Origin of the sequence: Actinoplanes sp. NPDC049118, assembly GCF_040648555.1 — a bacterium.
In the GTDB taxonomy this organism is placed as follows: domain Bacteria; phylum Actinomycetota; class Actinomycetes; order Mycobacteriales; family Micromonosporaceae; genus Actinoplanes.
The window spans coordinates 173015-229547 of sequence record NZ_JBEZDY010000010.1 but is presented as its reverse complement, the minus strand read 5'-3'; the positions used below and the strand labels follow the sequence as shown (position 1 = coordinate 229547).

General features: G+C 72.6%; 55 protein-coding genes (2 of these 55 cut by a window edge). 32 read left to right on the top strand and 23 right to left on the bottom strand.

The features are described from left to right. On the bottom strand, window positions 1–600 hold the 5' portion of the coding sequence (locus tag AB0B58_RS17990; protein ID WP_360224800.1) for an ABC transporter ATP-binding protein. Its footprint begins 156 nt before the window's first position; 600 of the gene's 756 nt are visible here — the first part of the coding sequence; it begins with the start codon at window positions 598–600; the stop codon falls past the left edge of the window. A gap of 248 nt (window positions 601–848) precedes the next feature. On the opposite strand from AB0B58_RS17990, the gene AB0B58_RS17985 reads away from it, so the two are divergent. After that, complete coding sequence (locus AB0B58_RS17985; RefSeq protein WP_360224613.1) at window positions 849–1340, top strand: toxin-antitoxin system HicB family antitoxin; 492 nt, start codon at window positions 849–851, stop codon at window positions 1338–1340. Between the two features lie 29 nt (window positions 1341–1369). Next, entirely contained in the window at window positions 1370–2152 is a 783-nt protein-coding gene (locus AB0B58_RS17980; RefSeq protein ID WP_360224612.1) for a DUF4097 family beta strand repeat-containing protein, read from the top strand. Here AB0B58_RS17980 and AB0B58_RS17975 read toward each other — a convergent pair. Both AB0B58_RS17975 and AB0B58_RS17970 read right to left on the bottom strand, forming a co-directional pair. Beyond that, complete coding sequence (locus AB0B58_RS17975) at window positions 2149–2862, bottom strand: response regulator transcription factor (protein ID WP_360224610.1); 714 nt, start codon at window positions 2860–2862, stop codon at window positions 2149–2151. The genes AB0B58_RS17980 and AB0B58_RS17975 overlap by 4 nt on opposite strands. A gap of 240 nt (window positions 2863–3102) precedes the next feature. Further along, window positions 3103–4149, bottom strand: coding sequence for a PD-(D/E)XK nuclease family protein (locus AB0B58_RS17970; protein WP_360224608.1), 1047 nt, complete (start codon window positions 4147–4149; stop codon window positions 3103–3105). 123 nt (window positions 4150–4272) lie between these two features. On the opposite strand from AB0B58_RS17970, the gene AB0B58_RS17965 reads away from it, so the two are divergent. From AB0B58_RS17965 to AB0B58_RS17955, 3 genes are all read left to right on the top strand, one after another. After that, a complete protein-coding gene (locus tag AB0B58_RS17965; RefSeq protein ID WP_360224798.1) occupies window positions 4273–5388 on the top strand; it encodes a site-2 protease family protein in 1116 nt (371 codons plus the stop codon). A gap of 29 nt (window positions 5389–5417) precedes the next feature. Then, a complete protein-coding gene (locus tag AB0B58_RS17960; RefSeq protein WP_360224606.1) occupies window positions 5418–6365 on the top strand; it encodes a tRNA (adenine-N1)-methyltransferase in 948 nt (315 codons plus the stop codon). 75 nt (window positions 6366–6440) lie between these two features. Then, window positions 6441–7031, top strand: a complete 591-nt coding sequence (locus AB0B58_RS17955) for a hypothetical protein (RefSeq protein ID WP_360224604.1) — start codon at window positions 6441–6443, stop codon at window positions 7029–7031. A gap of 57 nt (window positions 7032–7088) precedes the next feature. Here AB0B58_RS17955 and AB0B58_RS17950 read toward each other — a convergent pair whose 3' ends face one another. Next, window positions 7089–7373 (bottom strand): ferredoxin, encoded by a 285-nt coding sequence (locus AB0B58_RS17950; protein WP_360224796.1) that lies wholly within the window; start codon window positions 7371–7373, stop codon window positions 7089–7091. 183 nt (window positions 7374–7556) lie between these two features. Between AB0B58_RS17950 and arc the strand changes: the two genes are divergently transcribed. The 6 genes from arc to prcA all read left to right on the top strand — a co-directional run bounded on the left by arc (window position 7557) and on the right by prcA (window position 13427). Continuing rightward, window positions 7557–9335 carry a proteasome ATPase gene (arc, locus tag AB0B58_RS17945; protein WP_360224602.1) on the top strand — a complete coding sequence of 593 codons (1779 nt, stop codon included), beginning with the start codon at window positions 7557–7559 and terminating at the stop codon, window positions 9333–9335. Window positions 9336–9589: 254 nt separating this feature from the next. Next, window positions 9590–11107, top strand: coding sequence for a depupylase/deamidase Dop (dop, locus tag AB0B58_RS17940; protein WP_360224600.1), 1518 nt, complete (start codon window positions 9590–9592; stop codon window positions 11105–11107). A 104-nt stretch (window positions 11108–11211) separates the two neighbouring features. After that, on the top strand, window positions 11212–11427 hold the full coding sequence (locus tag AB0B58_RS17935; protein WP_023364349.1) for a ubiquitin-like protein Pup: 216 nt from the start codon (window positions 11212–11214) through the stop codon (window positions 11425–11427). Between the two features lie 22 nt (window positions 11428–11449). After that, the gene (locus tag AB0B58_RS17930) at window positions 11450–11770 is read left to right on the top strand and encodes an endonuclease VII domain-containing protein (protein ID WP_360224597.1); all 321 of its coding nucleotides are present in this window, start codon (window positions 11450–11452) and stop codon (window positions 11768–11770) included. Then, on the top strand, window positions 11689–12528 hold the full coding sequence (gene prcB / locus AB0B58_RS17925; RefSeq protein WP_360224595.1) for a proteasome subunit beta: 840 nt from the start codon (window positions 11689–11691) through the stop codon (window positions 12526–12528). The genes AB0B58_RS17930 and prcB overlap by 82 nt, the downstream gene beginning before the upstream one ends. 68 nt (window positions 12529–12596) lie before the next feature. Next, window positions 12597–13427 (top strand): proteasome subunit alpha, encoded by an 831-nt coding sequence (prcA, locus tag AB0B58_RS17920; protein ID WP_360224593.1) that lies wholly within the window; start codon window positions 12597–12599, stop codon window positions 13425–13427. Window positions 13428–13745: 318 nt separating this feature from the next. Here prcA and rfbB read toward each other — a convergent pair whose 3' ends face one another. Beyond that, window positions 13746–14720, bottom strand: a complete 975-nt coding sequence (gene rfbB / locus AB0B58_RS17915) for a dTDP-glucose 4,6-dehydratase (protein ID WP_360224591.1) — start codon at window positions 14718–14720, stop codon at window positions 13746–13748. Between the two features lie 128 nt (window positions 14721–14848). Between rfbB and pafA the strand changes: the two genes are divergently transcribed. Both pafA and AB0B58_RS17905 read left to right on the top strand, forming a co-directional pair. After that, complete coding sequence (pafA, locus tag AB0B58_RS17910) at window positions 14849–16207, top strand: Pup--protein ligase (RefSeq protein ID WP_184993347.1); 1359 nt, start codon at window positions 14849–14851, stop codon at window positions 16205–16207. A 26-nt stretch (window positions 16208–16233) separates the two neighbouring features. Then, entirely contained in the window at window positions 16234–16455 is a 222-nt protein-coding gene (locus AB0B58_RS17905; protein WP_360224589.1) for a hypothetical protein, read from the top strand. 18 nt (window positions 16456–16473) lie between these two features. Here AB0B58_RS17905 and AB0B58_RS17900 read toward each other — a convergent pair whose 3' ends face one another. Further along, the gene (locus AB0B58_RS17900) at window positions 16474–17556 is read right to left on the bottom strand and encodes a DUF3866 family protein (protein WP_360224587.1); all 1083 of its coding nucleotides are present in this window, start codon (window positions 17554–17556) and stop codon (window positions 16474–16476) included. 166 nt (window positions 17557–17722) lie between these two features. Between AB0B58_RS17900 and AB0B58_RS17895 the strand changes: the two genes are divergently transcribed. The 9 genes from AB0B58_RS17895 to AB0B58_RS17855 all read left to right on the top strand — a co-directional run bounded on the left by AB0B58_RS17895 (window position 17723) and on the right by AB0B58_RS17855 (window position 24004). Further along, a complete protein-coding gene (locus AB0B58_RS17895) occupies window positions 17723–18718 on the top strand; it encodes a WYL domain-containing protein (protein WP_360224585.1) in 996 nt (331 codons plus the stop codon). After that, window positions 18715–19701, top strand: coding sequence for a YafY family protein (locus AB0B58_RS17890; RefSeq protein WP_360224583.1), 987 nt, complete (start codon window positions 18715–18717; stop codon window positions 19699–19701). Before AB0B58_RS17895 ends, AB0B58_RS17890 begins: the two co-directional genes overlap by 4 nt. Window positions 19702–19711: 10 nt before the next feature. Further along, a complete protein-coding gene (locus AB0B58_RS17885) occupies window positions 19712–19987 on the top strand; it encodes a hypothetical protein (protein ID WP_360224581.1) in 276 nt (91 codons plus the stop codon). 157 nt (window positions 19988–20144) lie between these two features. Beyond that, the gene (gene tatA / locus AB0B58_RS17880) at window positions 20145–20474 is read left to right on the top strand and encodes a Sec-independent protein translocase subunit TatA (protein WP_360224579.1); all 330 of its coding nucleotides are present in this window, start codon (window positions 20145–20147) and stop codon (window positions 20472–20474) included. Window positions 20475–20480: 6 nt separating this feature from the next. Further along, window positions 20481–21428, top strand: coding sequence for a twin-arginine translocase subunit TatC (gene tatC, locus AB0B58_RS17875; RefSeq protein ID WP_360224577.1), 948 nt, complete (start codon window positions 20481–20483; stop codon window positions 21426–21428). 135 nt (window positions 21429–21563) lie between these two features. Further along, window positions 21564–21821, top strand: coding sequence for a hypothetical protein (locus AB0B58_RS17870; protein ID WP_360224575.1), 258 nt, complete (start codon window positions 21564–21566; stop codon window positions 21819–21821). A gap of 187 nt (window positions 21822–22008) precedes the next feature. Then, window positions 22009–22392, top strand: a complete 384-nt coding sequence (locus AB0B58_RS17865; protein ID WP_360224573.1) for a hypothetical protein — start codon at window positions 22009–22011, stop codon at window positions 22390–22392. A 416-nt stretch (window positions 22393–22808) separates the two neighbouring features. Beyond that, the gene (locus AB0B58_RS17860) at window positions 22809–23708 is read left to right on the top strand and encodes a diacylglycerol kinase family protein (protein ID WP_360224571.1); all 900 of its coding nucleotides are present in this window, start codon (window positions 22809–22811) and stop codon (window positions 23706–23708) included. A gap of 104 nt (window positions 23709–23812) precedes the next feature. Then, window positions 23813–24004, top strand: coding sequence for a hypothetical protein (locus AB0B58_RS17855; protein WP_360224569.1), 192 nt, complete (start codon window positions 23813–23815; stop codon window positions 24002–24004). A 14-nt stretch (window positions 24005–24018) separates the two neighbouring features. Here AB0B58_RS17855 and AB0B58_RS17850 read toward each other — a convergent pair whose 3' ends face one another. Continuing rightward, the gene (locus tag AB0B58_RS17850) at window positions 24019–24765 is read right to left on the bottom strand and encodes an HAD-IA family hydrolase (protein WP_360224794.1); all 747 of its coding nucleotides are present in this window, start codon (window positions 24763–24765) and stop codon (window positions 24019–24021) included. Between the two features lie 85 nt (window positions 24766–24850). Between AB0B58_RS17850 and AB0B58_RS17845 the strand changes: the two genes are divergently transcribed. Then, a complete protein-coding gene (locus AB0B58_RS17845; protein ID WP_360224567.1) occupies window positions 24851–27649 on the top strand; it encodes a DEAD/DEAH box helicase in 2799 nt (932 codons plus the stop codon). Between the two features lie 67 nt (window positions 27650–27716). Here AB0B58_RS17845 and AB0B58_RS17840 read toward each other — a convergent pair whose 3' ends face one another. After that, a complete protein-coding gene (locus AB0B58_RS17840; RefSeq protein WP_360224565.1) occupies window positions 27717–29054 on the bottom strand; it encodes a pectate lyase in 1338 nt (445 codons plus the stop codon). A 150-nt stretch (window positions 29055–29204) separates the two neighbouring features. Between AB0B58_RS17840 and AB0B58_RS17835 the strand changes: the two genes are divergently transcribed. Together AB0B58_RS17835 and AB0B58_RS17830 are read left to right on the top strand one after the other, a co-directional pair. After that, on the top strand, window positions 29205–30107 hold the full coding sequence (locus AB0B58_RS17835; RefSeq protein WP_360224563.1) for a sigma-70 family RNA polymerase sigma factor: 903 nt from the start codon (window positions 29205–29207) through the stop codon (window positions 30105–30107). Between the two features lie 26 nt (window positions 30108–30133). Beyond that, window positions 30134–30916: an inositol monophosphatase gene (locus tag AB0B58_RS17830; protein ID WP_360224561.1), complete on the top strand. Its 783-nt coding sequence runs from the start codon at window positions 30134–30136 to the stop codon at window positions 30914–30916. 31 nt (window positions 30917–30947) lie between these two features. Here the strand turns inward: AB0B58_RS17830 and AB0B58_RS17825 are convergent, their stop codons facing one another. The 9 genes from AB0B58_RS17825 to AB0B58_RS17785 all read right to left on the bottom strand — a co-directional run bounded on the left by AB0B58_RS17825 (window position 30948) and on the right by AB0B58_RS17785 (window position 41745). Then, complete coding sequence (locus AB0B58_RS17825) at window positions 30948–31400, bottom strand: DUF1707 domain-containing protein (RefSeq protein WP_360224559.1); 453 nt, start codon at window positions 31398–31400, stop codon at window positions 30948–30950. Window positions 31401–31472: 72 nt separating this feature from the next. Then, entirely contained in the window at window positions 31473–32123 is a 651-nt protein-coding gene (locus AB0B58_RS17820) for an FHA domain-containing protein (protein WP_360224557.1), read from the bottom strand. Beyond that, the gene (locus tag AB0B58_RS17815; protein WP_360224555.1) at window positions 32120–33385 is read right to left on the bottom strand and encodes a VWA domain-containing protein; all 1266 of its coding nucleotides are present in this window, start codon (window positions 33383–33385) and stop codon (window positions 32120–32122) included. The genes AB0B58_RS17820 and AB0B58_RS17815 overlap by 4 nt, the downstream gene beginning before the upstream one ends. 10 nt (window positions 33386–33395) lie before the next feature. Then, the gene (locus AB0B58_RS17810) at window positions 33396–34370 is read right to left on the bottom strand and encodes a PP2C family serine/threonine-protein phosphatase (RefSeq protein ID WP_360224553.1); all 975 of its coding nucleotides are present in this window, start codon (window positions 34368–34370) and stop codon (window positions 33396–33398) included. Then, window positions 34367–36565: a tetratricopeptide repeat protein gene (locus AB0B58_RS17805; RefSeq protein ID WP_360224551.1), complete on the bottom strand. Its 2199-nt coding sequence runs from the start codon at window positions 36563–36565 to the stop codon at window positions 34367–34369. The genes AB0B58_RS17810 and AB0B58_RS17805 overlap by 4 nt, the downstream gene beginning before the upstream one ends. Then, the gene (locus AB0B58_RS17800) at window positions 36562–37758 is read right to left on the bottom strand and encodes a hypothetical protein (protein ID WP_360224549.1); all 1197 of its coding nucleotides are present in this window, start codon (window positions 37756–37758) and stop codon (window positions 36562–36564) included. The genes AB0B58_RS17805 and AB0B58_RS17800 overlap by 4 nt, the downstream gene beginning before the upstream one ends. Before the next feature lie 5 nt (window positions 37759–37763). Then, a complete protein-coding gene (locus AB0B58_RS17795) occupies window positions 37764–38717 on the bottom strand; it encodes a glutamate ABC transporter substrate-binding protein (RefSeq protein WP_360224547.1) in 954 nt (317 codons plus the stop codon). Beyond that, a complete protein-coding gene (locus AB0B58_RS17790; RefSeq protein ID WP_360224545.1) occupies window positions 38717–40039 on the bottom strand; it encodes a hypothetical protein in 1323 nt (440 codons plus the stop codon). Before AB0B58_RS17790 ends, AB0B58_RS17795 begins: the two co-directional genes overlap by 1 nt. 158 nt (window positions 40040–40197) lie before the next feature. Then, window positions 40198–41745 (bottom strand): long-chain fatty acid--CoA ligase, encoded by a 1548-nt coding sequence (locus AB0B58_RS17785; protein WP_360224543.1) that lies wholly within the window; start codon window positions 41743–41745, stop codon window positions 40198–40200. Window positions 41746–42013: 268 nt separating this feature from the next. On the opposite strand from AB0B58_RS17785, the gene AB0B58_RS17780 reads away from it, so the two are divergent. Both AB0B58_RS17780 and AB0B58_RS17775 read left to right on the top strand, forming a co-directional pair. Continuing rightward, window positions 42014–42208, top strand: a complete 195-nt coding sequence (locus AB0B58_RS17780; RefSeq protein WP_360224541.1) for a ferredoxin — start codon at window positions 42014–42016, stop codon at window positions 42206–42208. A 91-nt stretch (window positions 42209–42299) separates the two neighbouring features. Beyond that, a complete protein-coding gene (locus AB0B58_RS17775) occupies window positions 42300–43793 on the top strand; it encodes a M1 family metallopeptidase (RefSeq protein ID WP_360224539.1) in 1494 nt (497 codons plus the stop codon). 37 nt (window positions 43794–43830) lie between these two features. Here AB0B58_RS17775 and AB0B58_RS17770 read toward each other — a convergent pair whose 3' ends face one another. The 5 genes from AB0B58_RS17770 to AB0B58_RS17750 all read right to left on the bottom strand — a co-directional run bounded on the left by AB0B58_RS17770 (window position 43831) and on the right by AB0B58_RS17750 (window position 51475). Then, window positions 43831–45099: an extracellular solute-binding protein gene (locus AB0B58_RS17770; RefSeq protein WP_360224537.1), complete on the bottom strand. Its 1269-nt coding sequence runs from the start codon at window positions 45097–45099 to the stop codon at window positions 43831–43833. A gap of 1 nt (window position 45100) precedes the next feature. Next, window positions 45101–47569 (bottom strand): caspase family protein, encoded by a 2469-nt coding sequence (locus AB0B58_RS17765; RefSeq protein WP_360224792.1) that lies wholly within the window; start codon window positions 47567–47569, stop codon window positions 45101–45103. Between the two features lie 52 nt (window positions 47570–47621). After that, complete coding sequence (locus AB0B58_RS17760; protein ID WP_360224535.1) at window positions 47622–48005, bottom strand: hypothetical protein; 384 nt, start codon at window positions 48003–48005, stop codon at window positions 47622–47624. A 58-nt stretch (window positions 48006–48063) separates the two neighbouring features. After that, a complete protein-coding gene (locus tag AB0B58_RS17755) occupies window positions 48064–49215 on the bottom strand; it encodes a DUF2786 domain-containing protein (protein ID WP_360224533.1) in 1152 nt (383 codons plus the stop codon). 61 nt (window positions 49216–49276) lie between these two features. Then, complete coding sequence (locus AB0B58_RS17750) at window positions 49277–51475, bottom strand: MMPL family transporter (RefSeq protein ID WP_360224531.1); 2199 nt, start codon at window positions 51473–51475, stop codon at window positions 49277–49279. Between the two features lie 262 nt (window positions 51476–51737). Between AB0B58_RS17750 and AB0B58_RS17745 the strand changes: the two genes are divergently transcribed. The 5 genes from AB0B58_RS17745 (at window position 51738) to AB0B58_RS17725 (ending at window position 56234) form a co-directional block, all read left to right on the top strand. Further along, a complete protein-coding gene (locus tag AB0B58_RS17745; protein ID WP_360224529.1) occupies window positions 51738–52037 on the top strand; it encodes a hypothetical protein in 300 nt (99 codons plus the stop codon). Between the two features lie 252 nt (window positions 52038–52289). Beyond that, complete coding sequence (locus AB0B58_RS17740) at window positions 52290–52745, top strand: response regulator transcription factor (RefSeq protein ID WP_360224527.1); 456 nt, start codon at window positions 52290–52292, stop codon at window positions 52743–52745. A gap of 73 nt (window positions 52746–52818) precedes the next feature. Further along, window positions 52819–54195, top strand: a complete 1377-nt coding sequence (locus AB0B58_RS17735; RefSeq protein WP_360224525.1) for a glycoside hydrolase family 6 protein — start codon at window positions 52819–52821, stop codon at window positions 54193–54195. Next, complete coding sequence (locus AB0B58_RS17730; protein ID WP_360224523.1) at window positions 54189–54659, top strand: hypothetical protein; 471 nt, start codon at window positions 54189–54191, stop codon at window positions 54657–54659. The genes AB0B58_RS17735 and AB0B58_RS17730 overlap by 7 nt, the downstream gene beginning before the upstream one ends. A 123-nt stretch (window positions 54660–54782) precedes the next feature. Further along, complete coding sequence (locus AB0B58_RS17725; protein WP_360224521.1) at window positions 54783–56234, top strand: ATP-binding protein; 1452 nt, start codon at window positions 54783–54785, stop codon at window positions 56232–56234. A gap of 13 nt (window positions 56235–56247) precedes the next feature. Here AB0B58_RS17725 and AB0B58_RS17720 read toward each other — a convergent pair whose 3' ends face one another. Then, window positions 56248–56533 carry the final stretch of a bifunctional diguanylate cyclase/phosphodiesterase gene (locus tag AB0B58_RS17720; RefSeq protein WP_360224519.1) on the bottom strand. The gene runs 1943 nt beyond the window's last position, so only the last 286 of its 2229 coding nucleotides appear in the window; its start codon lies off the right edge, out of view — the gene reads right to left on this strand; it ends in the stop codon at window positions 56248–56250.

The following is a 56533-nucleotide window of genomic DNA, read 5'->3' as shown; positions in this document are numbered from 1 at the left end:
GATGATGGTCTGGTGGTGTTCGCGGACGCTGGCCCGCAGGAACGACAGCACCTCGGCGCCCGAGCGCGAGTCCAGGTTGCCGGTCGGCTCGTCGGCGAAGATGACGTCGGGACGGCCGACGAGGGCCCGGGCGCACGCGACGCGCTGCTGCTGGCCGCCGGAGAGCTGGCTGGGCCGGTGGCTCAGCCGGTCCCGCAGGCCGACCGTGTCGATGACGACGTCCCACCACTGCGGATCGGGCTTGCGGCCGGCGATGTCCAGCGGCAGCCGGATGTTCTCCTGCGCGCTGAGCGTCGGCAGCAGGTTGAACTGCTGGAAGATGAAGCCGACCCGATCCCGGCGCAGCCGGGTGAGCGCCTTGTCGCCGAGGCCGGTGACCTTGGTGCCGCCGATGTGCACCTCGCCGCGGTCGACCGTGTCCAGGCCGGCCAGGCAGTGCATCAGGGTCGACTTGCCGCTGCCGGACGGGCCCATGATGGCCGTGAACCGGCCCCGCTCGAAGTCCGCGCTCACGCCGCGTAACGCGACGACCCGCGCTTCTCCGGAGCCGTACACCTTCCAGACCTCGCTCGCACGTGCGGCCACCGGATCGCCGGCCATCGTCGCTGTCACTGTCGCCCCCTGGGATTTCATCTCGTGGACCGGCCGGGCATTCGCACCCGGCCGGCCCGCCCAGTGTTTCGTCGAAATCGGGCCGCGGCGTCCGCCCTCGGGCGGAGCGCCACGCGGAGATTTGCTCGGGGATTCCTCCAGCGGATCCTCAGGGTTGTCCCTGATCCCGTCCGCGCGCCCGGGCTGACGTCGCCGTGACGGTTGACAGACGTCATGTATGACGTCACCATGGCGTCATGGACCTGACACCGTACCTCGAATCGCTGCGCGGGGACCTCGCCGCGGCCGCGGCGCCGGGCGGTGCCGAGACCGCCCGCGCGGCCGAACTGCTCAGCCACGCGATCGAGGCCTCGGCCCGGCTCGCGCTGCTGCAGGCGCTCTCCGACGCGGCGGCCGAGATCACCACGCGGCTGCACGGGCCCGTCGTCGACGTCCGGCTCCGCGGCCGGGAGGCGGACCTGGTGGTCAGCCAGGTCGACGCCGAGCCCGAACCGCCGTCCGCGGCGCCGTCCGCGCCGCCGCTCGACGGCGGCGACCTGGCCCGGCTCACGCTGCGCATGCCGGAGGCGCTGAAGACCCACGTCGAGCACGCCGCCGCGGCCGAGGGCGTCTCGGTCAACGCCTGGCTGGTCCGGGCCGTCGCCACGGCCGCGGGCCGGCCCGCACCCGAACCACCGCCGGGCCGGAACCGTTCCGGCAAGCGCATCACCGGCTTCGCTCAGGCCTGACCAGCAAACTCCCCGGAAAGGACACGACCATGCCCGAGTTCGACCACGCGACACCCGTCACGGTCTCCCTGCGTCTGCACCGCGGCGAGGCGGACGTCTTCGCCGAGCCGCGCGAGACGGTCCGGGTGGACATCACCGAGGGTGGCGCCGACGCGTCGGAGAGCTTCACCGTACGGCTGGAGGGCGACACCCTGATCGTCCACGCGCCGGACACCGCGCTGTGGCAGTGGCGCCGCTACCCGAAGGTCCGGATCGTCATCCGGGTGCCGGAGGGCAGCTCGCTGGCGATGAAGTCGGCGGCGGCGGACATCCGCGCGGCTGGCCGCTACGCGACGGTGCAGGGCAGCCTGCAGTCCGCCGACGCCGAGGTGGACCGGGTCGACGGCGACGCGCAGCTGAAGGCCGCCAGCGGCGACCTGAAGGTGGTGCACGTGGGCGGTTCGCTGCGGCTGAGCAGCTCGTCCGGCGACATCGAGGTCGGTGACGTCATCGGTGACGTCAGTGCCGACACCGCGAGCGGCGACATCACCATCCGGGCGGCCGGGGCGTCGGTCCAGGCGGAGTCGGCGTCGGGCGACGTCGAGGTCGGGCTGCTCCGGCGCGGCAAGGCGCGGCTCAAGACGGCGTCGGGCGACGTCTCCGTCGGAGTGGCCGCTGGCACCGGCGTCTGGCTGGACCTGAGCACCTCCTCCGGTTCGACGTCGAACGGCCTGTCGATGGGCGCGACGCCGACCGGGGACCAGCAGGCGACCCTGGAACTGGGCATCCGCACGGCGAGCGGCGACATCGACGTGCACCGAGCCGCGGCCTAAGGCTTGCCGGGCCGGACCAGTCCGGTCTCGTAGGCCAGGACGACCGCCTGCACGCGGTCGCGGAGGCCGAGCTTGGTCAGCAGGTGCCCGACGTGGGTCTTCACCGTGGTCTCGCTGACGGTCAGGGCGCGGGCGATCTCGGCGTTCGAATGCCCCTTGGCGATGTGCATGAAGACCTCACGCTCGCGCTCGGTCAGGGCGCCGAGGGCGGGCGCGGCCGACAAGGCGGCGGGCGCCGGCAGCGCCTCGGCGAGGCGGGCGAGCAGCCGCGCCAGGATCAGCGGGGCGACGACCGAACCGCCGCCGGCGACCGCGCGGATGGCGGACACGAGCTCGGCGGGGGGCACGTCCTTGCTCAGGTAGCCGGCCGCCCCGGCGGCGACGGCGGCGAGCACCTGCTCGTCGGCGTCGAGCGCCGTCAGGATCAGCACGCGCACCGGCAGCCCGGAGCCGGTGATGGCCCGGGTCGCGGCGAGCCCGTCGAGGCGCGGCAGCCGCACGTCCATCACGACGACGTCCGGCAGCAGGCGGCGGGAGAGGTCGACGGCCTCGACCCCGTCGCCGGCCTCGCCGACGACGGCCAGGCCCTCGGCGCCGGTCAGCGCCATCCGCAGCCCGGACCTCAGCATGGGCTGGTCGTCGGCGAGCAGCACCCGGACCGGTCGGGTGGCCGCCGCGGCCGTCGCCGTCGCGCGGTCGCCTGCCGTCATCCGTTGCGCCTCCAGTGCTGGGTGGATCGGCCCTGCACACAGTAGGTGATTCCCCGGCGGGCCGAGGCCCGGCGGCGGCCCGCCGGGTCTGTGCGGCCGGGCGGCGGCCCGCCGGGTCTGTGCGGCCGGGCGGCGGCCCGCCGGGTCTGTGCGGCCGGGCGGTGGCCCGCCGGGTCTGTGCGGCCGGGCGGTGGCCCGCCGGGTTCGGAGCGGCCGGCGGCACAGGGGTGCCGGATGCCGTCAGTCGGCGGAGCCGTCGGGGCCGGTGCCGGCGGGGTCGAGGGCCTCGGCCGGCGCCGGCTCGGGGTAGGCCGGGGGAGTGCCGCCGAACTCGGGGCAGAACCGCTGATGGCTGCACCACCCGCAGAGCTTGCTCGGCTTCGGCCGGAAGTCCCGCTCGGCCTTGGCCCGCTCGATCGCCTGCGACAGCGCCACCAGGGTGCGCTCGAAGCGCTCCAGCTCGGCCGCGTCCGGGCTGTAGTCGCAGATCTCGGCGTCCTTGAGATAGAGCAGGCGCAGCACCCGGGGCACCACGCCGCGGGTGCGCCACAGCACCAGCGCGTAGAACTTCAGCTGGAACAGCGCGCGGCCCTCGAACGCCTCGCGCGGCGCGCCGCCGGTCTTGTAGTCGACCACCCGCAGGTCGCCGGCGGGGGAGACGTCGAGGCGGTCGATGTAGCCGCGGATCAGCAGCTCGTCGCCGACCAGCGTCGACACCAGGCTCTCGCGCTCGGCCGGCTCCAGCCGCCGCGGATCCTCGACCGCGAAGTAGCCGGCGAGCAGGTCGCCCGCGCCGCTCAGGAAGGCCGCGATCCGCTCCGCCTCCGCGGCCGCCGCGATCCCGGGCAGGGGCTCCGCCGCGGCGGCCTCGTCCGCCGCCGGCCGGGCACCGGGCTCCGGTCGCGGGTCCGGCGCCGCGCCCGGGTCCGCCGGGTCGAAGAGGCCCGCCAGGAGCGGCTCCTGGCCGAGCAGCCGCTCCCACTCCGGCGCCACCAGCGCGGCCGCCGACTCCGGCGTGCGCTCGGCCGCGGGCAGGTCGAACAACCGCTCCAGCACCGCGTGCACCAGCGTGCCGCGCGCCTGGTCGGGGGTCGGCCGCTCCGGCAGCCGGTCGATCGTGCGGAAACGGAACAACAGCGGGCAGGTCTTGAAGTCCGCGGCCCGCGACGGCGACAGCGACGGCCCGGCGGGGCGCTCGTCCGGGCCGGGCGCACGGCCGGGAGCGCGGCCGGGCACCGCGCCGCCGAGCGCGTCCGCGGAAGGAGACAAAACCGTTTCTGCCGTCATGGGGACAAGGCTATGGGACGGGTACGACGAAACCGGAGAGGCGGGGCTCTCAGGCGCGGTCCGTAGCATCGATGCGTGGACCAAGGCGCTCAGCAGACCCGTCAGGGGCGGCGGCCCGGCCGGATGGTCGGCCGCGTGCTCGGCATTCCCGTCTTCCTGCACCCCTCGATGCTGCTGCTCGCGCTGCTCGTCACCGTCGTCTACGGCGGCTACGCGGAGGCCGAGCTGGCGCTCGCCGGCCCGCTGGCGTACGCCGCCGGTTTCGGTTTCGTGGTCTTCCTGCTCGGTTCCGTGCTGCTGCACGAGCTCGGCCACGCCCTGACCGCCCGGCGCTACGGCATCGGGGTGCGCGGCATCACCCTCGAGCTGCTCGGCGGCTGGACGGAGCTGGACCGCGACGCGCCCACGCCCCGCGTCGACGCCCTGGTCTCGCTGGCCGGCCCCGCGGTCTCCTTCGCCATCGGCGGGCTCGCGACCGCCGCCGCGCTCGCCCTGCCCGACCGCACGGTCGCCGGCCAGATCGCGTTCCAGATCGCCGCCGGCAACATCATCGTGGCGATCTTCAACGTGCTGCCGGGCCTTCCGCTCGACGGCGGCCGGGCGCTGCGGGCCGGGCTCTGGGCGCTGATCAAGGACCGGAACCGGGCCACCGTCGCGGCCGCCTGGTGCGGGCGGGGCCTCGCGCTGCTCACGGGCATGGCCGTCCTCACCCTGTACCGGCTCAACGTCCTGACGCTCTTCGGCCTGGTCTTCATCCTGCTCGTGGTCTACACGCTGTGGCAGGGCGCCGGGCAGTCGATCAGGCTGGCCCGGATGACGCGGCGGTTCCCCCTGATCGACCTGGGCACCCTCGCGCGGCCGCTTTTCGCCGTACCGTCGGGAACGCCGCTGGCCGAGGCGCAGCGCCGCGCCGACGCGGCGGACCGGGCCCGGGACACCCTGGCCGTCGCCGACTCCAGCGGCCGGGTCGTGGCCCTGGTCGACGCGGCCGGCTCGGCCGCCGTGCCGGCCGAACGGCGGCCCTGGGTGTCCGTGGACACGGTCTCGCAGGACCTCGGCCGGCTGCCGGCCCTTCCGCTCGGATTGAGCGGCGAACAGGTGGTCCGGGCCGTGCAGGCACACCCGGGTGCGCAGTACGTGGTCACCTCCGGGGAGGATGTCGTCGGCGTGCTGCACATCGCGGACCTGGCCGAGCTGCTGGAACCGCGCCGAGCCGCCCGCAGGCCGTCCGGCCGATGAGTTCAGGTACCGAGATGAAAGAGCGATCAGTGACTGTGCAATCCACCACCGTCGTCGACGAGCCCGTGCCCGCCCACCGCGGGCCGTTCCGCGAGGGCGACCGCGTGCAGCTCACGGATCCCAAGAACCGCATGCACACCATCGTGCTCGAGCCCGGTAAGGCCTTCCACACCCACCGTGGCGCCCTCGAGCACGACGCCCTGATCGGCCTGCCCGAGGGCAGCGTCGTGGTCTCCAGCGGGGGCACGGCCTACCTCGCGCTGCGCCCGCTGCTCTCCGACTACGTGCTCTCCATGCCGCGCGGCGCCCAGGTGATCTACCCCAAGGACGCGGCGCAGATCGTCGCCATGGGCGACATCTTCCCCGGCGCCAAGGTCATGGAGGCGGGCGCCGGGTCGGGCGCGCTGACCTGCTCGCTGCTGCGGGCGGTCGGCAGCACCGGCGAGCTGCACTCGTACGAGCTGCGTGACGACTTCGCGGCGATCGCGCGCAAGAACGTCGAGGCGTTCTTCGGCGGGCCGCACCCCGCCTGGCACCTGCACCGGGGCGACGTGGCGGAGGCCGAGGGGTCCGGTTTCGACCGGATCGTCCTGGACATGCTGACCCCCTGGGAGGCCCTCGGCATGGTCGAGCGCGCGCTCGTGCCCGGCGGCGTCTTCATCGGCTACGTCGCCACGACCCCGCAGCTCTCCGAGCTCGTGGAGGCGTTGCGTGAGCGCGGTGGCTGGACGGAGCCCCGGGCCTGGGAGTCGCTGGTGCGCGACTGGCACGCGGACGGCCTCGCCGTGCGCCCCGACCACCGGATGATCGCGCACACCGCGTTCCTGGTCTCGGCGCGCCGGCTCGCCCCCGGCGTGACCGCCCCGCCGCGGCGCCGCAAGCCCAGCAAGGGCGCCGAGGCGTACGCCCTGCGCAAGGCCACCCGGGCCGCCCTCGCGAGCCAGGGTACGGAGACGGTTGACGATACCGGGGTGTGACGACCCGGGGCGGATCCGGTAGTTTCCGTCGCGGGTTTCGATGGGGTTTGGGAGCGGAGGGAACGGGTGGGCGCAATGAGTTCTCCGCCGTTCGGTGGCAGTAACGAGATGCCGGCGGTCTTCCCGGACTGGTCGCCTTACGAGGACCTGGACTCGGCCGCCCGGGCCTACCTGCGCGACCCCGAGGTGGCGCTCGACGCCCTCTTCGGGGTGCTGCGGGGCGCCTCCGTGCTGTGCTTCACGCTGGAGCGCTTCGTCAACGAGGTCAACGGCGTCTGGCAGGAGGTCGTCATCTGCGACGGCAGCCGGCTGGTGCTCTGGCACGGCGAGGACGTGGCGCCCGGCGACGGCCCGGTCGGCTCGATGACCTCGTCGCTGCGCGTGGTGCCGCTCTCGACGGTCACCGAGGTGGGCTGCCGCCGGCGGCTCACCCGGACGCCGACCGGGCAGGCGCGGGTCGACAGCATCGACGTCTACCTGCTGCTGAGCTCCGTGGACGACGCGGTGCCGCCGCCCGGTATGGCCGAGGACGAGGGTCGGACCGCGCTGCGGCACGACGCGCTGCGCTTCGGCAAGACGCTCGACGACGGCGGACCGGGGCAAATCGCCCGATTGGAAGAGTTTTCCCGAGTTGTCGCATCTTTGGTCGGTCGCCCAACCCTGTGACATTTCCGGCCCCGCCGGGCGGGCGCCGCGGGGCCCCGGCGGGGACCGGCCGGAGCCTCAGTCGGCGTCCGGCCCCGCGACCTCGACGTCGTCGTCGCTGCGCACGACGTGGATGCAATCGCCCGGGCACTCCTTGGCCGCGTCGATCACCTCGAGCCGCAGCCGGGCCGGCACCTCCGTGCGCACTCCGGGGCTCTGCAGCAGCTCACCCGCACTGTCCTTGACATACGCGAGCCCGTCGATGTCGAACTCGAACACCTCGGGCGCGTACTGCACACACAGCCCGTCACCGGTGCACAGGTCCTGATCCACCCAGACCTCGAGCTCGCCCGTCTCGGTCACTGCCGACACGCCTACCTCCCCTGCCTCGCCCCGTCCGACGTTACCCGAAGGCTCTGACCACTCGGTGCGGGTACCTGGCCGAATCGATCAAGGTTCAGTGACGAGGGTGTTGCATGGGTCGAAAACCGGCCCACAGCGGCTAGTGTTATCTCCAAGACGTTCGAGCCCCCGGGGAGGTGGGACGTGGCACGTAGCGACGAGGCGTCAGGCGCCGCACGTTGGGAGAAAGAGGCCAACGATCTCTCCAGCCAGGTTGCGTTCCTGCAAGAGGAGCTAGCCCTGGTACGGCGCAAGTTGACCGAAAGCCCCCGACACGTCCGGCAGCTCGAGGAACGGCTCGCGGCGACGCAGGCGCAGCTCGCTCGACTGACCGAGAACAACGACCGGCTCGTGGCGACCCTCAAGGAAGCCCGCGCTCAGATCGTCACTCTCAAAGAGGAGATTGACCGGCTCGCCCAGCCGCCCAGCGGCTACGGCGTATTCCTTGCCGCCCACGAGGACGGCACCGTCGATGTCTTCACGGGCGGACGCAAGCTCCGGGTGGCGGTCTCTCCGTCGCTAGAGGTCGAGGAGCTCAGGCGGGGGCAGGAAGTCCTGCTCAACGACGCGCTCAACGTGGTCGACGCGTTCGGCTACGAGCGGGTCGGTGAGGTCGTGCTCCTCAAGGAGATCCTCGAGGATCCGGCCGGCGGTCCGGGCGACCGGGCGCTGGTCATCTCGCACGCCGACGAGGAACGGATCGTCCACCTGGCCGATTCGCTGCTGGTCTCGAAGCTCCGCGCGGGCGACTCGCTCATGATCGAGCCGCGCTCCGCGTACGCGTACGAGCGCATCCCGAAGAGCGAGGTCGAGGAGCTCGTCCTCGAAGAGGTTCCCGACGTCGACTACACCGACATCGGCGGTCTGCACTCGCAGATCGAGCAGATCCGCGACGCGGTGGAGCTGCCGTTCCTGCACGCCGAGCTGTTCCGGGAGCACCAGCTGCGCCCGCCGAAGGGCATCCTGCTCTACGGCCCGCCCGGCTGTGGCAAGACCCTGATCGCCAAGGCCGTGGCCAACTCGCTGGCGAAGAAGATCGCCGAGCGCCGCGGCGAGGAGAAGCACACCAGCTACTTCCTCAACATCAAGGGTCCCGAGCTGCTCAACAAGTACGTCGGTGAAACCGAGCGGCACATCCGCCTGGTTTTCCAGCGGGCACGGGAGAAGGCCGGCGAGGGTACGCCGGTCATCGTGTTCTTCGACGAGATGGACTCGATATTCCGGACCCGTGGCTCCGGCGTCTCCTCCGATGTGGAGAACACCATCGTCCCGCAGCTGCTCAGCGAGATCGACGGTGTCGAGGGCCTGGAGAACGTCATCGTCATCGGGGCCTCCAACCGGGAAGACATGATCGACCCGGCGATCCTGCGCCCCGGCCGCCTCGACGTGAAGATCAAGATCGAGCGTCCGGACGCGGAGGCGGCGAAGGACATCTTCGCCAAGTACATCCTCAGTGGCCTGCCGCTGAGCGCCGACGATCTGACCGAGCACGGCGGCGACCGGGACGTGACCGTCGCGGCCATGATCGAGGCGGTCGTCCTCCGGATGTACACGGAGTCCGAGGAGAACCGCTTCCTGGAGGTCACCTACGCCAACGGTGACAAGGAGGTCCTGTACTTCAAGGACTTCAACTCCGGCGCGATGATCCAGAACATCGTCGACCGCGGCAAGAAGATGGCGATCAAGGAGTTCCTCACCTCCGGCAAGAAGGGCCTTCGGCTCCAGCACCTGCTCGACAGCTGCGTCGACGAGTTCCGGGAGAACGAGGACCTGCCCAACACGACCAACCCCGACGACTGGGCCCGCATCTCCGGCAAGAAGGGCGAGCGGATCGTCTACATCCGCACGCTGGTCTCCGGTGGCAAGGGCGCAGAGGCCGGCCGCTCGATCGAGACGGCCAGCAACACCGGTCAGTACCTGTAAGAAGCCATAGCAACGCCCGACGCGGGCGGGGAGGCGCTACGACGCGCCCCCTCGTCCGCGTTGTGCATCTCTACTCTGCGTATCGTGGCGAGCACGGGCAGAGCGGAGAACCGGTACGGAAGCGTCTAGGCTCGATACATGGGCAACGGCAGCACAGTGGCGGGTCGGGTGGTCGGCATGAGCGAGTTTGCGAGCGAGTCATCAACTCTGCGCTCGACGAATGTCATTCCCGCAGCGGCAGCGGAGGGGATGGCATGAGCGTTCGACGGATCATGGGTACCGAGGTCGAGTACGGCATTTCGGTGCCCGGGCAGCCCGGCGCCAACCCGATGGTCACCTCGTCCCAGGTGGTCAACGCCTATGGGGCGCGTCCGGAGTTGAACCGAGGCGGCAGGGCCCGGTGGGACTACGAGGAGGAGTCGCCGCTGCGCGACGCCCGCGGGTTCACCTACTCGGGTGCCGCGTACGACCCGGCGGACGCGCTCGCCGACGAGGACCTCGGCCTGGCCAACGTGATACTGACCAACGGTGCCCGGCTCTACGTGGACCACGCACACCCGGAGTACAGCACCCCGGAGTGCACCAACCCGATGGACATCGTCCGCTGGGACAAGGCCGGCGAGCGGGTCATGGCCGAGGCGTCGCGGCGGGCCGCCACGATCCCCGGCACGCACCGCATCCAGCTCTACAAGAACAACACCGATAACAAGGGCGCCTCGTACGGCTCGCACGAGAACTACCTGATGCGCCGGCAGACGCCGTTCGCCGACATCGTGGCGCACCTGACCCCGTTCTTCGTGACCCGGCAGATCTTCTGCGGCGCCGGACGCGTCGGCATCGGCCAGGACGGCACCGGCTCGGGCTTTCAGATCTCCTCGCGCGCCGACTTCTTCGAGGTCGAGGTGGGTCTCGAGACCACCCTGAAGCGGCCGATCATCAACACCCGCGACGAGCCGCACTCGGACGCCGACAAGTACCGCCGCCTGCACGTGATCATCGGCGACGCGAACCTCTCCGAGATCTCCACCTACCTCAAGGTCGGCACGACGGCACTGATCCTCAACATGATCGAGGAGAAGGTCTTCACCGGCGAGCTGGGCGTCGCCGACCCCGTCTCCGAGCTCAAGGCGGTCAGCCACGACCCGTCGCTCAAGCACCTGATGCGCCTGCGCGACGGCCGCCGGCTCACCGCGCTGGATCTGCAGTGGGCCTACTACGAGCGGGCCAAGAACTTCTGCGACGACCGGTACGGCACGGACACCGACGAGCAGACCATGGACGTGCTGCAGCGCTGGGAGGACATCCTGGACCAGCTCGGCCGCGACCCGATGCAGCTCTCCGACCAGCTCGACTGGGTCGCCAAGCTGCGCCTGCTGGAGGGCTACCGCGACCGGGAGAACCTGGCCTGGTCGTCGCCGAAGCTCCAGCTGGTCGACCTGCAGTACGCGGACGTACGCCCCGAGAAGGGCCTGTACCACCGCCTGGTCGCGCGCGGCTCGATGAAGACGCTGCTGGACGACGAAGAGACCCACCGCGCGATGGTGAAGCCGCCCGAGGACACCCGGGCCTACTTCCGCGGCGAGTGCCTGGCCCGGTACGCGTCCGAAGTGGTCGCGGCGAGCTGGGACTCGGTGATCTTCGATGTGGGGCGCGAATCGCTCGTGCGCGTCCCGATGATGGAGCCGGAGCGGGGCACCAAGAAGCACGTCGGCGCCCTGTTCGACAAGTGTGACACCGCGAAGGACCTGCTCGAGGTGATCACGAGCCGCTGACGGCCGCGCGGGCGAGAAACACCCGTGACGACGGGCGTTTTCGTCGTACCCGCGAGGTAAGTTTTTCCCAACCCGAACCAGTTGGGTCATGAAGGGGGACAGCCATGGCAACGCGAGACACCGGCGGTCAGTCGCAGTCAGGCAAGGGCAAGCGCGACGAGGAGATCGAGGACGTCACCACCGAGGCCAACCCTGAGGTTGCCGAGCGGCACGCCGAGATCACCGAGGATGTCGACGACCTGCTCGACGAGATCGACTCTGTGCTGGAGGAGAACGCCGAGGAGTTCGTGCGGGGTTACGTCCAAAAGGGCGGCGAGTAGCACCAGAGGGGGCGAAGCGGACATGCCACGGGGGCTTGATGACCGCAACAGCCACAGCTCGGTCGAGTTCGACGAGATGCTGCTGGCTCAGGAAGGCCGCTGTGCCATCTGTGGTGCAGCCGATCCCCAACACCTCGACCACGATCATCGCACCGGATGGGTGCGCGGGATATTGTGCTTCAACTGCGACGGCGGCCTCGGGCAGTTCCGGGACAGCCCGGAACTCCTCGCCGAAGCGATCACGTATCTGAAAGGAACCACGTGGCAGCGGGTTTTGATCCATCCGGGCGTCTTCCAGATGTGTTCACCAATGCGGGGACGTCCTCCTTCACGCAGTTCCTGAGCCAAGCGGCCCCCGAGCTGCTGCCGGGTCGCCGGCCGCTGCCGCCGGGGCTGTCCGCCGACATCGCGCCGCACGGCACGACGATCGTCGCCATCGCGAGCGCCGAGGGCGTCGTGATGGCCGGCGACCGGCGCGCCACCATGGGCAACCTCATCGCCAGCCGGGACATCGAGAAGGTGCATCCGGCGGACGCCTACTCGCTGATCGGCATCGCCGGCACGGCGGGCATCGGCATCGAGCTGATGCGCCTGTTCCAGGTCGAGCTGGAGCACTACGAGAAGATCGAGGGCGCGATGCTGTCCCTCGACGGCAAGGCCAACCGGCTCGCCGCGATGGTGCGCGGCAACCTCGGTGCGGCCATGCAGGGCCTGGCCGTGGTTCCGCTCTTCGCGGGCTTCGACCTGTCCCCGTCCGACCCGTCCCGGGCCGGGCGCATCTTCAGCTTCGACGTCGCGGGCGGGCTCTACGAGGAGACCGGCTACGACGCGATCGGCTCCGGTTCGCTGTTCGCCAAGTCGGCGCTGAAGAAGAAGTACCGCCCGGGCGTCAGCACCCAGGACGCGATCCACCTGGCGGTGGAGGCGCTCTACGACGCCGCCGACGACGACACGGCGACCGGCGGGCCCGACCTGACCCGCAAGATCTACCCGGTGGTGATGACCGCGACGGCGGACAGCACCCACCGGCTCACCGAGGCCGAGATCAGCGCGGTGGCCGAGGCCGTGGTCGCCGGGCGGATGGAGAACCCGGGCGGCTGACCGCCTGAGCCAAACCGGTAGTCCTTGCGCCAGAGCCCGCCATCCGGTCATTGAAGGAGTAGCCACCCGTGGCCATGCAGTTCTACGCCTCACCCGAGCAGGTCCAGCGTGACCGCTCGGAGTACGCCCGCAAGGGCATCGCCCGCGGCCGCTCCGCCGTCGTCCTCACCTACGAGGGCGGCGTACTGCTGGTCGCCGAGAACCTCACCTCGCTACGCAAGATCAGCGAGCTGTACGACAGGATCGGCTTCGCGGCCGTCGGCCGCTACAACGAGTTCGAGAGCCTGCGCCGGGCCGGCGTCCGGATGGCAGACCTCAACGGGCTGTCCTACGACCGCCGGGACGTGACCGGTCGGGCGCTCGCGAACGCATACACCCAGACGCTCGGTGCGATCTTCTCGGAGACGCAGAAGCCCTACGAGGTGGAGATCTGCGTGGCGCAGGTCGGCAGTTCGCCCGAAGCCGACGAGCTCTACCGGATCACCTACGACGGTTCCGTCCAGGACGAGCCCGGCTTCATGGCCATGGGCGGCTCGGCCGAGGCCATCTCCACGGTGCTCAAGTCCCGGCACGACGTCGCCGCGGACCTGCCCACCGCGCTGGCCCTGGCCGTCGAGGGACTGGCCAGCGTCGGCGGGGAGAACGGCGCCCCGCGCACGCTGGGCGCGTCGCAGCTCGAGGTGGCGGTGCTCGACCGCCGCCGCATGGGCCGCGCGTTCCGCCGCATCTCCGGCGCGGCGCTGACCACGCTGCTCGAGGGCGGCAAGGACCAGCCCGAGAAGGAGATCGGCGAGGCCGGCGACGTGGCCCCGCCGGCCCCCGGCGAGGCCAAGCCGACCGTTTCGGCCGCGTCGACGGACCTCGAGGGCCAGGAACCGGCCGACGGCGACGATTCCTGACGCGCTCCCCGTAGCTCAGGCCCACCCCTCCCGGCACCGCGGCCGGGTCCGGGGTGGCGCCGGGCGCGGCCTCGGCTGCGGCTCGGGGTTGCCTCACCCGCGTCCGCGACCCGGCACGCCACCCGGCGGCGTCGCGTTTGGCGCGGCCACCCGGTGGTGCTGCGTTTGGCGCGGCCACCCGGTGGTGCTGCGTTTGGCGCGGCCACCCGGTGGTGCTGCGTTTGGCGCGGCCACCCGGTGGCGGCGACCGGCGGCGCTGCTCGGGCGGTGCCTGGCGTGGTCGCCCGGGGTGTAGGTGGCCGGCGGGCGGTGACCCGGTCAGTCGGTGACGAGGGGGCGCCACCAGTCCTGGTGGTCGCGGTACCACTGCACCGTCTCCGCCAGCCCGGCGGCGAAGTCCACCCGCGGCCGGTAGCCGAGTTCGCGGCGGATCCGGTCGTCGTCGAGGGAGTAGCGCTGGTCGTGGCCCTTGCGGTCCGCCGTCGTCACGACGCGGTCCCAGTCGGCCTCGCACGCCTTCAGCAGCATCGCGGTCAGGTCCCGGTTCGTCAGCTCCTCGTTGCCGCCGACGTGGTAGACCTCGCCGGCCCGCCCCATCAGCAGCACCAGCGCGGTGCCCCGGCAGTGGTCGTCGACGTGCACCCAGTCGCGCACCTGGGTCCCGTCGCCGTAAAGGGGCACCGTGCGGCCCTCCAGCAGGTTCGTGACGAAGCGGGGGATCAGCTTCTCGGGGTGCTGATAGGGCCCGTAGTTGTTGGCGCAGCGGGTCACCACGACCGGCAGCCCGTGCGTGCGGTGGTACGCCAGCGCCAGCAGGTCCGCGCCGGCCTTCGTGGCGGCGTACGGGGAGTTGGGCGACATCGGCGAGGTCTCGGTCCAGGCGCCCTCGGCGATCGAGCCGTAGACCTCGTCGGTGGAGACGTGCACGAAGCGGGACGTGCCGTGCCGCAGCGCGGCGTCCAGCAGCACCTGGGTGCCGACCACGTTGGTCGTGGCGAACTCCGCCGCGCCCTCGATGGAGCGGTCGACGTGCGACTCGGCGGCGAAGTGCACGACCGCGTCGTGCCGCGGCAGGATCGATTCGATGAGGGCCGCGTCGCAGATGTCACCGGGTACGAAATCGAGGCGCCTGTTCTCGCTCACCGGGCTCAGATTGTCGAAGTTGCCGGCGTAGGTGAGCTTGTCCAGCACCGTGATCCGGGCGCCCTCGAGCCCCGGCAACCCGTCGGCGAGCGCGGTGCGGACGAAGTGGGAGCCGATGAAGCCGGCGCCGCCGGTGACAAGAAGATTCATCACGCGAGAGTGTATCCGCAGGTCGTGGGCCTGGGAGTTGATCTCCGGCAGGGAAGACCACGCTGTGCATCGGTGAAACGGCGCGTTGTCACTGCCGCTCGCGGCACTTGTGAGGCTAGTGTTTCGTCATGGAACGGCGAATTTTCGGCCTCGAAACCGAGTACGGAGTCACGTGCACCTACCGGGGGCAGCGGCGGCTGTCGCCCGACGAGGTGGCCCGCTACCTGTTCCGCCGAGTGGTGTCCTGGGGACGCTCCAGCAATGTGTTCCTCCGCAACGGTGCCCGCCTCTACCTCGATGTCGGTTCCCACCCCGAATACGCGACGCCCGAGTGCGACTCCGTCACCGACCTGGTCGCACACGACCGCGCCGGCGAACGGATCCTCGAGGGCCTCCTGGTCGACGCCGAGAAGCGGCTGCACGACGAGGGCATCGCGGGTGAGATCTACCTGTTCAAGAACAACACCGACTCGGCCGGCAACTCGTACGGCTGCCACGAGAACTACCTGGTGAGCCGTCACGGGGAGTTCGGCCGCCTCGCCGACGTCCTCATCCCGTTCCTCGTCACCCGCCAGCTCATCTGCGGCGCAGGCAAGGTGCTGCAGACCCCGCGCGGCGCGGTCTTCTGCCTCTCGCAGCGCGCCGAGCACATCTGGGAGGGCGTCTCCAGCGCGACGACGCGCAGCCGCCCGATCATCAACACCCGCGACGAGCCGCACGCCGACGCCGAGCGCTACCGGCGCCTGCACGTCATCGTGGGCGACTCCAACATGAACGAGGTCACGACGCTGCTCAAGGTCGGCAGCGCCGACATCGTGCTGCGGATGATCGAGGCCGGCGTTGTGATGCGCGACCTGTCGCTGGAGAACCCGATCCGGGCGATCCGCGAGGTCTCGCACGACATCACCGGCCGTCGCAAGATCCGGCTGGCCAACAACAAGGAGGTCAGCGCCCTCGAGATCCAGCAGGAGTACCTGGCAAAGGCGACCGAGTTCGTCGAGCGCCGCGGCGGCGACCCGACCGCCAAGCGTGTCGTCGAGCTCTGGGGCCGGGTGCTCAACGCGATCGAGAACGGCGACCTCGGCCCGGTCTCCCGCGAGATCGACTGGGTGTCGAAGTACAAGCTGATCGAGCGCTACCAGGCCAAGCACGAGATCCCGATGAGCCACCCGCGGATCGCCCAGCTGGACCTGGCGTACCACGACGTGCGCCGCGGCCGCGGGCTGTACGCGCTGATGGAGAAGCGCCGGCAGGTCGACCGGATCTCCAACGACCTCGAGATCTTCGAGGCGAAGGAGACCCCGCCGCAGACGACCCGGGCCCGCCTGCGCGGCGAGTTCATCCGGCACGCGCAGGAGAAGCGCCGCGACTTCACGGTCGACTGGGTCCATCTCAAGCTGAACGACCAGGCGCAGCGCACGGTCCTGTGCAAGGACCCGTTCCGGGCCTACGACGAGCGGGTGGAACGCCTGATCGCCAGCATGTGAAACCTGGGCGCTAGGCTGGTCAGGCCATGACGACACCAGCGCACGAGCCTGACCAGCACCCGCCCGGCCAGAAGCCGGAGCGGACGATCGAGGACGTGCTGTGGGCGCGCGTCGGGCGCCGCCGTGATCGCGTCCGCGCCCAGGTCGAGCAGGCCCGCAGCGGCAAGCATCTGGTACCGACCTGGCTCATGGCGACCGTGCTGGGCCTGATCCTGCTCGGCTGGCTCTACCTCATCTTCTTCGGCTGACCCGGCCGCCGCACCGGCTCACGGTATGAGGGCGGCGGCGTGGCGGCCGGCCGCCGCGGCCGCGATGAAGTAGGCGTGGTCCTGCGCCAGTCCCCGCCCCATCGTGGACAGCCGCACCGGGCTCGCCTCCAGGGCCGCGTCCAGGCCCGCGGTCGGCACGCGGACCAGGCGGTGCAGTTCCACCAGCGGCGCCAGGTCCGCCTCGACCTTCTTCGCCAGGTCCGCCGGCAGGTCGTCCGGGATCACCAGATCCGCCGGCACCAGGGCCACCCGGCCGTACGCGGTCAGGCTGTGATGCGAGACGCCGCGGTGGCGCGGGCGGGCGTCGCCGTCGGAGATGCGCAGCGACGCGACCGGGAGGCCGCGCAGCGCCACGGTCGCGTTGATCGCCTCGCCCAGGGCGACGCCCGAGAAGCCCCAGGTCGTACCCGTGCCGAGGTTGCCCGGACCCTGCGCGACGACCGTGACGTCCGCCTTCAGGACGTGCCTCGCCGCCAGCAGACCCGTGTGAACCGTGCCCGCCTCCAGGTCGCCGCCGAAGGACTGGCCGGTCGTCACCGTGCCGGCCAGCCGGTCGCGCAGGCCGTCCAGCGTGCGGGAGAACCAGGCCGGCAGGGCGCCGCCGTCGGTCATCACGTACGCGACCCGGGCGTCCGGGCGGTCCGCGTGGATGCCCGCGAGGATCGCCGGCAGGGCCGAGTGCAGGTCGGCGGTCACCACCGGCATGCGTTCGAGGCTGTCCGCCCGCGCCATCACCTCGCGGTGCGGGGAGGCCTCCTCGTCGACGCCCAGCAGGATCGGCTGCAGCGGCGTGTACCTGGCCTTGACCAGGTGGCCCGAGTCGCGGTCGGTGCCGGACTCCGGCGGATCCGGCGGCAGCCGGTCGGGGAGGGCGACGACCAGGGCGTAGCCGCCGGTGCCCAGGCCCATCACCAGCGCACCCACGTTCAGCAGGACCCGGTCGCCGGCCTCGGGGGCCCCGGTCAGCTCCGGGTACGCGAGCGCGCGCACCGTGCCCTCGTCCGTCGTCACGTCCAGTTCGAGGGCGCCGCGCCACTCACGCCGTACCGTCGTGACCGTTCCTGATCGCCAGCGCACCATGCCGGCGACCCTATCGGCCGAGCGCCGGGCGGCGCAGCGCGGCGGCGACCTCTACCGGGCGATTTAGGGTGATTCTGCGGCGGGTGGGGTCGCCGAGGCGGTACTAATGCCCGCGCGTGGCCTGCGCATACGGCTATCGGGCGGCGTTGCTGCTAGCGTTTCGGTCGTGTCGCGGACCCGCACCGAGCGCCTGGTGAACCTGGTGATCTGCCTGCTGTCCACGCGACGGTTCCTGACCGCCGCGCAGATCGCCGCGACCGTGCCCGGCTACGAGCACGACCCCGAGGATCCCCGCGACCACGAGGCGTTCCAGCGCAAGTTCGAGCGCGACAAGGCCGAGCTGCGTGAGCTGGGCGTTCCGCTCGAGACGGGCCTGTCGAGCGCCTTCGACACGGAGTCCGGCTACCGCATCGCCCACCGGGAGTACGCCCTACCCGAGATTCCCCTGGAACCGGACGAGGCGGCCGCCGTCGGCATCGCCGCCCGGCTCTGGCAGCACGCCGGCCTCGCCGCCGCCGCGTCATCCGGGCTGGCGAAGCTGCGCGCCGCGGGCGTCGAGGTCGACCCGCAGGCGACCCTCGGGGTGGAGCCGGTCGTCACCGTCGACCCGGCGTTCGGCCCGTTGACCGGCGCGGCCCGGTCCCGCCGGGCGGTCACCTTCTCCTACCGCGTACCCGAGGTCGACGAGCCGTCCACCCGCCGCCTGCAGCCGTGGGGCGTCGTCTGCTGGCAGGGCCGGTGGTACGTCGTCGGCCACGACCGGGACCGCGACGCCACCCGCTGCTTCCGGCTGTCGCGCATCGTCGGGCCGGTCCGCGCGGTCGGCGCCGAGGGCGCGTTCACCCCGCCGGCGAACGTCGACCTGATCAGCCACGTCTCGCGCCGGTTCGGCCCGGTCGAGCGCAACGGGCGCGCCACGGTGCTGGTGCGCCCCGGCCGCGCCGCCGGGCTGCGCCGGCTCGCGGTGGAGACCGTGCCCGGCCCCGAGGGCGATCGCCTGACCCTGGCCTACTCCGACGTCGAGTGGCTGGCCTCGCGGCTGGTGGGTTACGGCGCGGACGTGCGCGCCGACGGGCCGCCGGAGCTGCGCGAGGCGGTCATCCAGCAGCTCAAGGAGGTCGTGGCGCGCCACGAGCGGGTGCTGCCCGCGGTGCTGCGATGACGCCTGCGCCGCGTACCCGGGAGAACAAGGCCTCGGCCGACCGCCTGGGCCGGCTGCTCAATCTGGTGCCCTACCTGCTCGCCCGCCCGGGGATCTTCGTCGCCGAGGCGGCGGCCGCGTTCGGGATCACCGAGCGTCAGCTGCGCGAGGACCTCGAGCTGCTGTGGGTCTGCGGCCTGCCGGGCTACGGCCCGGGCGACCTGATCGACATGGCGCTCGACGGCGACCGGGTGACCATCACCTACGACGCCGGCATCGACCGGCCGCTGCGGCTCAACCCGGACGAGGCGCTCGCCCTGGTCGTGGCGTTGCGGATGCTGGCCGAGACGCCGGGGATCGGGTCGCGGGACGCGATCGAGCGGGCGCTCGCCAAGATCGAGAATGCGACCGGCGACCTCGTCGACACCCCGGTCGCGGTGCGGCTGCCCGCGAACGTCGAGAAGGTCGACGCGATCCGCGGCGCGGTCGAGCGCCGGCACGCGCTGCGGCTCACCTACTACACCGCGGCCCGGGACGAGACCAGCGAGCGGGTCGTGGACCCGATGCGGATGCTGATGGTCGGCCCGCGCGCGTACCTGGAGGCCTGGTGCCGCCGGGCCGAGGGCACCCGGCTCTTCCGGGTGGACCGCATCGACGCGTTCACCGAGCTGGACGAGCCCTCCGCGCCGCCGGCGAAGGCGGTGCCGCACGACGTCAGCGACGGCGTGTTCCACCCGACCCCGGACCTGCCGCTGGTCACGCTCCGCGTCGGGCGGGGCAGCCGGTGGATCACCGAGTACTACCCGTGCGAGGAGGTGCGGCGCGACGGGGACGAGTGGATCGTGACGATGCGGGTCACGGACCTGGGCTGGGCGCAGCGGCTGCTGCTCGGACTCGGCCCGGACGTGACCGTCGTCGGCCCGGTGGAACTGGTCGACCGGATCCGCGAACAGGCCACGACCGCGCTGGACCAGTACGCGGCGCCCGCGCCCGCCACGGCCTAAGCTGTCCGCCATGGTGAAGTGGATCGTCATCGCCGTGGTGGTCCTCGGCGTGATCATTCTGGTGGCCGCGGCGCTGTCCGTGCTGGGCCGGCTCTCGGGCCTGGAACGCGCCGGGCGCAAGCTGGAGCGGCGCCGGCAGGAGGCGGAGAAGCTGCAGGAACGCGCGGCCGTGCTGGAGCGGTCGGTCGCCCGCGTGCAGGATCGGGCCGAGCTCATGCAGGCCCGGCTGACCGTGATCAAAGCGGGTCACGGCTCGGACGAGAAACACTCCTTACAGAACCCGTGACCCCGTGGTAGCGTGCGGCGTTCCCGGGTCGTTGTCCGGAATTCCCCGGGTCCGGAACCCAAACAAACAGATCCGGTAGGGCTCTCTCACAGAGACCACACGTACGATGGACGCGCATCACCCGTCAGGACCCTGATCCGATCGACTGGAGCTACCCATGGGCGCCCTCAAGCCGTGGCACATCGCCATCTTCGTAGTCGTCCTCGTGCTGTTGTTCGGCGCGAAGAGGCTGCCGGACGCGGCCCGGTCGCTGGGCCGCTCGCTGCGGATCATCAAGGCTGAGACCAAGGGCCTCGTCGACGACAACGACAACGTCGCCGAGAAGGCCGAGCCGCAGTACTCGCGGCAGCCGCTGCAGCCCAACGAGATCCAGCAGCCCGGCCAGCCGGGTTACCAGCAGCAGGCGCCGCCTGCGAACGGCCAGCAGTTCCAGCAGCCGCCGCCCCAGCCCTACGTGGACCCGGTGCAGCGCACCAACGACCGCTGACGCACCGTGGCCTTCTCCCTGCGCCGTCGGGGGCCGAGCAAGTTCGAGCAGGCCTCCGACGGTTCGATGACCCTGATCGAGCACGTCCGGGAGTTGCGTAACCGGCTTTTCTGGGCGTCGCTCGGGCTGCTGTTCGGCTTGATCGTCGGCTTCATCGTGTCGCAGTGGGTGTTCAACCTGCTGAAGGATCCCTACTGCTCCCTGGACAGCTCCTGGATCGACGGGCAGTGCCGGTTCGTCGTCCTCGGCGCCACCGACGCGATCGTCCTGCGGCTCAAGATCGCGTTGTGGGTCGGTCTGATCGTGGGCGCACCGGTCTGGCTCTACCAGCTCTGGGCCTTCATCGCCCCGGGCCTGCACCGGCACGAGCGCAAGTGGGCCTACATCTTCGTGGCGATCGCCGCCCCGCTGTTCGTCGGCGGCGCCGTGCTGGCCTATTTCGTGGTCAAGCACAGCCTGGCGTTCATCATGGAAGCGGGCGTCATCGGCGAGACCACCCAGCTCGAGGTCTCGTCCTACATCGGGTTCATCACCAGCATGATCCTGCTGTTCGGCGTGGCGTTCGAGTTCCCGCTGATCCTGCTGATGCTCAACTTCACCGGCGTGGTCTCGGCGAGGAAGCTGATGGGCTGGTGGCGCATTGTCGTCTTCCTGTCCTTCGGTTTCGCCGCCGTCGCCACGCCGGACCCGGGCCCGTTCGGCATGACGCTGCTCGCGCTCTGCATGATCGTGCTCTACCTGCTCGCGGTGGGCGTTGCCTTCCTCAACGACAAGCGCAAGGGCCGCGGTAAGGAGATCTACGCCGGCCTGGACGATGACACGATCTCGCCGCTCGAGGGTGATCGGGAGTCGGTCACCGCGGGCAACCGGGTCGAGGCGCCGTTGCCGGTCGAGTCCCCGGAGCCGGTGTCGAAACCGCTGCCGCTGGAGAGCCGGTTCGACGATATGACCTGAGGTGTCGGCCGGGTGCCCTCCCGGCTGTGACGAGCGACGACATCGCGGTGCTGGCCAACCCCGCAGGCGGGGAGAGGCCGGCACCGCGGTCTGCTTTCGGAGGTCCTGGACCGGCTCGGTGCCTCCGGCCGGGTCGTGCGGCTGCTGAGCGCGGGCAGCGCCGAGGACGCCGAGGACGCATGCCACCGCGCGGATCCGCTGGCCACGGCGGAGGCGATCGCCGCGGCGGTCCGTGCCGGGCGCTCCGCCGCGATCGACGCGGCCCGGGTGACCACCGCGCAGAGCGACGTGCGCCGCCGCGCGGCTACTCGCTGGTGCTCGACGGCGTTGACCGCGGCCTCAGCGGGGTTCTGGTCGCCATCGGTAGTCGCCCCAGCTACGGCGGCCTGCTGATCTGCCCGGACGCCGACCCGGGCGACCGAATGCTCGTCGTGGTGGCCGGTCCGCTCGGGCGCGGCGCGTGGAAGCTGAGCCCGTCAAGGGTCAGGAGTGCGCGGCCGCTCCGGTTTGCAGCTGCCTGATACCTTGATCAACTTGATCAACTTGATCAAGGTATTTAAGTACGCTTTCAGGAGGTACCGTGAAACGGATTACAAAACGGATAGCCGTTACGGGGTTCGCCGTCGCTGCGATTGTCGCTGCCACGGGCTCGCCCGCATTTGCGCATGACATCAGGGAGTACGGTCCCTACGGGTGTGGCACCGTCCCGGGCAGTTGCGGCTACGGCCAGGTTCGTGACCAGCATGAGATCATTGACGCCTGCGATACGAAGGCCGATGGCAAGGGCCTCGAAGTGAATTATGAACTGCGCAACGGCAGCTTCGGGACTGTGAAGGACCCGAACGGCTCCGCGTCTGGGTGTGGCATCAAGCGGGTCGGCTCGACCAGTAAGATCGCGAAGTTCCAGGTTTGCGGCTACCCGCTCGGCTCCGGGCGGTTCTGCACGACGTGGAAGGACGCCTAGACCTGGTTAGCCCAACCCGCGGCGCCCTCGGACGTTCTCGTCAGCACGCCGAGAACAATGAACGGCTGGCTGACCGGGGCCGCGGTCGAAATGCGCCTCCTGTGCGCTGAGGCCTCACATCGATCGCCGCGGCTTCGCGGAGCGCCGCGGTAGCCAGGCCGCGCAAACCACTGCACGTCGGGCTTGCCTGTAAAGCATGAGGGCTCTCACCCTCGTCATGGTGGGAGCCCTCGCAAGCCGGGCTGGACGATGACACGATCTCGCCGCTCGAGGACGATCGGGAGCCGGTCACCGCGGGCAACCGGGTCGAGGCGCCGTCGTCGGTCGAGTCCCCGGAGCCCGGTGTCGAAACCGCTGCCGCTGGAGAGCCGGTTCGACGATATGACCTGAGGCACTGTCCGGGTAGCCTCCCGGCTGTGACGAGCGACGACATCGCGGTGCTGGCCAACCCACAGGCGGGGAGAGGCCGGCACCGCGGTCTGCTTTCGAAGGTCCTGGACCGGCTCGGCGCCTCCGGCCGGGCCGTGCGGCTGCTGAGCGCGGGCAGCGCCGAGGACGCCGAGAAGGCATGCCACCGCGCGGTCGCCGAGGGCGTCGGCGCGCTGGTCGCCGTCGGCGGGGACGGCACGCTGCACCGGGCGGTGCAGTCGGTGGCCGGCACCACCGTCGGCTTCGGCATGGTCCCGGCGGGCACGGGCAACGACTTCGCGGCCGGCACCGGCGTGCCGTCGGATCCGCTGGCCGCGGCGGAGGCGATCGCCGCGGCGGTGGCCGCCGGGCGCTCCACCGCGATCGACATGGCCCGGGTGACCACCGCGCAGGGCGACGTGCGCTGGTTCGGCGCAGTCCTGGCCGCGGGCTTCGACGCGATCGTCAACGAGCGCGCCAACCGGATGCGCTGGCCGCGCGGCCCGCGCCGCTACGACCTTGCCATCCTGCTCGAGCTGGCCCGGCTGCGGCCGCGCGGCTACTCGCTGGTGCTCGACGGCGTCGACCGCAGCCTCAGCGGGGTGCTGGTCGCCATCGGCAACTGCCCCAGCTACGGCGGCGGCATGCTGATCTGCCCGGACGCAGACCCGGGCGACGGCCTGCTCGACGTCGTGGTGGCCGGCCCGCTCGGGCGCGGCGCCGTGGCGAGGCTCAAGCCGCGCTTGCGCCGCGGCACGCATGTCACCGATCCGGCGGTCTCCAGCTACCGGGCCCGGGAGATCAAAATCACTTCGGAGGGGATCTTCGCGTACGCGGACGGCGAGCGCGTGGCCGCGCTGGACCTGGTCGTGACGTGTGTACCCGGCGCGGTGCGGCTCCTGCTCTGAGCCGTCGCGGGGTGCGATCGGGTTGCCGTCGTGGCTTCGGCGTCAGCGCCGCCGCGGCGGGGCCGAACGAAGCGGTGTACCGCACACCGGTAGGGAGGCACGGCATGTCGATCGGTTCGCTGAGCTCGAGCACGGTATCCACCGCGACCCTGGCGTCGGCCGACGCCTCCGCGAGCGCCGCGAAGGCGCGCGAGGGCGCGCCCACCATCGCGGACCACGTCGCGGCCGACGAGCGGCAGGAGCCGACCAGCGTCCCCTCGGCCACGCTCGGCACGCTTGTCGACACGTACCTCTAGGTCGACAGGTACCTCTAGATCGGGCAGCCGGCCAGGGCCAGCGTCGCGCTCAGGCCGTTGGGCCGCCCCGGCTCGGCGGCCGGAAGCACCAGCGCCGCGCAGCCGGCCCGCACCGCGCCGGCGTCGGCCGGGCTGTCGCCGACCATGAGCGTGCGCTCCGGGTCGGCGCCGAGCATGCCGCAGGCGCGCAGGAAGATCGCCGGGTCGGGCTTGGTGCGGCCCACCTCGTAAGACAGCGCGTAGGCGTCGACCAGGCCGTCGAGACCCCAGGCTGCGAAGTGCGGCCGGATGTCGAAGCCGATGTTGCTCACCACCGCGACCTTGATCCCGGCGTCGTGCAGGGTCCGCAGGGTTGACTCGGTGTCCGCGTAGGGCAGCCAGCCGGCGGGGCCCAGCAGCCGGTCGTAGAGGGCGTCGGCCAGGCCTTCAACGTCGGTGGTGACCGTCTCCGCCAGGCCCGTGTATGCCGCGCGGTGGCTGTGTTCGTAGAGGTCACGGTCGGCCCAGTGCTCCGCGAGGTGCAGCGGGACGCGGTAGGGCAGGGGCCCGCCGGCGCGGCCGGCGGTGACCAGGCGGTCGGCCAGGATCGTGGCCTTGCCGCGCTCCAGTTCGCGCCCGCAGGCCGCCGCGGCGGCGACCACCCAGGCCACCGGCTCCTCCACCTGAGCGAGGGTGCCGTGGAAGTCGAAGAGCACGGCGTCGACCTGGCGGCGCGACGGGTGGGCGGTCGATTCGGCGGCATCCGGCACGCCGTGCACCATACCCAGCGCCTCCGACGCAACTGTCGGCACCGCCCGCCAAGCCATGACCTTCGTTGTGTCAGAGGTACGCACTAGCCTTGTGTTCATGACGAGCCCTGCCGACGATGTGAGCCCCGCCGAACGGTATGCGGCTTCGAAGCGGCGGGCGGCCCGCGCGGCCGAGTTCCCGGCCCTCGACGACTTCATGCTCGATGTCGGATTCGATCTCGACGACTTCCAGCGCCAGGCCTGCGAGGCGCTCGAGCGCGGCAGCGGCGTGCTGGTCTGCGCGCCGACCGGGGCCGGCAAGACGGTGGTCGGCGAGTTCGCGGTGCACCTCGTGCTGCGGGCCGCCGGCTCCGGCGTCCGCCGCAAGTGCTTCTACACCACCCCGATCAAGGCGCTCTCCAACCAGAAATACCACGACCTGGTGGCGCGCTACGGCGCCGACCAGGTCGGCCTGCTGACCGGTGACAACGTCATCAACGGCGACGCGCCCGTGGTGGTCATGACCACCGAGGTGCTGCGCAACATGCTCTACTCGGGCTCGGCCAGCCTGCAGGGCCTGGCCTTCGTGGTGATGGACGAGGTGCACTACCTGGCCGACCGGTTCCGCGGCGCGGTCTGGGAAGAGGTGATCATTCACCTCCCGGCGTCGGTGACGCTGGTTTCGCTGTCCGCCACGGTCAGCAACTACGAGGAGTTCGCCGACTGGCTGGTCACGGTCCGCGGCCACACCGAGGTCGTGGTCAGCGAGCACCGGCCGGTGCCGCTGTGGCAGCACATGCTGGTCGGCAAGCGGATGTTCGACCTGTTCCACGACGCCGACGCCGCCCGCAAGCACGACGTGCACCCCGAGCTGCTGCGCTACACCCGCGAGATGCTGCGCCGCCTCGAGCTGACCGACCGCACGGCGGGCCCGGGCTGGCAGTCGCGCGGCAGCCGGTCGCGCCGCTGGCAGCCGCCGCCGCGCGCCGAGGTCGTCGACCGGCTCGACCGGGCCGACCTGCTGCCGGCGATCCTGTTCATCTTCAGCCGCGCCGGCTGCGACGCCGCGGTGCAGCAGTGCCTGGCCGGCGGGCTGCGGCTCACCAACGTCGACGAGCGCGCCGAGATCCGGCGCATCGCACAGGCGAAGGTCGCGAGCATCCCGGCCGAGGACCTGACGGTCCTGGGCTACTGGGAGTGGCTGGACGGGCTCGAGCGGGGCGTCGCCGCGCACCACGCCGGCATGCTGCCCGCGTTCAAGGAGGCCGTCGAGGAGTGCTTCGTCCGCGGCCTGGTGAAGGCCGTGTTCGCCACCGAGACCCTGGCGCTCGGCATCAACATGCCGGCCCGGTGCGTGGTGCTGGAACGGCTGGTGAAGTTCAACGGCGAGGCACACGTCGACCTCACCCCGGGGGAGTACACCCAGCTCACCGGTCGGGCCGGCCGGCGCGGCATCGACGTCGAGGGTCACGCGGTGGTGCTGTGGGGCCCGGAGGTCGACCCGCGGCACGTGGCCGGCCTCGCCTCCACCCGCACCTACCCGCTGCGCTCGAGTTTCCGCCCGTCCTACAACATGGCGGTCAACCTGGTCGGCACGGTCGGCGCGGACAAGTCCCGCGACCTGCTCGAGTCCTCGTTCGCGCAGTTCCAGGCGGACCGCTCGGTGGTCGGCCTGGCCCGGCAGGTGCAGCGCAACGTCGACACCATGCAGACCTACGGCGACGACGGCGCCTGTCACCACGGCGACTTCGACGAGTATTTCGCGATCCGGGTCGCCATCGCCGACCGCGAGCGGGCCATCGCCCGCCAGGGCGCCACGCAGCGCCGCGCGGCCACGCTCTCCTCGCTGGAGAAGCTGCGCGTCGGCGACGTCATCCGGGTGCCGCAGGGCCGCCGCGCCGGCCTCGCCGTGGTCCTCGAGCCGGTCAACGGCGGCTTCGGCGAGCCGCGTCCGCTGGTGCTCACCCAGGACCGCTGGGCCGGGCGGGTCAGCCCGGCCGACTTCCCCGGCGCGGTCGACGTGCTCGAGCGCATCCGGGTGCCCAAGCACTTCAACCACCGGTCGCCCGCGGCGCGCCGCGACCTCGCCGCCACGGTCAGCGCCACCGGCCTGGACCGGCACGGCGGCGGCGCCGGGCGCCGCGGCCGCAACCGGGCCGTCCCCGGCGAGGACGCGGAGATCGCGCTGCTCAAGGTGCAGATGCGCCAGCACCCCTGCCATGGCTGCCCCGAGCGGGAGGACCACGCCCGCTGGGCCGAGCGCCGGCACCGCCTCGCCCGCGACACGGACGCCCTGCGGGACAAGGTCGCCGGGCGCACGGGATCGCTCGCCCGCACCTTCGACCAGGTCTGCGCGGTGCTCGCCGGCCGCGGCTACCTGTCGGCCGACGGCGAGGTGACCGACGCCGGCCGGATGCTGGGCCGGATCTGGACGGAGGCCGACCTGCTGGTCGCCGAGTGCCTGCGCCGCGGGGTCTGGGAGGGCCTCGCCCCGGAGGAGCTGGCGGCGGCGGTGTCCATGGTGCTCTACGAGTCGCGCCGTGAGGGTGACGAGCGGGCCTCGGTGCCCAAGGGCGCGACGACCGCCGCGGTCGACGCCTGCCAGAAGCTGTGGGCCGAGATCGAGTCCGACGAGGCCGCGCACGGCCTGTCGCTGACCCGCGAGCCCGATCCGGGCTTCGTCTGGCCGATCTACCGGTGGGCCCGCGGCGAGCCCCTCGCACGGGTGCTGGCGAGCGGGCACAACTACGACTCCGACATGCCGGCGGGCGACTTCGTCCGCTGGGCGCGCCAGGTGCTGGACCTGCTCACCCAGCTCAGGGACGCGCCGTCCGCGTCGACCGGGGTCCGCGACACCGCCCGCAAGGCGATCACCGCGGTGAACAGGGGAGTCCTGGCATATCAGACGGCGCTCTGACGCCGAGCGTCCGTGATCTGCTTTCGCCGAGCCGCGTCGCGGGCCTTCTGTCCCGGGCGGGAAGGCTTCAGATGCCGAGGCGGCGGATTCCCGCGGAGGCGCCGACGATGCGGGGAACCTCGGCCGTCGGGTCGAGTCGGGGGCGCAGGGTGGGCACCCAGCCCGCGTCCGGCGCGAGGTCCGGGTCGTGTGCCGCGTTGTGGGCGGCCACCAGGTCCACCGGGCGCGCCGGCCTGCTGCCGATCCGCACCAGCGTGCCGACGGCCGTGATCCGGGTGCCCTTCCAGTAGCGGATGAGGTCGCCGTCCGGCAGGTCCTCGCTGCGTACGAAGTGGTTGTTCTCCGCGTGGATGCTGGACTCCACGCCGACCCCGAGCGAGTAGGCGTACTCCTCGTCCGTGGCGAGGTAGGCGTTGTTGTAGACGTCCACCTGTCCGAAGCGGACCCGCGGCGCGCGCTGGACCACGTTGGCGAAGCGGTTGTGGTGGACCGTGACGCGCAGCCTGCCGACGTCCACGCCGGGGGTGTCGGTCGAGCCGATCAGCATCGTCTTGTCGTGGTCGTAGTAGTCGTTGTAGGAGACCGTCACCAGGTCGGAGCCGCGGATGATGTCGCTCGCGCCGTCGTGCACCTGGTACGGGCGGCCGAGGCGCACCGGCTGGTCGGCGTCGTGGTTGTTGCCGTCGCTGAAGGTGTTGTGGTCGAGCCAGACGTTGGTGGCGCCGGTCAGCGAGACCAGGTCGTAGAGCGAGTTCCAGTTGCCGGCCGCGCCGTCGGTCGGGTCCCAGGCCGGGAAGCAGTCGGCGGCGTCGGTGAACTCGATGTTGCGGACGATGACGTTGGCGACGTTCGCCAGGATCAGGCTGCCGTGCTCGATCCGGGCGCCGTTGATGCCGATCAGGGTGGTGTCCGGCCCGACATTGATCTTGATCTGGTCGCCCTGGCGCTTCGCCGACCGCACCCGGGCATCCTCGAGCGGGCCGGCCGGCCTGCTTGCCCGGCCCCAGACCGCCGGGTCGTAGGCCGCCAGGAAAGCGTCGAGGTCGTACTCCGGGTCGGCATAGTCGGCGCAGCCGAGCGGCCGGCCCGCGGCGTCGGCGCTCATGCTGAAGCGGCCGCTGACGAAGACGATCCGGGGCGCGGCGTCGCCGGACAGGGCCGCGAGGAGCTCCGCGCGGTTGCGGGCCACGAAGACGTGCGCGTCGTCGGCCGCCGAGCCGCCGGTGGTTCCGGAGCCGGCGGCGGCCCAGCCGTCGTTCGGGGCCAGGGGCTGCCGGGCGAGCCGCAGCGCGGCGGGCGACGGGCCCGCGCCGGCCCGCGAGACGGCGCCGGCCGGCGGGGCCGTGCCGAGCCCGAGGGCCGCGACGACCGACACCGCGGCCAGGGCAAGGGATCGTCCGCGCATGGTGCGCTCCAGGAATTGGGTGAGGAAAGCGCTTACCAGGGCCAACGGTTACATGGGTGTCCGCGCGAGTCAATGGAGACGGATGTGCAGAAAGTTTGCAGTCCTCAGTCCGGACGGGTCGGGCCACTGTGGACGCGGTAGCGTCGAGCCGTGGAGGCCGAGGAGTTCCGCATCGAACTGACCGGCTACGCGTACCGGATGCTCGGGTCCGGATCCGAGGCCGAGGACGCGGTGCAGGAGACGCTGCTGCGGGCCTGGCGGCAGGCCGACCGGTTCGACGCCGGGCGCGGGTCGCTGCGGAACTGGCTGTACCGGATCGCCACCAACGTGTGCCTCGACATGCTGCGCAGCGCGCAGCGGCGGGCCCGCGCGGTCGACCTCGGCCCCGCGGTGCAGGCCGCGACCCCGCTCGGCGCCCCGCTGCCGGAGTGCGCCTGGGTGCGGCCGATCGCGGACGCACGCGTCCTGCCCGACCGCGATGATCCGGCCGAGCAGGCGGTGCGCCGTGAGTCCGTGCGGCTGGCCTTCGTCGCCGCCCTGCAGCGCCTCTCGCCCCGGCAGCGGGCCGTCCTGATCCTGCGCGACGTGCTCGGCTGGCATGCCGACGAGGTGGCCGGCCTGCTGGACACGTCGGTGGCGTCGGTGACCAGCGCGCTGCAGCGGGCCCGGGCGACCCTGCGCCGCGACGCGCCGGTCGCCCCGCTGGATCCGGACGCCGCCGCGCTGCTCGACCGGTACTGCCGGGCGTTCGAGCGCTACGACGTCGCCGCGATGGTGGCGCTGCTGCACGAGGACGCCACGATGTCCATGCCGCCGTTCGCCTGGTGGCTGCGCGGGCGCGACGAGATCGCCCGGGCGCTGCGCCACGGCGACGGGTCCTGCCGCGGCGCGCGCATGGTGCCGGTCGCGGCGAACGGCACGACCGCGTACCGGCAGGAGCGGCCGACCGGTCCGGGTGGCGCGTACGAGCCGTTCGCGCTGATGCTCTTCGAGACCGCCGGCGGCCGGATCACGGAGATCACCACGTTCCTGGAACCCGCTACCGGGAGATAGTCGCGCGCGGCGGGCAGTATGGGTGCGTGCAGAGCGATCTTGAACTTGCCCGGACGGCCACCCTCGCGGGAGCGGCCGTCGCCCTGCGGTACTTCGCCGCCCTCGCCGACCTGCCCCGCGAGCGCAAGGCCGACGGCAGCGTCGTCACCGAGGCGGACCGGGCGGTCGAGGCCGCCATCCGCGCCGTGCTGGCCGAGGGCCGGCCCGGCGACGCCATCCTGGGCGAGGAGGGCGGCGCGACCGGCGCCGGCGCCCGCCGCTGGATCATCGATCCGATCGACGGCACGGCCCAGTTCGTCGGCGGCGACGACCGCTGGCTGGTCCTGGTCGCCCTCGAGGAGGCCGGCGAGATCGTCGCCGGGGTGGCCGCGGTGCCCGCGCAGGGCGGTCTCTGGTGGGCGCGCCGCGGCGGCGGCGCCTTCGCGGGCAGGCTCGACGGTACGGGCCAGCGGCGCATCCACGCGTCCGGCGGCCGCACCACAATCGCCGGTAGCCGCGTCGGCGTCATCCCGGTGGCGCCGAACCTCACGGCCGCCGACGAGGCGATCGCGGCGCCGCTGGGCGCGGTGGCCTCCATCGTGGAGTGGGACGTGCACGCCGCGCTGCTGGTCGCCGAGGGGTCCCTGGATCTGGCGCTGCAGACGCGGGGGCAGCTCTGGGACTTCGCCGCCACCGCGTTGATCGTCGAGGAGGCCGGCGGCTGTTACGGCGGCGCCGACGGGATCCGCGGGCCGCGGCCGGGCGTCTCGCTCTTCGCCGCCGACCGGGCGTTGTGGGGCGCCGCACACGCCGCGCTCTGGCCGGCGTAGCCGCGGGGGGTGCCCGATCGGCCCGGCGGCGTCACGTCGAGGTGTTCGACGAGCGGACGAAGAGCAGGGCCAGCAGGGCGCCGATCGACAGGATGACGCTGATGATGCCCAGGACCCGGCCGAGCAGGGCCGGGCCGACCCCGTGTGCGCCGTTGCCGCGGGTGCTCATGACGATCGCCGCGATGCCCGGGATCCAGCCCAGCACGCAGAAGGCCATCGGCACGCTGAACAGCCCGAGGATCAGCGCGGTGCGGCCGGCACCGCGGTTCGGCGGGGTCGGCGGCGCCGCGTTGCGCGGGTCCCACTGCAGGCGCGGCGGCAGGTCCTGCACCTGGCCGAGCAGGTCGGACGCGAACGTGGCGGTGCTCACCGCGACCACTCGGGCGTCGTACTGCGGCGTGGTGAGCAGGCCCTCGTCAAGGGCCTGATTCAGCAGGTCGATCACCTCTGTGCGGTGCACCGTGCCGATGCGCTCGTCCTTCATCGGTGGCGAACGTATCGCGGCGCGGACCGGGCGCGCGGCGAAACCCCCAGTTCTCGCCGATTCCGATGGGCCTCAGGGCGCCGGCGCGTGCAGGGCGATCGTGGTCCACGCGCCGACGTGTACGCGGTCACCGTCGCCGACGCTCCGGGTCTGGCCCGCGGTCAGCGGCTTCGGCTCGTCGTTGAGCCACGTGCCGTTGGTCGAGCCGAGGTCGGAGACCAGCCAGACGCCGTCGACGCTCAGGGTCAGCAGCGCGTGGCTGTGCGAGACCCCCGGGTCGGCGTCCGCGAGGTCGATCTCCGGGTCGGTGCCCTTGGACGTGCTCCGGCGCCCGATCCGCACCTGCGGCGCCGGCAGCGTCACCGTCCGCTCCGCCGGCTGCTCCGGGAAGTCGACGCCCTCGATCGCGTTGGCCTCGAAGTACTCCCGGTCGGCGTACACCGTCGCCGTCCACCGGCCGGCCGCCGGGGGTGCCACCGGCGGCTGGGCCAGCGTCGGCACCCGGCCGGTGCTGTGGTCGAAGCCGCAGTCCTCGCAGAACCGGCCCGCGCCGGCCCTGGGCGTGCCGCAGTTCGGGCACGGATCGCCGCTCGGGGACGCCGGTGCGGCGGCCGGAGCGACGCCCGGGCTGAACGCCGCCGTGCCGCCGATCTTCGCGCCGCAGGTGTCGCAGAAGTCGCCCGTCGTGGACGCGTGGCCCTTCGGACAGGTGAAGGTCGTCATTGCGCCCGTCCCACCCGGACGGTCTTGGTCGAGCGGGTGTCCAGGGCCATCTCGTCGGCGGCGTCGACCTTGCGCCGCAATCGAACCGTCCCGGTCGCCGCGTCCTCGATGTCGACGACGGTGGCCAGCAACTCCTCGGTCGCCTTGTTCCCGCTCTCGTGCGCGAGCTGGGCGGCCCGGCCGAACTTCAGCGTGGCCGTGCGGTCGTCGCCGGCCTTGCGGGCCTCGATGCCCTGCTGGATCGCGTCGGCCAGCTCGGCCTGCCCGGTGTAGTGCGCGACCTGCCGGTTGATCCGGGTGGACAGCGCCGAGTCCTCGGTCCAGACCGCGCGCACCAGCGTCTGTGCGTGCACGACGTCGCCCTCCACGACGGATACCCGGGCCGCGAGCATCTCGTCGCCCGCCGCGCCCGCGGTGACGTCGATGCACACGTGGTAGTCGCGGCTCTCCGTGCCCCAGGAGCCGAGCGGATAGCGGCCGGCGCGGGGCCCGTCCGCGACCCGCTTACCGGTCAGGTCGGCCACCTGCGGCTCGACCTGCTTGACGAAGCGGACCGTCGAGTTCACCGGGGTCCAGACCTTGAGCTGCACGTCGGCGCTCGTCTTGCCCATGGCGGCGGTCATCATCTGCTCGAACGCCGCGGTCAGATCCTGCGGCCGCGCCACGATGTCGACCGTGCCCAGCATCGCCGCCGCGACTTTGCGCAGCTCGGAGACCGTCCAGTTGGTCCCGACGCCGCGGCAGTCACAGGTGAAGCTGCCGCCGATCTCCTGCAGCACGTTCTCCAGGTAGCCCTGGTACTCGCCGTTCTCGCCGTCGGTGAGCAGGATGGCGTGCGCGATGTCGCCGGGGCGCTGCGCGAAGAGCTGGCCGGCGAGCCGGAGCCAGGCGCCGATCGCCGTGCCGCCGTTGGCCTGCAGGCGGTCGATCGCGCCGACCGCCCGGGCCCGGGTCTCCGGCGTGGCGACGGCGAGCTCGCCGGGCGCCGGGAAGAGCTGCTGCGCGGTGCTCACGCCCGCGATGATGGCGAAACGGACGCCGTCGTCGATGCAGTTCACCGCGGCCTTGGCGGCCTGCCGGGCGGCGACCATCCGGCCCTCGGCCATCATCGAACCCGAGCAGTCCACGATGATGATCTCGGTGGCGCCGGCCGTGCGCCGTCCGCCCTCCGCGCCGGACGAGGCGACGGTGACGATGGCGTTGACTTCGGTAGCGCCCAGTGCGAGGAACTCGTTCTGGAACGCCTCGGCGGTGTACGGCACGGGCTCTCCCTTAGCTGTGGGGGGTGTCGAGGGGTACGAGGGCGACGGTGATGTTGTCGGAGCCGCCGGCGGCGTTGGCGAAGCCGACCAGGGACCGCGCCGCCTCCAGCAGGCCGTCCGTGTCGCGCACGGCGCCGCGGACGGTGTCGGCGAAGGCAGCCGGTTCGGTCAGGTAGTTCCACAGGCCGTCGCTGCACAGCACGAGGTGCCCGGTGGTCTCGGCGAAGAAGGTGCCGGTGCGCGGCGCCACCGTGCCCGCGTCGGCGCCCAGCCAGGCGGTGATGGCGTGCGCCTTCGGGTCGTTCCAGGCGGCCTGCGGGTCGGCGCCGAGCGCGATCGCGTGGGTTGCCCACGAGTCGTCCTCGGTGAGCTGCACGGCGTCGCCCTCGGCGGGGACCCAGTACGCCCGGCTGTCGCCGACCCACCCGTACCCGATCTCGGTGCCCCGCACGCAGGCCGCCACGATCGTGCAGGCCGGGTTGGACGCGGCCCGGCGCGGGTCGCCGGTCGTGGCCAGGCCGGCGACGGCGCCGCCGGCCGCGACGAGGGCCGCGCCGATGCTCTCCGCGAGCCCGGTGGCGGCCATGGTCAGCGCCTTGCCGGTGACCTCGGCGGCGGTCTCCGAGGCGACGTCCGGGTCGAACGACGCGGACACGCCGTCGCAGACCACCACGTCGACGTCCGCGCCCCGGGTGGCCAGCCACATCGCATCCTCGTTGCGGTGGTGACGCAGGCCGCGGTCGGTCACCGCCGCGGCGACCGCGCCGGCGTCGGCCTCGACGTGGTCGCGCGGCCGGGCGGCGAGCATGCCGCAGTTGCCGCAGTAGCCGTCGTCGCCGACGACCCCGGCCGCGCCGCAGGACGGGCAGTCCTTGCCGATGGCCAGTCCCGCGCCGGTGGCCAGCGCCTTGCCGCAGTTCTCGCAGAACGCGGCGCCCGCGGCCCGCTCGTCGGTGCAGGACGCGCAGTCCTCCTGGGCGATCACGTGCGGGTCCTCGGCCGGGCGGCGTTGGCCAGGTCCACCAGGCGGATCTTCTCGGGGCCGTGCGTGGCCCGGGCCATCTCCCGGTACGCGCCCTCGAGCGCGAAGCGCACGTCGCGTTCGCCGGCGGTGCCGTCGCCGGCCGTGCCGAGCACCGCCGCCGGCACCGAGGTTCCGGCGGTCAGCGTGGTCAGGGCCCGCTCGAGCAGCTCGGCCCGGAGCGCGGCGAGCTGCGCGGCCTCCATCTCCAGCCGGCCGATCAGCGCGGCCGCCGCCGCGAGGGCCGCGACGTCGGCCGCGGCCGAGGAGTGCGAGTGGACCAGCGCCCGGACCGCACCGACCTGCGAGCTCCGGTACGCCGCCGAGGTGCCCGGCACCCGGTTGTACGCCTCGACGGCCCCGTCGCGGTCCCCGGTGGCGAGCCGGCACCGGGCCAGTCCCGCCGCCGCGGTCGTGTACGCCGGGTCGGTGCGGCTCACCACGTCGTAGTAGCCGGCGGCCTCCGCGGGCAGCCGCGCCAGTTCCAGGGTCAGCCCCAGCGCCAGCTTCGGGGCGAGCTCGCCGGGCAGCGCCGAGTAGACCGCGTCGAACCGGGCCTGCGCCCGGCCGAGGTCGCCGGAGGCCAGCGCCAGGACGCCGTCGTACCAGGCGAGGCGCCAGTCGCCGGCGGCCGCCGCCGTGATCGTGTCGCGCAGCCGGGCGGCGTCCGCGAACGCGGCCGGGCCGGTGCCGGCGGCGCCCAGGTCGATCAGCGCCCGCAGGGCACGCAGCTGCACCTCGAAGGTGTTCTCCGGCGCCTTGCCGAGCAGGGTGAGCACCTCCTGCGGATCGGTCACCGTCACCGAGGCCAGGAACGCGGCCGCCGGGTCGGTCAGGTCGATCATCGGGGCGGGCAGGAACCGCCAGTTCGGCGCATCGCTGCGCGGGTCGCTGCGCAGCTCGCCGGTGAACAGCCGCGACGTGGCGGGGCGCGGCTCGCCGTCGGCGGCGGCGAGCACCTCGCGCAGCACGCCGAGCATCTGCTCGGTCATCTCCGCGGCGTCGACGAAGCGCTCGGCGGGGTCGATGCGGGTGGCCCGGTGCAGCAGCCGGTAGAACGACTCGTGCTCGCGGTAGACCTCGAACTCGCCGCGGTCCGGCAGGCTCTCCTTGAAGGTGCTCTGGTAGCCGCGGAAGTCGGTGGTGAGCACCGCCAGCGTGCGGCCGATCGTGTAGAGGTCCGACTGGACGGACGGGCCGGCCTGCGCCATCTCCGGCGCCTGGTAGCCGACCGTGCCGTACAGGGCGGCGTCCTGGTCGTCGATGTGCACGACGCCGCCGAGGTCGATGAGCTTGACCTGGTCGCCGGTCTGAATGACGTTGTCGGGCTTGAAGTCGCAGAAGATCAGGCCGCGGTCGTGCAGGTAGCCGAACGCCGGCATGATCTCCAGGACGTAGGCGAGGGCCTGGTCCAGCGGCAGCGGGTCCGGCTGGTTGCCGTTGGCCGCGCGGCGGTCCTTGAGGATGCCCTTGAGCGACTCACCGCCGACGTACTCCATGACGATGTAGCCGGCGCCCTCGTGCTCGACGAAGTTGTAGATCTTCACGATGTTCGGGTGCTCGACCTCGGCGAGGAACCGCTGCTCGGCCACCGCCGCCGCCAGCGCGTCCTCGTCGCCGGAGTTGAGCAGGCCCTTGAGCACGACCCAGCGGTCCGAGACGCGCTTGTCGTTGGCCAGGTAGATCCAGCCCAGCCCGCCGTGTGCGAGCGCGCCGATCACCTCGTACTGGCCGCCGACCAGGTCGCCCTTGGCGAGCTTCGGGGTGAAGTTGAAGGCCTCGCCGCACGACGGGCAGAAGCCGGCCGTGCGCCCGGGCCGGTCACCGCGGGCGCGGCCCACCGGGTTGGCGCACTTCGCGCAGTACCGCTTCTCCTCCGGCACCTCGGCGACCGCCATGATCGCGGTGGCGGGGTCGCGCTCGGGCAGCGGCGCCACGTCGACCAGGCCGCCGCCGAAGCGTCGCCGCCGGCTGCCGGTGCGGGCGCTGCCCGTGCGTGCCGATCCGCCCGTACGCGTCGACAGCGCGCCGGTGCGCACCGACGGCGCGGTCGCGGTGCGCTGCTTCGGTGCCACGGCGGCGGTCTTCGGCGGCGCCATGCCGCAGGTGTCGCAGTAGCCGTCCTGGATGGTGCCGGGACAGTCACGCTGGCATTTCACTTCAGTCCGTCCCTCGCGGTCGTGGCGGTGAGGCGGGCCACCGCGTCCTGGTAGGCGTTCACGGCCGCCCGCGCGGCGTCCAGATCGCAGGGCGCGGTGTAGAGCGAGGTGCGCGCCCGCTCGGCGAGCGGCGCGAGCGCGGGGTCCTCGGCGAGGCCGCGGCGGCCCGCCTTCGCCTGGTAGGCGTCGAGCCGCCCGCGCAGCTCGTTGCGGGAGCCGAGCATCGCGGTGTTGCGGGCGGCGGCGCCGCGCAGGGCCTCGAGCCGCTCGCGGGCCCGCCGGGTCCAGTCGGCGAGGCGGGGGCTGATCAGCGCCCAGTGCCCGGCGGCGGCGAGCGCGTCCAGCGCGGCCAGGTCGGGCCGCAGGTCGGGCCCGGCCGCCGGCGCGACGGCCGAGTCGGCGAAGCGGCCGACGACGCTCTGCTCGGCCGCGGCGGCCGCGCGGGCCGCCTCGGCGAGTTGCTCCGCCAGGGCGTGCGCGTCGGTGAGGCGCTGGGTGAGCGCCTCGCGCAGCTCGCCGGCCGAGGTGCGTTCGGCGTCGGCGCGGTCGAGCAGCGTGCGCACCGCGGCCAGCGCCGCCTCGTCGCAGCCCAGCGGGTCCGTGGCCAGCGCCGAGGTGAAGTCGCCGAGGCGGCGGTCGGCCTCGTCCAGGGTGGCCGAGCGGGTCAGCGTGCGCAGGTGTGCGAGCGACGAGGCGACCGTCGCGGCCTCGGGCATCAGCCGGTGCCACACCTCGCCCGCCCGTACGGCCACGTCCACCGCGGTCTTGAACGCGGCCTCCATGGCGGCGAGCAGTTCGGCGGGGGAGCAGGTGGTGCTTACCTGCCCGGCCCCGAGCAGCCCCCGCTGGGCGAGCGGCACGGTCCGGGTGGAGAGCGTGATCGAGCGGCCGAGGACCTGGTGCACGTACGCGGCCTTCTCGGGGTCGGTGAACCGGCGCTGGTTGCGCGCGGACCGGGCCGCGGTGATCAGCGCGGTCAGCATGCCGTAGCCGTCCCAGAGCTGGGTCAGCGCCTCGGTGGCATCCGCCCAGGCCGCGGCGGTGCGGCCGCGCAGCGGCCCCTTGTCGAGGTCCCTGCGCGCGGTGTTGTCGTCGAGGTCAACCAGGTTCGAGGCGACCGCGGCCGCGGCCGCCTCGAGGCGCATCAACTCGTTGTCGGCGCGGCCGAGCAGATGCTGGGTGGGTGCGGTCATGGGTGTCAGTCCCGGTACTCGGCCGCCGGCGGCGGCGGCGCGGCGCCGAAGTCGCCGAGCCACCGCTCGTACGTGGACTTCCAGGTGCCGTTCGCGCGGTTCCTGGCCAGCACCGCGTTGACGAACCGGGTGAAGTCCTCGTGCTCCTTGGGCATCGCCATGCCGTACGGCTCGTCGGTGAAGCGCGGCCCGACCACCTTCGCGTACGGGTCCTGCGCGGCGAGGCCGACCAGGATGGTGTCGTCGGTGGAGATGGCGTCGACCTCGTTCTGCTGGAAGGCGACCAGGCAGTCGCCGAAGCCCGGCCGGTCGACCGGTATCGGCCTGCTGGCCACCTTGGCGATGTTGTCATACGAGGTGGAGCCCTTGGCGGCGCAGACCTTCCGGCCGCCGAGGTCGTCGATGCCGGTGGCCTTCGAGTCCTTGGAGACGAGGACCTTCTGCCCGGCGTCGTAGTAGATGCTGGAGAAGTTGACGTCCTTCCAGCGCGCGCAGTTCGCCGTCATCGTGTCCGCGACGATGTCGACCGAGCCGTCGACGACCGAGCTCACCCTCTTGTCGTACCCGATGACCTTGATCTGGATCTTGTCGGGGTCGCCGAAGATGGCCTGGGCGACCTGCCGGCCCATGTCCACGTCGAAGCCCTCGACCTTGCCCGTGAACGGGTTGCGGGAGCTGAACAGCAGGGTGTCCTGGCTGGTGCCGAGCACCAGCCGGCCGCGCTTCTGGATCTCCGCCATGTAGCTGCCGGCCGGCATCCGGCCGGGCGCGGGCAGGGCGCCCGCGGGGCGCAGGCTGGCGCGCGGCCGGCAGGAGTCGTCGGCGGGCGCGGCCGGGGCGCCTGTCGATGCCCCGGCCGAGGCGGTGGGCCGGCCCGGCAGCGGCGAGGAGTCGCCGGAGCAGCCGGCGGCGGCGAGCACGGTGACGGCGGCGGCGACGAGGGCGGCACGGGTGCGCATCAGCGGTACTCCTCGAGTCGGGCCCGCAGGCCGGCGAGGGCGAGGCCGCAGACGATCAGGGCGAGCAGCGGGCCGAGCACGGTCAGCGGTCCCAGGCCCCGCCCGGCGTCGCCGATCTCGTCACTGAACACGTCCTTGCGGTTCTCCAGCGCGCTGTCGATGTCGTCGGTGAGGCCGGTGAAGGTCTGCGACGTCTGCGCGCCGATGGCCAGCGCGACGGCGCCGTCGTAGTCGGCGCCGTTGTCGAGCTTGCGGACCTGGTCGTGCGCGCTCACGTAGGCGCGGTGCTTCGTGACCGCGGACCGGACGGCCTGACCCGCGTAGCCGGCCGGCATGATCTCACCGGCGTCGGCCAGCAGCCCGTCGAGCCGCGCGGTGGTCTCGTCGAAGTCCTTCTCGAGGGCGCCCTCGCCGGAGCGGGCGGCCAGGGTCAGCGCCTCGTCGCCGCGTTCGCGCAGGGCGGCGATGCGGGCCTCGGCGAGCAGGGCCACCGGCCGCGAGCCCTCGGTGTCGGCCTCGGACAGGTGTGCGCGCTGGGCGATCAGCACCCCGCCGACGGCGAGCGCGAGGACCACCGTGACGGCGGTGGCGGCGACCAGCGGCAGGTTGAACGTCCGGCGGGTGGTGCGGCTCAGGTAGAGCTGGGCCCGCAGCAGCGCGCCGAGCAGGGCGATCAGCAGGATCACCAGCAGCGCCGCCCACCAGGAGCTGCGTGCGGCGCCGTAGCCGTCGTCGACCTCGCCCCGCGCGGCCTGCAGGAGCGCCTGCGCCTGCGGCTGCAGGGACTCGCGGCTCAGCGCGGAGGCGGAGGACAGGTACGCCGCGCCGATCGGCAGGCCCTGCCGGTTGTTGGCGCGTGCGCTGGCCACCAGGCCTGCATAGCGGGTGACGTCGGCGGAGAGGCGGCGGATCGCGTCGGCCGAGGGGCCCTGCTCGGGCGTGCGCCGGGCGGCCGAGGTCAGCGCGGCGGTCGCCCGTTCGAGGTCGGCCTCGTAGCGGCGGGTCAGCGGGGCCGGCTCGAGGCCGCCGGCCAGGAACGCCTGCGCGGCGGTGGTGTCGGCGTCGGCGAGTGCGGAGTAGATGGTCTCGGCCTCGACGAGCAGGGGCTGCGCCCGGTTGCCGAGGTCGTCGGTGCCGCTCGCCGCGGCGGCCGCGGTCAGGCCGGTGACGAGGCCGGTCAGCAGGGCCAGCGAGACCAGGGCGGCGAGGATCAGCTGCAGGCGGCCGGGTGAGGTGTTCCGCAGCCGTCCGACGCGGTCGAGGACACCCCCGCGGGTGTCCGCCGCGACCGGAGCCGCCCGGTCCAGCTGCGCTGTACTCAAGCTTCCTCCGTCTATGCAGTGCGTGGTCGGGCACTCACCCCAGCCACTGTGCCGCACGTGTGCAAACGATCTTCACGACGGGGTGGGCCGGCCGATTCTACGCAGGACTGCGCGCCCGGAGGGTCCCCCTCCGGGCGCGGGTCCGCCGGTACGTCAGGTCAGGTGAGTGCGCGCTTGAGCAGCTTGCCCGTCGCGGTCATCGGCAGCGTCTCGGCGAACTGGACCACCCGCGGGTACTTGTAGCCGGCCATCTGCTCCCTGCCCCAGGCGACGAGCTCCTCCTCGGTGATCGTGGCGCCCTCCTTGAGGATCACGTACGCCTTGACCTCCTCGCCGTGCGTCGGGTGCGGCACCCCGATGACCGCGGCGAGCGACACCGCCTCGTGGGTCATCAGGACCTCCTCGACCTCGCGGGGGTAGACGTTGAAGCCGCCGCGGATGATCATGTCCTTCGCCCGGTCGACGATGTAGTAGAAGCCGTCCTTGTCGCGCCGGCCCAGGTCGCCCGTGCGGAACCAGCCGTTGTTGAGCACCTCGGCGGTCGCCTCGGGCCGGTTGTAGTAGCCCTTCATGATGCAGTGGCCGCGGATCGCGATCTCGCCGATCTCGTCGCTGCCCTCGACGGTGTTCCAGGACTCGTCGATCAGCTTCACCTCGACGCCCCAGATCGGGATGCCGATGGAGCCGGGTCGCGGGTCGCTGTCGGGGTCGCTGAACGTCGCGACGGGCGAGGTCTCGGACAGGCCGTAGCCCTCGAGGATCGTCACCCCGAAACGCTGCTGCACCTCCTTGATGATCTCCAGCGGGAGGCTCGACCCGCCGCTGACCGCGATCCGCATCGTGCGGGCGATCTTCTCCACGTCGATGTCCCCGGTCAGGGCGTTGAGCAGGCCCCAGTACATCGTCGGTACGCCCGCGAAGAACGTGACGTCCTCGGTCTGCAGCAGCTTGACCGCGGCCGCGGGGTCGAAGCGCGGCAGCAGCACGAGCGTCGCGCCGCTGGCGAAGCCCGCGTTCATGTTGACGGTGGAGCCAAAGGAGTGGAAAAGGGGCAGGACGAGCAGGTGGGTGTCCGTGCCGGGCTTCGTCTGGAACAACCGGTTGCAGGTCAGGGCGTTGAGGATCAGGTTCGAGTGGCTGAGCTCGGCGCCCTTGGCCTGTCCGGTGGTGCCGCTGGTGTAGAGGATGACCGCGGCGTCCGTCTCGGCCGCCAGCACGGTCTCGAAGACCGGCGACTGGCCGGTCAGCGCCCGGCCCAGCGTCTCGGCGCCCTCGATCGGCGACGGCGCGGCCGGGTCGGCGGTGACCAGGAAGAAGTGCTCGCAGCCGTCGACCTGGCCGAACCCGGCGTGGCCCTCGGTGCCCATCGGCAGCTCGGCCGTGCCCTGGAAGCAGAAGTACGCCTTCGCCTCCGAGTCGGTCAGGTGGTAGGCGATCTCGCGGCCCTTGAGCAGCACGTTCAGCGGCACGACCACCGCGCCGGCCTTGAGGATCCCGTAGTAGATCACCGGGAAGTACGGCAGGTTCGGGCACGAGAGCGCCACCTTGTCGCCGGGGCCGATGCCGCGGGACTTGAGCAGGTTGGCGACCTGATTGGCGCCGGCGTCCACCTGGGCGTAGGTCAGGCGCTGATCGCCGAGGACGACCGCCGCTCGGTTGGGATAGTGCCGGGCACTGTCCTCCAGGAAGACGGAGAGATTGATCATGCGTGGTCTCCTCGAAATGTCCGCTGTGGCGACGGTCTCAATCCCAACACGCCGGGGGTGGATGAAAAACCCTCCGGCCCGGTTTTGTTCACCTGGACCCAGCCTGGCACGCGGCGCCGGGTGTGGTGCCGGATCCGGCCGACGCCCGCGCGCTGCCGGGGCGCCGGTGGTTTTCGCGGTGATCGGTGCATATCGGCACAGACGTTGACCGACGGAAGGGCGCCGTGCAGTGTGGACGCGGTGACTCAACGTGATGCTTGGAGAGCTCATGAAGGTAGCCGTCGACACCCACCTCTGCATCGGGTCGGGCACGTGCGCGCTGACCGCCCCGGCCGTCTTCGACCAGGATCCTGAGGAGGCCCTCGTCGTCGTCCTCGACCCGGAGCCGCCGCCCGAGCAGTACGAGGCGGTCCGCTCGGCGGTGCTGCACTGCCCGGCCGCGGTGATCTCCATTCTGGACTGAGGGCGGCGGGCGTCGAGGAACTTCGATAGGTTCGAGCCGACCACTCGACGTCGGACCGTGATCCGGTCCGCCGACGGAAGGAAGTTCGAACGTGCGACGACTGCTGGTGGCAACGCTCGCCACCGCACTGACCTTGGCCGGGGGCGCCATCCCGGCTCAGGCCGCACCCGCTCCCGGCGGCGCCGGGCTGGGGGACGAGTACTTCCCCGACTACGGCAACGGCGGCTACGACGTCTCACACTACGACGTCCGGCTGCGCTACTACCCCGACGACGACCGCCTCACCGGCACCACCACGATCCTGGCCACCGCGGCGCAGGACCTCAGCTCGTTCCACCTCGACTTCGTGCTCGACGTGGCCTCGGTGAAGGTCAACAACCGGCCCGCCGCGTTCAGCCGGGAGGGCGACCACGAGCTGGTGATCACCCCGTCGCGGGCGGTCGCCCGCGGCGGCGCGATGACCGTGGTGGTGCAGTACTCCGGCGTGCCGTCCAACAAGGTCGCGGCCGGCTTCACCGCCTGGGTACGCACCCCCGACGGTGCGCTCGCGGTCGGCGAGCCCGAAGAGGCCTGGTGGTGGTTCCCGAGCAACGACCACCCGAGCGACAAGGCCACCTTCGACGTCTCCGTCGCCGTGCCCGACGGGGTCGAGGTGATCAGCAACGGCGTCATGCCGCGCAACCCGGTGCGCGAGATCCTCGGCTGGACCCGGTGGAGCTGGCGCTCGATCCATCCGCAGGCGACCTACCTGGCGTTCCTGGCGATCGGGCAGTACGAGATCACCCGGGACACCACGGCCGACGGCCAGCAGGTGATCAACGCGTACTCGGACCGGCTCACGCCGGACTTCGAGGACGCGGCGAAGGCCAGCGTCGAGCGCACCGCCGAGGTGATCGACTGGGAGAGCAGCGTCTTCGGGCCGTACGCGTTCGAGGCCCGCGGTGGCGTCGTGGCCCCGCCGAACACGCTCGGCTTCGCCCTCGAGACGCAGACCAGGCCGGTCTACTCGTCGGGCTTCTTCCGCAGCGGCTCGAACCTGTCGGTGGTCGTGCACGAGAACGCCCACCAGTGGTTCGGTGACACGGTCTCGGTGGACCAGTGGAAGGAGATCTGGCTCAACGAGGGCTTCGCCAGCTATGCCGAGTGGCTCTGGTCGGAGGAGCAGGGCGAGGGCACGGCACAGGAGATCTTCGACTACCTGTACGCGACCGAGCCGGCGGACTTCTGGACCGTCGCGCCCGCCGCGCCCGGCCCCTCGGAGATCTTCGGTGGTGCCGTGTACGACCGGGGCGCGATGACCCTGCACCAGCTCCGGAACACCATCGGCGACCAGGACTTCTTCGAGCTGCTGCGCACCTGGGTGGCCGAGCACCGGTACGGCAACGGCGACACCGTCGAGTTCACCACGCTCGCCGAGAAGGTGTCCGGCCAGCAGCTGGACGACCTGTTCGACGCGTGGCTCTACACGCCGGCGAAGCCGGCGGTCGCGGGCGCCTCCGCGCTTGCGAGGGCCGCCGCGCCGAAGGCGCCGAAGTCGCTTGCCAAGATCCAGCAGACGCACGACCTGCTGCGCGACCGGCACTGAGCGCGCCGAGCCCTGCAGGGCAGCTGCCCTGCAGGGCTCATCTGCCCTGCAAAGCCCTGGTCAACAGGTCGGCCAGGTCCGGTCGCAGCGACGGGACCTGGCCGGTCAGCACGGCATGCACCTGCTCGTTGAGCACCCTGCTGAAGGCCACGTAGTTCGGTGACACCGGCCGCAGCCGGGCGGTGTCGATCGCCTGGCGCAGCAGCGGCACGTAGGCGTACTTCTGCTTGATCGTCTCGTCCTCGTAGACGCCGGCCCGGGTCGCCGCGAAGCCGCCGTTGACGAAGAGCAGCCGCTGACTGCGCTCGCCGGTCAGGAACTCGATCAGCGCCTGCGCCGCCCGGGGCTGCCCGGTCCGCTCCGAGATCGCCAGGTTCTGCCCGCCGAGCACGCTGACGCCGGGCAGCCGCGTGACGTCGAACTCGAGCCGCCCGCCCCCGGCCCGATCGTCGGCGAGCATCGCCCGGTACGCGACCGGCCAGTTGCGCATGAACAGCGTCCGGCCGTCGCGGAACGCGCTGCGGCTGCGGGTCTCGTCGGAGGACGTCGAGTCCGGCAGGATCAGGCCCGGCCGGTCGTCGCTCGGCGGGGTGAGCAGCCGGGCCGCCTCGTTCCACTTCGCCAGGTCGAGGCGCACCGTGCCGTCCCCGGCGACCGCGAGGTCGCCGCCGAGCGACCAGACCGTCTCCAGGAAGTTGACCGTGAGCCCCTCATAGCTGTTGAGCTGGCCGGTCCAGGCGGCCTCGAAGCCGGGCCCCACCCTGGTCTCCCTGATCGTTTCCCAGTCGAACGGCGGCTTCAGCCCCTGGTCGGTGCGGTAGTAGAGCAGCCCGGCGTCGGTGTTGAACGGCAGCGCCCACAGCCTTCCGTCGTACCGGCAGGTCTTCAGGGGATTGCTCATGAACGCCCGGTCCGGGCGCTCGGCGAGCAGCGACTCGTCGATGGGACGGATCAGCCGGCGCCCGGACGGCGGATCGGCGAACCGGGCCGTCCAGGCCACGTCGAGGTTGAAGATGTCGGTGTCGCCGTCCTCGGCCCGGTTGACCATCTCCGCGTACTGGCCGTCCGCCGCCTCGGGGAGCGTCACGATCCGGGCGCGGTTGCGGGGGTGGCTGTCGTTCCAGATGTTCACCAGCTGCTGGCGCTGCCCGCCGGTGCTGTCGTCCTGGCCGCTGAGGATGACCAGCTCGCCGCTCTCGAGCTCCGCGGGCCCCGAGAGCGGGCCGAAGAGGAACAGCGAGGCGATCAGCGCGGCCCCGGTCAGGTTGCCGGCGACGAAGGCCATCCAGGGCCGCAGGCGCAGCATGTCAGTCACCCTCCGTGTCCCAGACGGCGCGGAACATCCCGGTGAGTGCCGGCTGGAGGGAGCCCAGCCCGGCGTCGAAGCAGCGGCCGCCGCTGTCGGTTGCCAGCGCCTCGAGGGCGGCGTCGGCGCAGCTCACGTCGCCGACGGCGATGACGAAGATGCGCACGCCCGCGGTCTGCGCGGCCGACGGGCGCGGCTGCCCGCTGGTGTCCTTGCCGTCGGTGAGCACCACCAAGGTGCGCTGCGCGTCGCCGGTGGCGGCCCGCAGCGCGGCGGATCCGCGGCGGATGGCCTCGTAGAGCGGGGTGTCGCCGCCGGGCCGGACCCCGGCGGTGTACCGGCGTACCCGGCCGACCGGGTCGGCGCCCGCCGGGGCGATCGGCAGCATCTCCCGGGCGCCGCGGCCGCCGAAGGTGAGCAGGCCCAGCCCGTCGCGCCGGCCCAGCCGGGCCGCCGCCTGCTCGACCGCCGCCGCGGCGACCTCGAAGCGGGTCCGGTCCGGGTCGGCGGTCACCGTGTTCATCGAGCCCGACGCGTCCAGCGCGACCAGGAAGCGCCCGGGCCGGCGCGCGGCCGCGTAGAGCGCGGCGACGTCCCGGCGGATCAGCGCGGTCGGCTCGCCCCGCACCACGTGATTGAACGGCCAGCCGGTCAGCGCGCCGTACGCGGGCCCGACCGGCTCGGCGGCGTCCAGGGCGTACGGCCGCAGCCCGGAGCGCAGCAGCGCCTGCCGCCCCGGGATCTGCCGCAGCCAGCGCACGAACCAGGCCGCGTACGCCCGCGCGGTGCGGCTCTGCGACCCCCGCGGCCACGTCAAGGTCACGGCGACCTGGCTCACGGCCAGGGCCTCGGCCGGGTAGAAGGCGTCCAGCCGGTCGTCTTCGGCGGGCTTCGCGGCGCCGACGCACGGGCCGTCGGGCGGGTCGCCGCGATTGAAGCGCACCAGCTGCTGCTCGGTGAGGATCACGGCCGTGCCGCCCCGGATCCCGCGCTGGTGACACAGCAGGCCGGCCTCGTCGCCGACGGGGTATCCGCCGGCGTCCAGGGACCGTTCGAGGGGCTGCTCGACCTCCCGGGCCGCGGCCCGGTCGATCGTGCCGTCGTCGTAGAGCGCCGCGGTCGCCATCCGCGCGACCGCGGAGGTCGCGAAGTCGCCGCGTACGACGCCCTGCCGGCGGCCGGCCGCGGCGAAGAGCTCCGGCAGGGAGGCCACGGCGCGGCGCTGCGCCTCGTCACCCGGTACCCGTGCCCGCGCCGGCATGCCGAGCACGATCGGGGTGCGCGCGATCCGCTCCACCCGGTCGATGACGTCGCGCAGCGGCCCGTCGTCCGCGGGCACGTCGGCGGCGGCGGCCGGCAGCCAGACGTCCGGGTGCGGGCCGACGTCCCGAAGGTAGTTCCGGCCGTCGTCGCCCGCGCCCCAGCCGGACCGCAGTCCCTCGGCGAGGTCGCCGGCGGCGGCCGGGTAGACGTAGAGGTCCACCGCGTGGCAGCCGTGCTGCCGGCCGGCGACCCAGGCCTCGAACCCGGCGGCGACCTCCCGGGTCGGTCCCAGACCGCCCGGCGCGGCGGCCACCCGGACCTGGGCCGGCGTCGGGCACCCGCCGCCGGCGACGGCGCTGTCCGCCTGGGTGCCGCACCCGCAGAGCAGGCCGGCGACCGCCAGCAGCGGCACGAGCACGCGCCGCGGCAGCGGGCCGCGGCCCGCCACCTGGGGCGCGGCGGCCGGCGGCGGGCCGGTGACCGGGCGCGGCGGTGGCCGGTCACCGGCGCCGTGGGCGATCCGCAGGACACCCTGCATCCGGTGCGCGGAGTACGTCGGGCTCTGCCGGGGCCCGGCGGCGTCCCGCCGCATCCGTGCGGCGACGTACTGGTACAGCTCGTACGAGTCGATCTCGCCGTCGCGGTTCAGGTCGGCCCGGCCGGTCTCGAGGCCGTGCACGACGCAGCGGGTGAACAGCCCGGCGTCCGACTCGTACGCGCGCTCGATCGAGGTGGCGGCGGTGATCACCACTTCGCCGCGGTGGCGCCGGTCGTCCGAGTCGTCGGCGGTGTAGCCGGGCGGCTGGGCGGGCGCCGGTGGCTTCTCGGGTCCCAGGCCGGCGAGTACGCCGTCGTGCTGCACGAAGGCGCCCGCGTAGCAGCAGTCGAGCAGCACGACGATGCGGCGGGCCGGGCTGTCGCGGATCTCGGAGCTGATGTGGTCGGCCTTGAGCCCGGTGACCCAGAGCGAGTCGCGCATCGTGTCGTGGTTGACGAAGTACAGGTTGCCGTCGCTGTCGCGCTCGCCGTGCCCGGAGATGTGCAGCAGCAGCATGTCGTCCGGGTCGGCCTGGGAGAAGAACTCCCGGACCACCAGGCCGGCGGCGCGCACGGTGGCGTCCTGCAGGACGGTGACCTCGAAGTCCCCGATGCCCGGGTCGCGGAGAACCCGTTCCAGGTCCTCGGCGTCCCTGGCGGTGCCGGGCAGCGGGGCGAACGCCTTGCTCTGGTAGTTCTCCGTCGCGATGATCAGCGCACGTCTACGACTCAGGGTCGGTGACCTCCTCGATGAACGCCTCGATGAGCTTGTCGACCTGGGCGTCGCTGGCGTTCGTGAGGATCAGCTCGGCCTTCTCCGTCCGGAACTCGACCTGGCCGCGGCCCTGCCGGCGCCGCCAGTCCGCGAGGTAGGTGAGCACGGCGGTGATCACTTCCGGCTGGGCCACCAGGGACATGATCAGCGTTCCCACCGCGATCAGCTCGCCGCTGCGGGCACCGTCCGGCGCTCCGGGGCTGCGGTCCTGCGCCACGGAGACCACATCGTCCAGTTCGTGCAGCTCGTGCAGGAGTTTCTTCGCGGCCGTGTCGGAGGCGGTCTCGTCCTCGGCCACGACTGTGATTCGGGCCACGATTGTCTTGCTCACGGCCGTACCCTACACAGTGGAATCAAGATCTTGCAGATGGTGGTGCTGGACAGCACACCTAGCGCAGTGCCGCCTCGTCGGCCGCGGTGCGGCCGGAGTCCCAGCCCTCGCGGTTGGCCACCCGGAAGCCGCGGCCGCGCACCGTCGAGGGGAACGACCGGTCCCGGGCCTCGCGGACCCGGACATCGCGCGAGGCCAGCACGGGCAGCAGCGCGGCCGGGTCACCGATCTGCTCCAGCGCCGCCCGGCCGGCCTCGGCGAGCCGCTCGCCGATCCGGACCGCGTAGCCGACCAGGAACGACTGCCGGAAGGTCTTGAGCCGGGCGCGGCCGGCCTTGCCGCCGGGCGGCTCGGCGCGGGCCATGGCCCGGTGGGCCTGCACCAGCAGCGAGGTGTGCAGCAGGTCGACCGCGTCGATGTCGGCGTCGAAGCCGAAGACGGTGGCGAAGCCGAACTCGGGGGACCAGACGACGTGGCAGCGGTTGGCCCGGGCCACGGAGGTGAGCAGCGAGGCCTTCTCGCTCTCGTAGGGGTGGTCGACACCGATGCGCCGGGCGTACGGGACCACGGCCTCGCTGCCGGCGGTCAGCAGCGCCTCGTCGAGGCTGTGCCGCGAGATCAGTTCCTGCGCCTTGGCGGTGTAGGCCTCCGCCTCGGCCGGGAACGTGGTGGCCTCGGCCTTGGCCAGCAGCGCGCGCACCCGCTCGAGCTTCGCGTCGTTGCCGGGCGCCCGGCGGGCCGGTGTCGCCTGGCCGGGCGGCGGGACCAGCGTCTCGATCGGGGGCAGCCCGGCCAGCAGGCTCAGCAGCGACAGCAGGGCGTCGATCAGCGTGACCCGGTCGACCCGGCGCCGGGCGGCGACCTCCCGCAGGTAGCCGGCGTCGTCGCCCCACCACGGCCGGGCCTCCAGCTCGCCGGCCTGGTCGCGCCAGCGCACGTCGACCGTCTTCGGCGGGAAGCCGCGCAGGTACGCCGCGACGGCGTCCGTGATCAGGTGCGGCTGGACGCCGGTGCCGCGCCGGGCGACGACCCGGTGCAGCTCGGCGGGCTGCCAGCCGCCGCGCCACAGCCGGGCGGTGGCGTCGAACAGGGCGGCGGCGAGGGCCGGATCGACCTCGGCGGCCGGGGCGACGGCGAGGGTGTCGAGGCCGTCCTCGTACCCCAGCCGCCCGCCGACGACCGCGCCGATCGTCTCCCGCACCGATTTCACGCAGTAATGATGCCTGGTGGCGTGCCACCCGCCCACGTGGGTGAGTCGCACGCCACCCGTATCACCGGCCGGCGGTCACCAGGTCCGCGGGACGGTGTTCGGGCTCGGCCGGCACCTCGCGCAGCTTGTCGCCCTCGACGTCGATGTCCGGCAGCACCCGGTCCAGCCAGCGCGGCAGCCACCACGCCCGGCGCCCCAGCAGGGTCATCACCGCGGGCACGATTGTCATCCGGACCACGAACGCGTCGAAGAGGATCGCCGCGGCCAGCGCGAAGCCGATGGACTTCACCAGCGACTCGGGGGAGAGGATGAAGCCGGCGAAGACGCTGACCATGATGATCGCGGCGGCCGTCACCACCCGGGCGCCGTGCGCGAAGCCGGAGACGACGGCCTGGGTCGGCGCGGCGCCGTGCACGTGCTCCTCGCGCATCCGGCTGACCAGGAACACCTCGTAGTCCATCGCCAGGCCGAAGACGATGCCGATCAGGAAGACCGGCAGCATGCTGATGATCGGGCCGGCCTGGTCGGTGCCGAGCACCGAGCCGAACCAGCCCCACTGGAAGACCGCGACGACCGCGCCGAAGGTGGCCACCACCGAGAGCAGGAAGCCGGCGATCGCCTTCAGCGGCACCAGCAGCGACCGGAACAGGAGCGTCAGCAGCAGGAACGCCAGCACCACGATCACCGTCAGGTACGGCAGCAGGGCCGAGCCCATCCGGTCGGACATGTCGATGTTGACGGCCGTGGTGCCGGTTACCGACAGGCCCGCCCCGGTCCGGTCCCGCACCGTCTCGTCGATGTCCCGGATGGCGTGCACCAGGGCCTCGGTCTCCGCGCTGTCCGGCGCGCTGGCCGGGATGACCTGCAGGATCGCGGTGTTCCCGGCCGGGTTGAGGCTCGGCGGGCTGACCGTGACGACGCCGGGCAGGCCCTGGATGGCGGCGCGGGCCTCGGCCGCGGCGTTACCCGGGTCCCGGCTGGCGGCGGCGTCGACCACGACGGTCAGCGGGCCGTTGAAGCCGGCCCCGAACCCGCCGGTCAGCATGTCGTAGGCCTTGCGCTGGGTGGACTCGGGGCTCGCCATGTTGTCGCCGGGCAGGCCGAGCCGCATGTCGAGGCCGGGGATCGCGAGGACCAGCAGGCCGGCGACGGAGGCGACCAGGACGGCCACCGGGCGCCCGGTCACGAAGCGGGCCCAGCGCAGGCCGGCGGCCGGCCCGGCGGAGGAGACCGCGGCCTCCGGGTCGCGGCCGCGACGGCCCAGGATCCGCAGGCCGGCGAAGCCCAGCAGCGCGGGCAGCAGGGTCAGCGCGATCAGCACGGCGACGACGACGGCGAAGGCCGCCGCGAGCCCCATCTCGGTCAGCACCGGGATGTTCACCACGGCCAGCGCCGACAGGGCGATGACCACGGTCAGGCCGGCGAAGGTGACCGCGGACCCGGCGGTACCGACCGCACGGGCGACGGCCTCCTCGCGCGGCCGGCCCAGGGTCAGCTCGTGCCGGTACCGGGAGACGATGAAGAGCGCGTAGTCGATGGCCACGGCGATGCCGAGCATCAGCGCCAGCGTGGAGGTGCTGCTGCCGAGGTCGACGAAGCCTGAGGCGATCTGGATGCCCAGCATCGCGGCGGCGACGCCGAGGATCGCGGTCAGCAGCGGCAGCCCGGCGGCGACCAGCGAGCCGAACGTCACCACCAGCACGACCGCGGCGACCAGGATGCCGAGCACCTCGGAGTTGCCCGGGCCGCCCTGCTCCTGCATGGCGTCGCCACCCATCTCCACGGCCAGCCCGGCGGCCCGGCCGGCCTCGGCGGCCTCGGTCAGCGCCTCGCGGCCGGCCTCGGTCAGCGCTGTCGCCGGTACCGCGAAGGTGACCTGGGCGTACGCGACGGTGCCGGCCGGGTTGACGGCGCCCCGCAGCGGATCGGTGACCGCCGCGACGTCGGCGACGCTCCGCAGCCGCGCGACGGTCTGCGCGATCGCGGCCCGGTTGGCGTCGTCGGTGAGCTTCTCACCGGCCGGTGCGGCGAACACGACGCGTGCCTGTGCGCCGTCGGCGGCGGCGCCGGGGAACCGCTCGCCGAGCAGGTCCATCGCCTCCTGGGCCTCCGTGCCCGGTATGGAGAACTCGTCGGAGGTCGGCCCCGAGAGGGTGGCCGCGCCGACGCCGAGCAGGGCCAGCGTGGCGAGCCAGAGCGCGAGGACGAGTCTGCGCCTACGGAAGCTGAACCGGCCGAGCCGGTACAGGTAGGTGGCCATCGGAACTCCAGGGTCGGGCGGCTGTGACCCTTGAACGATCACCGAAATCGCGCTCCGGCGCGTCGTCCCGGCGCAGTCATCCGCATACCATCGGCGTGGTATCTCCGGCGGCGCCGGCTACTGCGACGGGACGACGACGCGGTGCCGGGCCGCCCCGTACGGTCGCCGTGATGGGCGAGACCGGCGTCATCAGGATCAGGCGGTTGCGGGCGGCCGCGCGGCACCCGCCCTGGCCGCGTCCTGTGTGGTCTATGCCGCCGCGGTGGCAGTACCGGCGCAGACGTGGTGGCGCCCGGAGGTGCTGGGCGTCTTCGCCTGGATCTTCATGGCCGCGGCGGCGGGCGACGCCGCGCGGACACACCGGGCCCACGTCGCCGAGGTCGAGGAGCGGGCCCGCCGGGCCGAGCAGACCCGCGAGGAGGAAGCCTGGCCCGGCTTCCCCAGCTGCTCGGCGCGCTGCGGGCGGCGGGTTTCCGGGTACGCCACCGGCAGTGCGGAGAGGCGCACGAGCTGCCGGCGCTGGCCGACCTGGCCGGCTACCGGATCGTGCAGGAGGCGCTGACCAACGCACACCGGTACGGCGAGGGCCGCGCCGACCTCTTGATCGAGTAAGCACCCGGCGGCGTCGTCCTCGAGGTGACGAACGAGGTCCGCGACCCCGGTGCGGCCGACGGCGCCGGCTACGGCCTGATCGGCATGCGGGAGCGGGCCGCCGCGGCCGGCGGCACCGTGACGGCCGGACCCGTCGGCGACGGCCGGTTCCGGTGCACGCCGTGCTGCCGGTCGGTGACGCGGGTACCGGGTGCTGTGCCCGGTGACCATCCGCGTCCTGCTGGCCGACGACCAGACCCTGATCCGGGCCGGCTTCAAGATGATCATCGACTCGGAGCCGGGGTTCGAGGTGGTCGGCGAGGCCGTCGACGGCCGGGAGGCGGTCGACCTGGCCCGCACGGCCCGCGCCGACGTGATCCTGATGGACATCCGGATGCCGGGCATGGACGGGCTGGAGGCCACCCGCCGCATCGGCGCCGACGAGCGCCTCGCCGGGGTGCGCGTCCTGGTGCTCACCACCTTCGAGAACGACGACGACGACATCGCCGGGTGGCTGCACCTCTCGCCGCTGACCGCGAAGACGCATGTGAACCGGGCGATGACGAAGCTCGACGTGCGGGACCGGGCGCAGCTGGTGGTGCTGGCGTACCGGAGCGGCCTGGTCCGCCCGGGCGAGGGATTGCCGGGGCGTGACAGTCCCGTGAACCCGCGGCCTTGAGATTTCACCCTTGTTACAACTACCGTGGTCGATGCATGGGAGCGCTCCCACGCCCATCCCCAGGAGTTGTCGAATGCGCTTGAGAAACCTCGCCGATGCCCTTGCCGCAACCACGGCCGCCGCCGGCGTCGTGGCCGCGGCCGTGCTCTGGCCCGGATCCGCCTCCGCCGCCGAGTCGCCCTACTACACGGACCCGCAGACCAGCGCCGCCAGGTGGGTCGCCGCCAATCCCGGCGACTCCCGCGCCGCGGTGATCCGCGACCGGATCGCCGCCGTCCCGCAGGGACGCTGGTTCACCCAGAACAACCCCGCAACGGTCGCCGCCGAGGTGGACGCGTTCGTCGGCGCGGCCGCCGCGGCCGGCAAGACGCCCATCATGGTCGTCTACAACATCCCCAACCGTGACTGCAGCGGCGCGAGCTCCGGCGGACTGGCGAACCACACCGCGTACCGGCAGTGGGTCGATCAGGTCGCCGCCGGGCTCAAGGGCCGGTCCGCGGCGATCGTCCTCGAGCCGGACGTGCTCCCGCTGATGACCAACTGCCTCACCCCGGCGCAGCAGGAGGAGGTCTACGCCTCCATGGCGTACGCGGGCAAGAGGTTCAAGGCCGCGTCGAGCGCCGCTCGCGTCTACTTCGACGCCGGGCACTCGGCCTGGCTGTCGCCCTCGGACATGGCGGCGCGGCTGGTGCGGGCCGACATCGCGAACAGCGCGGACGGCATCTCCGTGAACGTCTCCAACTACCGCACCAACGCGGAGTCGATCCCGTACGTCAAGAACGTCATCGCCGCCACCGGCGACTCCAGCCTCAAGGGCGTCATCGACACCAGCCGCAACGGCAACGGCCCGGCGGGCAGCGAGTGGTGTGACCCGGCCGGACGCGCGATCGGCATTCCCAGCACCAACGCGGTCGCCGATCCGATCCTGGACGCGTACCTGTGGATCAAGCTGCCCGGCGAGGCCGACGGCTGCATCGCCGGCGCCGGCCAGTTCGTGCCGCAGCGCGCCTACGACCTGGCGATCGCGGCGGGCCCGGTGACGACGCCGCCGACGACCGCACCCACGACCCCGCCCACGACCCCGCCCACGACGCCGCCCACGACCCCGCCCACGACGCCGCCCACGACCCCGCCCGCCGGTGGCGCCTGCTCGGTCGCGTACACGGCCAACGCCTGGTCGAACGGCTTCACCGCCGACGTCCGGATCACCAACAACGGCCCGGCGCTCACCGCGTGGACGCTCACGTTCACGGTCCCGGCCAACGTCACCCTGGCGAGCGGCTGGAGCGGCGTGTGGTCGCAGTCCGGCACCAGGATCACCGTCCGCAACGCGGCGTGGAACGGCAGCCTCGGCACCGGCGCGAGCACCGGCACGGGCTTCCAGGCGAGCTTCACCGGAGCCGCGCCCGCGAACCCGACCGGGTACGCGCTGAACGGCGTCCCGTGCTGATCAGGCTCGCGGCGGCCGGTGCCCTGCTGGTGGGCGCCGTGCTCGTCGCCGCGTACGTCACCGCCGTCGCGCTGCGCGACGCCAACGACGGCAACCGGGACCTGCGCCTCGGCGGCCAGAACGGCGCCCTGCAATGGAACCGGGCCTCGGACGACGCGACCCTGCCCGAGCAGAGCCCGGCCGGCGTGGCGCTGTCGGCCCCGCTGCCGGTCGGCTCCTGGAACCGCGTGGAATTCAAGATCGACGGCCGCGACGGGACGATGGAGACCTGGCTGAACGGGACCTCCGTGCCGGGCCTGCTCGAGGACGGCGTACCCACGCACGACATCGACGGCCAGTGGCTGAACCGGACCTGGCGGCCCGCCCTCACCGATCTGCGGCTGGGCTGGGAGAGCTACGGCGAGGGCGCTGACACGCTCTGGTACGACGACGTCGCGGTGGGAACCACGCGCGCCGGCTGCTGATTCGGCGGTCGGTGCCGGGCGGCGGCGCGGAGGCAGCAGCCGCGCCGCCGCCTCCGGCCTTCGGCGGGCGGAGGGTCAGGACGTCGCTGCGGCGTGTCACTCTTGGTCCGGGAGGGGGCCATCATGTCCTTCGAGTTCGCGGGCGCCACGGTCGAGATCGTCGACGCCGCCACCATCCTCGCCGCCGCTCGGGTCAACCCGGTCGAGCTGCTGCGCCGGGCCGGGTTCCCGGCGCCGGTCAGCGGCGCCGAGCTGACCGTGACCAGCGCCGACACCGGCTCCGGGCCGGTGCACGTCTTCGTCGCGGAGATCCGCGCCGACGGCGACGACGGGCCGAGCAAGGAGCGCATCCGAGCGGTCGTGCTCGGCAACGTCCCGGTCGGCCCGCTGCTCGCTAAGCGGATCGCCGCCGGCGACGTGGTCACCACCCGGATCGTGGACGGGGTGGGCGCGGCCGCCGTCGCCGCGTACAAGCGGCTCGGTCTTGATCGTCCGTCCGAGCCCGCCGCCGAGCGTGAGCCGGGCGCGGTCCTGGCCGACGCCGCCGCCGGGATACAGGCGACGGTCGGCTACGACCGCGACGGCGTGGTGCGGCTGCGCGCGGAGATCGCCCGCGACGAGGTGCGGCCCGAGCACCTGGAGGCGATGGTCAGGCTGCTGCTGCAGGCCGTGGTCGAGCTGCTCGGCCCGGAGGCCGGTGAGCGGCCGCTGGCCGGCCGGCGCTACGTGGTCAGCCGGGAGACCGTCCCCCGGGTCGCGACGACCACCCGGACGGTCACCCTCGACCACGTCGGCGGGCTGGCGGACCTGGTCGCGGAGCTGCGGCAGATCGCGGTGTCGTTCCGGCACCCGGAGGCGATGGCCCGGTGGGGCGCGCGCCGGCCGCAGGGCATTCTGATGTACGGCCCGCCGGGCACGGGCAAGACCATGCTGTCGCGCGCGCTCGCCAACGAGATCGGCGCCGACTTCCGGGAGATCCGCACGCCGGAGATCCTCGACAAGTGGCTGGGCGGCTCGGAGCGCAACATCAAGCAGATCTTCCGCGAGGCCCGGCGCTACCGGACGCCGACGCTGATCCTCTTCGACGAGTTCGACTCGATCATCAGCTATGCCGGCTCGGGCGGCGACGCGGCCAGCCAGGCGATCAACGCCGTGGCGGGCATCTTCAAGCAGGAGATGAATGACCTGATCGAGGCGAACCCGAACGTCATCGTGGTGGCGACGACGAACTTCCCGCACCGGGTCGACGACTCGCTGATCCGCTCGGGTCGCTTCGACGTCAAGATCTCGGTGCCGAAGCCGGACGAGGTGAGCCGGGCGGAGATCTTCCGCAAGATGATCGCGCAGCTCGTCGCGGTGTACGAGGAGCCGGGCTTCAGGATGTTCGCGGACGGGATCGACGTGGCCGAGCTGGGCCGGCTGAGCCACGGCATGACCGGCGCGGACATCAAGGAGGCGCTGCGCCGGGTGCAGCTGGCCAAGGCGATGCAGGACGCCCGCACCGGCGGGATGGTCGAGCCGATCGGCCAGGAGGACCTCAGGGCGAGCGTCGCCGAGCTGCTGGGCCAGCGCTGAGGTCCGCCGGCCCTCAGCGGGCGGCGCTGACCGAGTTCAGGGTGAAGTCCGGTGTCGCGGACGGCTTGCCGAAGTGGTATCCCTGCGCCAGCCGGTAGCCGAGGCGGTGCAGCTCGGCGGCCTGCTCGGCGGTCTCGACGCCCTCGGCGATGGCCGTCAGGCCGAGGCCGGTGCTGACCTGGATCAGGGCGGTGGCGATGACGGCGTGCCGGCCGGCCATGGTGATGTTGTCGACGAACGACTTGTCCACCTTGAGGACGTCGACCGGCACGGTCTGCAGCAGGCCGAGCGACGAGTGG

Coding starts and splice junctions, on each gene's coding strand:
- AB0B58_RS17795 (WP_360224547.1), bottom strand. CDS start 38,717: ATGCGCACCCGTGCCGCCCTCGTCGCCGCCGCCGTCACCGTGCTCGCC.
- AB0B58_RS17770 (WP_360224537.1), bottom strand. CDS start 45,099: ATGCTGCGCCTGCGGCCCTGGATGGCCTTCGTCGCCGGCAACCTGACC.
- tatA (WP_360224579.1), top strand. CDS start 20,145: ATGGGCGCCCTCAAGCCGTGGCACATCGCCATCTTCGTAGTCGTCCTC.
- dop (WP_360224600.1), top strand. CDS start 9,590: ATGAGCGTTCGACGGATCATGGGTACCGAGGTCGAGTACGGCATTTCG.
- pafA (WP_184993347.1), top strand. CDS start 14,849: ATGGAACGGCGAATTTTCGGCCTCGAAACCGAGTACGGAGTCACGTGC.
- AB0B58_RS17935 (WP_023364349.1), top strand. CDS start 11,212: ATGGCAACGCGAGACACCGGCGGTCAGTCGCAGTCAGGCAAGGGCAAG.
- AB0B58_RS17900 (WP_360224587.1), bottom strand. CDS start 17,556: ATGGTGCGCTGGCGATCAGGAACGGTCACGACGGTACGGCGTGAGTGG.
- AB0B58_RS17885 (WP_360224581.1), top strand. CDS start 19,712: ATGGTGAAGTGGATCGTCATCGCCGTGGTGGTCCTCGGCGTGATCATT.
- AB0B58_RS17820 (WP_360224557.1), bottom strand. CDS start 32,123: ATGACGACCTTCACCTGTCCGAAGGGCCACGCGTCCACGACGGGCGAC.
- AB0B58_RS17980 (WP_360224612.1), top strand. CDS start 1,370: ATGCCCGAGTTCGACCACGCGACACCCGTCACGGTCTCCCTGCGTCTG.
- AB0B58_RS17735 (WP_360224525.1), top strand. CDS start 52,819: ATGCGCTTGAGAAACCTCGCCGATGCCCTTGCCGCAACCACGGCCGCC.
- AB0B58_RS17905 (WP_360224589.1), top strand. CDS start 16,234: ATGACGACACCAGCGCACGAGCCTGACCAGCACCCGCCCGGCCAGAAG.
- AB0B58_RS17825 (WP_360224559.1), bottom strand. CDS start 31,400: ATGAAGGACGAGCGCATCGGCACGGTGCACCGCACAGAGGTGATCGAC.
- AB0B58_RS17930 (WP_360224597.1), top strand. CDS start 11,450: ATGCCACGGGGGCTTGATGACCGCAACAGCCACAGCTCGGTCGAGTTC.
- AB0B58_RS17965 (WP_360224798.1), top strand. CDS start 4,273: ATGGTCGGCCGCGTGCTCGGCATTCCCGTCTTCCTGCACCCCTCGATG.
- AB0B58_RS17975 (WP_360224610.1), bottom strand. CDS start 2,862: ATGACGGCAGGCGACCGCGCGACGGCGACGGCCGCGGCGGCCACCCGA.
- AB0B58_RS17890 (WP_360224583.1), top strand. CDS start 18,715: ATGACGCCTGCGCCGCGTACCCGGGAGAACAAGGCCTCGGCCGACCGC.
- AB0B58_RS17845 (WP_360224567.1), top strand. CDS start 24,851: ATGACGAGCCCTGCCGACGATGTGAGCCCCGCCGAACGGTATGCGGCT.
- AB0B58_RS17850 (WP_360224794.1), bottom strand. CDS start 24,765: ATGGTGCACGGCGTGCCGGATGCCGCCGAATCGACCGCCCACCCGTCG.
- AB0B58_RS17985 (WP_360224613.1), top strand. CDS start 849: ATGGACCTGACACCGTACCTCGAATCGCTGCGCGGGGACCTCGCCGCG.
- AB0B58_RS17955 (WP_360224604.1), top strand. CDS start 6,441: ATGAGTTCTCCGCCGTTCGGTGGCAGTAACGAGATGCCGGCGGTCTTC.
- rfbB (WP_360224591.1), bottom strand. CDS start 14,720: ATGAATCTTCTTGTCACCGGCGGCGCCGGCTTCATCGGCTCCCACTTC.
- AB0B58_RS17840 (WP_360224565.1), bottom strand. CDS start 29,054: ATGCGCGGACGATCCCTTGCCCTGGCCGCGGTGTCGGTCGTCGCGGCC.
- AB0B58_RS17800 (WP_360224549.1), bottom strand. CDS start 37,758: ATGACCGCACCCACCCAGCATCTGCTCGGCCGCGCCGACAACGAGTTG.
- AB0B58_RS17750 (WP_360224531.1), bottom strand. CDS start 51,475: ATGGCCACCTACCTGTACCGGCTCGGCCGGTTCAGCTTCCGTAGGCGC.
- AB0B58_RS17970 (WP_360224608.1), bottom strand. CDS start 4,149: ATGACGGCAGAAACGGTTTTGTCTCCTTCCGCGGACGCGCTCGGCGGC.
- AB0B58_RS17780 (WP_360224541.1), top strand. CDS start 42,014: ATGAAGGTAGCCGTCGACACCCACCTCTGCATCGGGTCGGGCACGTGC.
- AB0B58_RS17855 (WP_360224569.1), top strand. CDS start 23,813: ATGTCGATCGGTTCGCTGAGCTCGAGCACGGTATCCACCGCGACCCTG.
- AB0B58_RS17785 (WP_360224543.1), bottom strand. CDS start 41,745: ATGATCAATCTCTCCGTCTTCCTGGAGGACAGTGCCCGGCACTATCCC.
- AB0B58_RS17725 (WP_360224521.1), top strand. CDS start 54,783: ATGTCCTTCGAGTTCGCGGGCGCCACGGTCGAGATCGTCGACGCCGCC.